The sequence below is a fragment of the Pseudoalteromonas sp. SCSIO 43088 genome, assembly GCF_023650795.1.
In the GTDB taxonomy this organism is placed as follows: domain Bacteria; phylum Pseudomonadota; class Gammaproteobacteria; order Enterobacterales; family Alteromonadaceae; genus Pseudoalteromonas; species Pseudoalteromonas shioyasakiensis.
The window spans coordinates 3,301,873-3,359,246 of sequence record NZ_CP072675.1 but is presented as its reverse complement, the minus strand read 5'-3'; the positions used below and the strand labels follow the sequence as shown (position 1 = coordinate 3,359,246).

Annotated in this window: 58 protein-coding genes and 1 other RNA gene (2 of these 59 only partly in view); 33 read left to right on the top strand and 26 right to left on the bottom strand. The window is 41.8% G+C overall.

Translation table 11 applies throughout. The features are described from left to right. The 7 genes from dusA to J8Z28_RS15460 form a co-directional block, all read left to right on the top strand. On the top strand, positions 1–339 hold the end of the coding sequence (gene dusA, locus J8Z28_RS15490; protein WP_082422939.1) for a tRNA dihydrouridine(20/20a) synthase DusA. It extends 639 nt beyond the left edge of the window; only the last 339 of its 978 coding nucleotides appear in the window; the start codon falls outside the window, past its left edge; the stop codon is at positions 337–339. A 236-nt stretch (positions 340–575) separates the two neighbouring features. Next, positions 576–1,250, top strand: coding sequence for a PspA/IM30 family protein (locus tag J8Z28_RS15485; protein WP_054561117.1), 675 nt, complete (start codon positions 576–578; stop codon positions 1,248–1,250). A 10-nt stretch (positions 1,251–1,260) separates the two neighbouring features. Further along, entirely contained in the window at positions 1,261–1,467 is a 207-nt protein-coding gene (locus J8Z28_RS15480) for a PspC domain-containing protein (RefSeq protein ID WP_054554145.1), read from the top strand. Between the two features lie 9 nt (positions 1,468–1,476). Continuing rightward, complete coding sequence (locus tag J8Z28_RS15475; protein ID WP_062566538.1) at positions 1,477–1,803, top strand: hypothetical protein; 327 nt, start codon at positions 1,477–1,479, stop codon at positions 1,801–1,803. Positions 1,804–1,883: 80 nt separating this feature from the next. Beyond that, positions 1,884–2,390 carry a copper chaperone PCu(A)C gene (locus tag J8Z28_RS15470; RefSeq protein ID WP_062566537.1) on the top strand — a complete coding sequence of 169 codons (507 nt, stop codon included), beginning with the start codon at positions 1,884–1,886 and terminating at the stop codon, positions 2,388–2,390. A gap of 8 nt (positions 2,391–2,398) precedes the next feature. Then, complete coding sequence (locus J8Z28_RS15465; protein WP_062566536.1) at positions 2,399–3,385, top strand: DUF2333 family protein; 987 nt, start codon at positions 2,399–2,401, stop codon at positions 3,383–3,385. A 4-nt stretch (positions 3,386–3,389) separates the two neighbouring features. Then, complete coding sequence (locus J8Z28_RS15460) at positions 3,390–4,157, top strand: TIGR04219 family outer membrane beta-barrel protein (protein WP_062566535.1); 768 nt, start codon at positions 3,390–3,392, stop codon at positions 4,155–4,157. Between the two features lie 33 nt (positions 4,158–4,190). Here J8Z28_RS15460 and J8Z28_RS15455 read toward each other — a convergent pair whose 3' ends face one another. Both J8Z28_RS15455 and J8Z28_RS15450 read right to left on the bottom strand, forming a co-directional pair. Continuing rightward, on the bottom strand, positions 4,191–5,078 hold the full coding sequence (locus tag J8Z28_RS15455; protein WP_058585939.1) for a TIGR03899 family protein: 888 nt from the start codon (positions 5,076–5,078) through the stop codon (positions 4,191–4,193). After that, the gene (locus J8Z28_RS15450) at positions 5,047–5,553 is read right to left on the bottom strand and encodes an SRPBCC family protein (protein WP_235575457.1); all 507 of its coding nucleotides are present in this window, start codon (positions 5,551–5,553) and stop codon (positions 5,047–5,049) included. The genes J8Z28_RS15455 and J8Z28_RS15450 overlap by 32 nt, the downstream gene beginning before the upstream one ends. Before the next feature lie 259 nt (positions 5,554–5,812). Between J8Z28_RS15450 and J8Z28_RS15445 the strand changes: the two genes are divergently transcribed. Further along, complete coding sequence (locus J8Z28_RS15445; RefSeq protein ID WP_062566534.1) at positions 5,813–8,008, top strand: bifunctional diguanylate cyclase/phosphodiesterase; 2,196 nt, start codon at positions 5,813–5,815, stop codon at positions 8,006–8,008. Positions 8,009–8,129: 121 nt separating this feature from the next. After that, entirely contained in the window at positions 8,130–10,307 is a 2,178-nt protein-coding gene (locus J8Z28_RS15440) for a YgiQ family radical SAM protein (RefSeq protein ID WP_054561110.1), read from the top strand. A gap of 36 nt (positions 10,308–10,343) precedes the next feature. Here J8Z28_RS15440 and mgtE read toward each other — a convergent pair whose 3' ends face one another. The 12 genes from mgtE to J8Z28_RS15380 form a co-directional block, all read right to left on the bottom strand. Beyond that, complete coding sequence (gene mgtE / locus J8Z28_RS15435) at positions 10,344–11,702, bottom strand: magnesium transporter (protein ID WP_054561109.1); 1,359 nt, start codon at positions 11,700–11,702, stop codon at positions 10,344–10,346. A 211-nt stretch (positions 11,703–11,913) separates the two neighbouring features. Then, positions 11,914–12,186: an HPr family phosphocarrier protein gene (locus J8Z28_RS15430; protein WP_054561108.1), complete on the bottom strand. Its 273-nt coding sequence runs from the start codon at positions 12,184–12,186 to the stop codon at positions 11,914–11,916. A gap of 13 nt (positions 12,187–12,199) precedes the next feature. Then, the gene (gene rapZ, locus J8Z28_RS15425) at positions 12,200–13,045 is read right to left on the bottom strand and encodes an RNase adapter RapZ (RefSeq protein WP_250659654.1); all 846 of its coding nucleotides are present in this window, start codon (positions 13,043–13,045) and stop codon (positions 12,200–12,202) included. Next, positions 13,046–13,498: a PTS IIA-like nitrogen regulatory protein PtsN gene (ptsN, locus tag J8Z28_RS15420; protein WP_054561106.1), complete on the bottom strand. Its 453-nt coding sequence runs from the start codon at positions 13,496–13,498 to the stop codon at positions 13,046–13,048. Between the two features lie 3 nt (positions 13,499–13,501). Beyond that, the gene (hpf, locus tag J8Z28_RS15415) at positions 13,502–13,789 is read right to left on the bottom strand and encodes a ribosome hibernation promoting factor (RefSeq protein ID WP_036971325.1); all 288 of its coding nucleotides are present in this window, start codon (positions 13,787–13,789) and stop codon (positions 13,502–13,504) included. A gap of 27 nt (positions 13,790–13,816) precedes the next feature. Further along, a complete protein-coding gene (locus tag J8Z28_RS15410) occupies positions 13,817–15,313 on the bottom strand; it encodes an RNA polymerase factor sigma-54 (protein WP_054561104.1) in 1,497 nt (498 codons plus the stop codon). A 107-nt stretch (positions 15,314–15,420) separates the two neighbouring features. Continuing rightward, the gene (gene lptB / locus J8Z28_RS15405; protein WP_062566533.1) at positions 15,421–16,146 is read right to left on the bottom strand and encodes an LPS export ABC transporter ATP-binding protein; all 726 of its coding nucleotides are present in this window, start codon (positions 16,144–16,146) and stop codon (positions 15,421–15,423) included. Next, positions 16,143–16,664, bottom strand: coding sequence for a lipopolysaccharide transport periplasmic protein LptA (gene lptA, locus J8Z28_RS15400; RefSeq protein ID WP_062566532.1), 522 nt, complete (start codon positions 16,662–16,664; stop codon positions 16,143–16,145). Before lptA ends, lptB begins: the two co-directional genes overlap by 4 nt. Then, entirely contained in the window at positions 16,654–17,208 is a 555-nt protein-coding gene (gene lptC / locus J8Z28_RS15395) for an LPS export ABC transporter periplasmic protein LptC (RefSeq protein ID WP_062566531.1), read from the bottom strand. Before lptC ends, lptA begins: the two co-directional genes overlap by 11 nt. Continuing rightward, on the bottom strand, positions 17,205–17,756 hold the full coding sequence (kdsC, locus tag J8Z28_RS15390) for a 3-deoxy-manno-octulosonate-8-phosphatase KdsC (protein ID WP_062566530.1): 552 nt from the start codon (positions 17,754–17,756) through the stop codon (positions 17,205–17,207). Before kdsC ends, lptC begins: the two co-directional genes overlap by 4 nt. Before the next feature lie 3 nt (positions 17,757–17,759). Further along, positions 17,760–18,731 (bottom strand): KpsF/GutQ family sugar-phosphate isomerase, encoded by a 972-nt coding sequence (locus J8Z28_RS15385; RefSeq protein WP_062566529.1) that lies wholly within the window; start codon positions 18,729–18,731, stop codon positions 17,760–17,762. A 3-nt stretch (positions 18,732–18,734) separates the two neighbouring features. After that, positions 18,735–19,703, bottom strand: a complete 969-nt coding sequence (locus J8Z28_RS15380; protein WP_062566528.1) for a calcium/sodium antiporter — start codon at positions 19,701–19,703, stop codon at positions 18,735–18,737. A 248-nt stretch (positions 19,704–19,951) separates the two neighbouring features. Here J8Z28_RS15380 and J8Z28_RS15375 point away from each other — a divergent pair, with 248 nt between their 5' ends. From J8Z28_RS15375 to murA, 7 genes are read left to right on the top strand one after another with little or no spacing between them, the layout of a single operon-like run. After that, complete coding sequence (locus J8Z28_RS15375) at positions 19,952–20,770, top strand: ATP-binding cassette domain-containing protein (RefSeq protein WP_082710978.1); 819 nt, start codon at positions 19,952–19,954, stop codon at positions 20,768–20,770. Then, a complete protein-coding gene (gene mlaE / locus J8Z28_RS15370; RefSeq protein ID WP_054554167.1) occupies positions 20,763–21,542 on the top strand; it encodes a lipid asymmetry maintenance ABC transporter permease subunit MlaE in 780 nt (259 codons plus the stop codon). Before J8Z28_RS15375 ends, mlaE begins: the two co-directional genes overlap by 8 nt. Positions 21,543–21,555: 13 nt before the next feature. After that, positions 21,556–22,104 carry an outer membrane lipid asymmetry maintenance protein MlaD gene (gene mlaD / locus J8Z28_RS15365; RefSeq protein ID WP_054561096.1) on the top strand — a complete coding sequence of 183 codons (549 nt, stop codon included), beginning with the start codon at positions 21,556–21,558 and terminating at the stop codon, positions 22,102–22,104. Positions 22,105–22,106: 2 nt separating this feature from the next. Next, positions 22,107–22,784, top strand: a complete 678-nt coding sequence (locus J8Z28_RS15360) for an MlaC/ttg2D family ABC transporter substrate-binding protein (protein ID WP_062566527.1) — start codon at positions 22,107–22,109, stop codon at positions 22,782–22,784. After that, positions 22,777–23,070: an STAS domain-containing protein gene (locus tag J8Z28_RS15355; protein ID WP_054561094.1), complete on the top strand. Its 294-nt coding sequence runs from the start codon at positions 22,777–22,779 to the stop codon at positions 23,068–23,070. The genes J8Z28_RS15360 and J8Z28_RS15355 overlap by 8 nt, the downstream gene beginning before the upstream one ends. 5 nt (positions 23,071–23,075) lie before the next feature. Further along, complete coding sequence (locus J8Z28_RS15350) at positions 23,076–23,333, top strand: BolA family protein (RefSeq protein ID WP_054554171.1); 258 nt, start codon at positions 23,076–23,078, stop codon at positions 23,331–23,333. Positions 23,334–23,348: 15 nt separating this feature from the next. Continuing rightward, on the top strand, positions 23,349–24,608 hold the full coding sequence (murA, locus tag J8Z28_RS15345) for a UDP-N-acetylglucosamine 1-carboxyvinyltransferase (RefSeq protein WP_055199193.1): 1,260 nt from the start codon (positions 23,349–23,351) through the stop codon (positions 24,606–24,608). 67 nt (positions 24,609–24,675) lie between these two features. Here the strand turns inward: murA and J8Z28_RS15340 are convergent, their stop codons facing one another. From J8Z28_RS15340 to J8Z28_RS15330, 3 genes are all read right to left on the bottom strand, one after another. Then, positions 24,676–25,758 (bottom strand): trypsin-like peptidase domain-containing protein, encoded by a 1,083-nt coding sequence (locus tag J8Z28_RS15340; protein ID WP_055020793.1) that lies wholly within the window; start codon positions 25,756–25,758, stop codon positions 24,676–24,678. A 98-nt stretch (positions 25,759–25,856) separates the two neighbouring features. Next, positions 25,857–27,209: a Do family serine endopeptidase gene (locus J8Z28_RS15335; protein ID WP_054561091.1), complete on the bottom strand. Its 1,353-nt coding sequence runs from the start codon at positions 27,207–27,209 to the stop codon at positions 25,857–25,859. Between the two features lie 123 nt (positions 27,210–27,332). Beyond that, a complete protein-coding gene (locus tag J8Z28_RS15330; RefSeq protein WP_055020791.1) occupies positions 27,333–27,776 on the bottom strand; it encodes a Z-ring associated ZapG family protein in 444 nt (147 codons plus the stop codon). A gap of 178 nt (positions 27,777–27,954) precedes the next feature. Here J8Z28_RS15330 and zapE point away from each other — a divergent pair, with 178 nt between their 5' ends. After that, positions 27,955–29,043: a cell division protein ZapE gene (zapE, locus tag J8Z28_RS15325; RefSeq protein WP_058585925.1), complete on the top strand. Its 1,089-nt coding sequence runs from the start codon at positions 27,955–27,957 to the stop codon at positions 29,041–29,043. Between the two features lie 69 nt (positions 29,044–29,112). On the opposite strand, the gene J8Z28_RS15320 is transcribed toward zapE, so the two are convergent. Then, positions 29,113–30,284 (bottom strand): IS3 family transposase gene (locus J8Z28_RS15320; protein WP_250659653.1). Its coding sequence is split into 2 segments (ribosomal slippage): positions 29,113–30,011 and positions 30,011–30,284, totalling 1,173 coding nucleotides; the frame shifts between segments, so codons are not numbered across the junction. Positions 30,285–30,633: 349 nt separating this feature from the next. Here J8Z28_RS15320 and rplM point away from each other — a divergent pair. The 7 genes from rplM (at position 30,634) to J8Z28_RS15285 (ending at position 35,928) form a co-directional block, all read left to right on the top strand. Beyond that, entirely contained in the window at positions 30,634–31,062 is a 429-nt protein-coding gene (rplM, locus tag J8Z28_RS15315; protein ID WP_054561088.1) for a 50S ribosomal protein L13, read from the top strand. An 8-nt stretch (positions 31,063–31,070) separates the two neighbouring features. Further along, positions 31,071–31,463, top strand: coding sequence for a 30S ribosomal protein S9 (gene rpsI, locus J8Z28_RS15310; protein WP_095209788.1), 393 nt, complete (start codon positions 31,071–31,073; stop codon positions 31,461–31,463). 729 nt (positions 31,464–32,192) lie between these two features. Beyond that, on the top strand, positions 32,193–32,783 hold the full coding sequence (gene petA, locus J8Z28_RS15305) for a ubiquinol-cytochrome c reductase iron-sulfur subunit (RefSeq protein ID WP_054554178.1): 591 nt from the start codon (positions 32,193–32,195) through the stop codon (positions 32,781–32,783). After that, positions 32,783–34,048, top strand: a complete 1,266-nt coding sequence (locus tag J8Z28_RS15300) for a cytochrome b (protein ID WP_054554179.1) — start codon at positions 32,783–32,785, stop codon at positions 34,046–34,048. The genes petA and J8Z28_RS15300 overlap by 1 nt, the downstream gene beginning before the upstream one ends. After that, positions 34,045–34,782, top strand: a complete 738-nt coding sequence (locus J8Z28_RS15295; protein WP_054554180.1) for a cytochrome c1 — start codon at positions 34,045–34,047, stop codon at positions 34,780–34,782. Before J8Z28_RS15300 ends, J8Z28_RS15295 begins: the two co-directional genes overlap by 4 nt. A gap of 79 nt (positions 34,783–34,861) precedes the next feature. Next, positions 34,862–35,488 carry a stringent starvation protein SspA gene (gene sspA, locus J8Z28_RS15290; protein WP_054554181.1) on the top strand — a complete coding sequence of 209 codons (627 nt, stop codon included), beginning with the start codon at positions 34,862–34,864 and terminating at the stop codon, positions 35,486–35,488. After that, a complete protein-coding gene (locus J8Z28_RS15285) occupies positions 35,488–35,928 on the top strand; it encodes a ClpXP protease specificity-enhancing factor (protein WP_062566526.1) in 441 nt (146 codons plus the stop codon). The genes sspA and J8Z28_RS15285 overlap by 1 nt, the downstream gene beginning before the upstream one ends. A gap of 65 nt (positions 35,929–35,993) precedes the next feature. On the opposite strand, the gene dolP is transcribed toward J8Z28_RS15285, so the two are convergent. The 4 genes from dolP to J8Z28_RS15265 are packed head-to-tail and all read right to left on the bottom strand — an operon-like array spanning position 35,994 to position 39,466. Continuing rightward, complete coding sequence (dolP, locus tag J8Z28_RS15280) at positions 35,994–36,560, bottom strand: division/outer membrane stress-associated lipid-binding lipoprotein (RefSeq protein ID WP_062566525.1); 567 nt, start codon at positions 36,558–36,560, stop codon at positions 35,994–35,996. Next, positions 36,560–37,147, bottom strand: a complete 588-nt coding sequence (locus J8Z28_RS15275) for an SIS domain-containing protein (RefSeq protein WP_054561085.1) — start codon at positions 37,145–37,147, stop codon at positions 36,560–36,562. Before J8Z28_RS15275 ends, dolP begins: the two co-directional genes overlap by 1 nt. A gap of 32 nt (positions 37,148–37,179) precedes the next feature. After that, positions 37,180–37,551 carry a YraN family protein gene (locus tag J8Z28_RS15270; RefSeq protein WP_062566524.1) on the bottom strand — a complete coding sequence of 124 codons (372 nt, stop codon included), beginning with the start codon at positions 37,549–37,551 and terminating at the stop codon, positions 37,180–37,182. Positions 37,552–37,588: 37 nt separating this feature from the next. Further along, positions 37,589–39,466, bottom strand: coding sequence for a penicillin-binding protein activator (locus tag J8Z28_RS15265; protein ID WP_250659652.1), 1,878 nt, complete (start codon positions 39,464–39,466; stop codon positions 37,589–37,591). 61 nt (positions 39,467–39,527) lie between these two features. Here J8Z28_RS15265 and rsmI point away from each other — a divergent pair, with 61 nt between their 5' ends. Both rsmI and rnpB read left to right on the top strand, forming a co-directional pair. Continuing rightward, a complete protein-coding gene (gene rsmI, locus J8Z28_RS15260; RefSeq protein WP_062566522.1) occupies positions 39,528–40,385 on the top strand; it encodes a 16S rRNA (cytidine(1402)-2'-O)-methyltransferase in 858 nt (285 codons plus the stop codon). Between the two features lie 42 nt (positions 40,386–40,427). After that, an RNA gene (gene rnpB / locus J8Z28_RS15255) (RNase P RNA component class A) lies at positions 40,428–40,779 on the top strand. Between the two features lie 165 nt (positions 40,780–40,944). On the opposite strand, the gene J8Z28_RS15250 is transcribed toward rnpB, so the two are convergent. Together J8Z28_RS15250 and J8Z28_RS15245 are read right to left on the bottom strand one after the other, a co-directional pair. After that, on the bottom strand, positions 40,945–42,591 hold the full coding sequence (locus J8Z28_RS15250; RefSeq protein ID WP_062566521.1) for a histidine kinase: 1,647 nt from the start codon (positions 42,589–42,591) through the stop codon (positions 40,945–40,947). Between the two features lie 17 nt (positions 42,592–42,608). After that, positions 42,609–43,154: a hypothetical protein gene (locus J8Z28_RS15245; RefSeq protein ID WP_062566520.1), complete on the bottom strand. Its 546-nt coding sequence runs from the start codon at positions 43,152–43,154 to the stop codon at positions 42,609–42,611. 144 nt (positions 43,155–43,298) lie between these two features. Here J8Z28_RS15245 and J8Z28_RS15240 point away from each other — a divergent pair, with 144 nt between their 5' ends. The 4 genes from J8Z28_RS15240 (at position 43,299) to J8Z28_RS15225 (ending at position 49,613) form a co-directional block, all read left to right on the top strand. After that, positions 43,299–43,937: a response regulator transcription factor gene (locus J8Z28_RS15240; protein ID WP_062566519.1), complete on the top strand. Its 639-nt coding sequence runs from the start codon at positions 43,299–43,301 to the stop codon at positions 43,935–43,937. A gap of 185 nt (positions 43,938–44,122) precedes the next feature. After that, complete coding sequence (locus tag J8Z28_RS15235; RefSeq protein WP_054561078.1) at positions 44,123–44,365, top strand: HP1242/YdcH family protein; 243 nt, start codon at positions 44,123–44,125, stop codon at positions 44,363–44,365. A gap of 183 nt (positions 44,366–44,548) precedes the next feature. Continuing rightward, entirely contained in the window at positions 44,549–46,795 is a 2,247-nt protein-coding gene (locus tag J8Z28_RS15230; protein WP_062566518.1) for a S46 family peptidase, read from the top strand. 139 nt (positions 46,796–46,934) lie between these two features. Next, the gene (locus J8Z28_RS15225) at positions 46,935–49,613 is read left to right on the top strand and encodes a M14 family metallopeptidase (RefSeq protein ID WP_062566517.1); all 2,679 of its coding nucleotides are present in this window, start codon (positions 46,935–46,937) and stop codon (positions 49,611–49,613) included. Positions 49,614–49,658: 45 nt separating this feature from the next. On the opposite strand, the gene J8Z28_RS15220 is transcribed toward J8Z28_RS15225, so the two are convergent. Beyond that, positions 49,659–51,485 carry a metallophosphoesterase gene (locus tag J8Z28_RS15220; RefSeq protein WP_062566516.1) on the bottom strand — a complete coding sequence of 609 codons (1,827 nt, stop codon included), beginning with the start codon at positions 51,483–51,485 and terminating at the stop codon, positions 49,659–49,661. A 52-nt stretch (positions 51,486–51,537) separates the two neighbouring features. Next, positions 51,538–54,294, bottom strand: a complete 2,757-nt coding sequence (locus J8Z28_RS15215; RefSeq protein ID WP_062566515.1) for a TonB-dependent receptor — start codon at positions 54,292–54,294, stop codon at positions 51,538–51,540. 216 nt (positions 54,295–54,510) lie between these two features. On the opposite strand from J8Z28_RS15215, the gene J8Z28_RS15210 reads away from it, so the two are divergent. The 3 genes from J8Z28_RS15210 to J8Z28_RS15200 form a co-directional block, all read left to right on the top strand. Further along, complete coding sequence (locus J8Z28_RS15210) at positions 54,511–55,074, top strand: RNA polymerase sigma factor (protein WP_082710973.1); 564 nt, start codon at positions 54,511–54,513, stop codon at positions 55,072–55,074. A 36-nt stretch (positions 55,075–55,110) separates the two neighbouring features. After that, positions 55,111–55,992 (top strand): FecR family protein, encoded by an 882-nt coding sequence (locus J8Z28_RS15205; RefSeq protein ID WP_062566513.1) that lies wholly within the window; start codon positions 55,111–55,113, stop codon positions 55,990–55,992. A 71-nt stretch (positions 55,993–56,063) separates the two neighbouring features. Further along, positions 56,064–57,374 carry the beginning of a TonB-dependent receptor gene (locus tag J8Z28_RS15200; RefSeq protein WP_062566512.1) on the top strand. It continues 1,554 nt past the right edge of the window, so 1,311 of the gene's 2,865 nt are visible here — the first part of the coding sequence; the start codon lies at positions 56,064–56,066; its stop codon lies beyond the right edge, outside the window.

Here is a 57,374-nt window from a genome sequence, read left to right as displayed (position 1 = left end):
GCTGATAGCGTAGCTCACCTTGAGTATGTTGATGGCATTATGATTGGTCGTGAAGCGTATAGTAATCCGTTTATTTTGTCTGAGGTTGACGAAAACATTTATGGTGATGAAGCCTTTACGCTGAGTCGTCATCAGGTTGTGCGCTCGATGTACGACTATATTGAAGACGAAATGAGTAAAGGCGCTAACTTTTGGCATATTGCTCGCCATATGTTGGGAATTTTTCAAGGCCAACCTGGTGCGCGTGGTTTTAGACGCCACCTTTCAGAAAAAGGCCATGGTAAAGCGGCCGATTTATCTGTTATGGATAAAGCCTTAAGTTTTGTCCCAGAAGCCTAATCACAAAGCCTATTAAAAAAGCCACATTTTGTGGCTTTTTTTGATCCTAAAATTTAGTGAAAAAGTTAATTTTTTAGTCAAATTAGTTATTTTTCATTCAGTCACTAGTCAGCCTAAATCTAAATTTAATTGACTCAACTCATTGTATATAAATGATAATTTTAATTTATTCGTTAGTTGGCACAAGAATTGGAATCTCCTAGCTGTATTAACCCAATAATCAACAGGAGAGTCACATGGGTGTATTAAATCGCGTAAATGACATTATTCAGGCAAACCTTTCTGCAGCATTAGACAAAGCTGAAGATCCTGAAAAGTTACTTAATCTACTCGTGCAAGAAATGCAGGATGCACTGACTGAATGCCGTGCAACTGCTGCGACATTTTTAACGCAAGAAAAGCAAATGAAGCGTGAAATTGCAGCGAAACAAGCGAAAGTAGCTGACTGGCAAGCGAAAGCAGAAAAAGCGTTGAGTAAAGATCGCGATGATCTTGCCAAAGCAGCATTAGTTGAAAAGCAGCGTTTAACGACAGAAATCGAAGCGCAACAAGCTGAAATGGATAAAGTGGCAGAGTCACTCGCTAAATTGACAGAAGATTGTCAGCGTTTACAAAACAAGCTTGCAGATGCAAAGGCCAAACAGCTGACTTACATGCAAAAAGAACGCGTTGTTACAGCACGCTTAAAAGTAAAAGAGCAGCTGCATAGCAGTAAAGTTGAAGATGCATTAGCGCGTTTTGACTACTTAGAGCAGCGCGTTGAAAACATTGAGTCGCAAGTTGAGGCGTATGAACTGACACAAAGTGATGCTGCAAATTCAACAGCAGCACAATTCGCTGCCCTTGAGAAAGATGAAGCAATCGATAAAGAGCTTGCTGACTTGAAAGCAACGATGAAGCAGTCGGCTTAGGAGGTTAATAATGAATACTTATCACACATCGACACGTTGGTACCGTGATCTGAGTAATAAAAAGATCTCGGGTGTATGTAGCGGACTCGCTGCGCGCTTAGGCTTCCCTGTATGGTCAACACGTCTGGTCATGATCATATTACTTATTCAAATGCCGCTGTTAATAGGCGTGGGTTATTTAGTGGCTCATTGCACTTTACCAGTGAAAGGTTACTAGGAGTAGGACATGAAAACGTTAGCTATCATCATTTTGGCAATGTTATTACTATGCACTGATGCGGTTTCATTTGTATCGTTTGACTCATGGCAATTACCTTTATCAATTGCTGATATGAGTTGGGCTGGGCTTGAGGTCATCGGTGCAATAGTGGCAGTCATTGCCGTCGTTGCAGGTGTTGCGCTATTCACTATTGGGCTGCTAGGCGCAGGTGTTGTTGCTTTGATTGGTGTTTTGCTTGCGTTTTTATTTGGCTCAGTAATGATTGCATGGCCACTTTTACTAATCGCAGCATTATGCTGGTTGATTGCCGATAACAAAAAATCGCCAGCTTAAGGTACTAATAAACTGCCTTAATACATAAAATATGCTAAATTTAGCGGGTAAGTTAATGTCTTAACAAGGATTAAAACATAATGAAACTGTGGCCCGCACTCTCTTTTCTTACCGCAAGTTTATTCTTTAGTACTTTTTTATCTGCCCATAGTGGCCATGATCATAGCGATGTTGCCGAAGTAGCCGTAAGCAATGCGCAGGTACGTGAATTTTTACCAGCCAGTAAAGCCAGCGTGGCTTATTTAACTATTACTAACCCAAGTGAGCATGCAACGGTATTAACTAAAGCTGAGCTTGATGGTTTAGGACGTGTTGAAATTCATCAGCATACTCATGTTGATGGCATGATGAAAATGGAACAGGTTTTATCATTAAAGATTGATGGTCACAGCAGTGTTGAGTTTAAACCGGGTGGTTATCACTTAATGGTGTTTGAACCTGAAGATCAACTAAAAGCAGGGCAAGAACGAAAACTCACGCTATATTTTAATGATGGCAATCGAGTTTTTACTCAAGCCAAGGTTGTGTCTTTACAAGAAATGTCTGAGCAGGCATCAAAAAAAAGTAAAGAGCACTCACATCACTAGGAGGTATTATGTCTGAGCATAAAGGAAAAATAGCCAGTGCATTACTTATTATACTAATTATTTTTTACGCGATTGCTGTTTACTGGAGTAGTGAACCAGCTCGTATGGATGTTGTTAGCAAGGCAAAACAGGAAGCGCAAATGCGCGGTGAAAAGTTTGTCACCGGCTACACAACAACAACTACGTTGATCAATGTGGCAAGTACATTATTAAATAAGCCTGGCGGCTACTTATCTAACGATATGATGCCACCAAGTGTAATGATGGATAACATGCCGGCGTGGGAATATGGCGCGCTTGAGATGACCCGAGATTTAGTGTTGTCGATGCGTAAAGACTTCAGCCGTTCACAGTCTCAATCAACTGAGCACGAAGCACTTAAAAAAGCACAGCCGCAATTTAATATAAGCTCGGTAGCATGGGCATGGCCTAGCGCAGAAACTGAATATCAAAAGGGTATTGATTTACTTATTGTATACCGTACCCAAATTGCGGATCAGAACGATCGAGATAGCCAGTTTTATGCCCGTGCCGATAACTTACGTGGCTGGTTAAAAGAAGCTGAAAAGCGCTTAGGTAGTTTAAGTCAGCGTCTAAGCGCAAGTGTTGGCCAAGATCGTTTGAACACTGATTTAGCTGGCGATACTGCGGCTCATCAAGCAACATACACCCCTTTGCAAAGCCAAGTAAAAACATCTTGGTGGCAAATTGATGATGTATTTTATGAATCGCGTGGTGCAACGTGGGCATTACTGCACTTTTTACAAGCGGTTGAATATGATTTTGCTGATGTCTTAGAAAAGAAAAATGCTCGTGTTAGTCTGCAACAAATTATTCGTGAATTAGAGGCCACGCAAGAAACTGTGTGGAGCCCAATGATCTTAAATGGCAGTGGTTTTGGTTTTGTTGCTAACCACTCACTGGTCATGGCGAATTATATTTCTCGAGCCAATGCGGCTCTAATTGAACTTAGCGAACTTTTAGCGCAAGGATAAAATGATGAAAAAGTACTGTTTAGCAGCTGCCCTTTCAATGGCCTGTTTAGCTCCAACAGCGCAAGCTGATACATTATTAGGTTTATACCTAGGTGTTGATGGCTGGCAATCAGATAACAGCGGTAGTTTTGCTCAAGACGGAAATCTACAAAGCTTTAAATTTGATGATGAAACGTTTACGAGCTACTACGCAGCACTTGAGCACCCAGTGCCGTTAGTACCAAACATTAAACTAAAATACACTGAACTTGAGTTAAATGGTGATACAACACTTGATGAAACGTTTAGCTTTGGTGGTTCTGATTACGTTGTAGGCACACAAGTAGGCACAGTGAGTGATTTATCACATGTTGACTACATCCTATATTACGAAATCTTTGATAATGATTTGGTTTCAATTGATTTAGGTGTAAACGCTAAACAATTTGACGGTGAAATTACGGTAACGGGTACTTCGCAAGAAGGTGGCCCAAGTACAACTGAGCGCGTTGATTTTTCTGGTTTCGTACCTTTAGTGTATGGTCGTGCTGAAGTTGGCTTGCCGTTAACAGGTTTAAGCGTATTCTTTGAAGGTAGCTTACTGGCTATCGACGATAGCAAAATTCAAGACTACCAAGCGGGTGTTGCATACGCTTTACTTGATAACTTAGCAATTGATATGGACATTAAAGCGGGTTACCGCTCAATGACTTTAGAGCTTGATGATATTGATGATATCTACACAGATTTAGATGCATCAGGTCCATTTGCGGGTATTCAAATCCACTTCTAATCGAGTTTTTCGGTTTATATTTAGCTGGCAGCTTTATTTTAAAGCTTGCCAGCTAACTTCAAATTCATCTTCTAATGATGTTGAAAGTATCTGCTTATAAGCCTTATTTATTGGCGATGCGATTAGCTTTCTTAACTCGTCGCCCGTTTGTGTAAATTTATAATAACTGAGTACTAAGTCATTACTTTTTGCTTTTAAAACCAAGCGTTGATTCATAAAGCTCAGCACCAGTTCTTGGCCAGCTTTTAAAACAGCTGATTCGATTTCTTTTCGATACAGCAAGTTAATATCCATCAGGGTAAGAATGTCAGGAAAGCTAACAGGGGTTTTCCCTAAATTAAATGACACCTTGTTACCTTTTCTAAGTAAATCAAACAGTGAAGGCTTCTTGTAAAAGCCAAGTAAAATTAAGTGGCTGTTATCTTTTTCATTGAAGCCACACAGTGATGTACAGCGCTGAAGGGCATCTGCTTCGCGCTGTGTCATGTGCTTAAGGGTTTGTAAGCTTTTAATCGAAAAGGTGCCCGGTGACACGGTCTCACCTGCGAGTATTTTTGCCCATAGCTTTTGCATTGAAGAATTAGCTGTGTCTTCACATAAACTAATAAAGCGCTCTATCCAATCAAAATCTGGTTGTTGTTGGCCAGTGACATCGGGGCAAAACGCCATAGCCATCGCCATAATGGTTTCGATATTTTCTTGGCGCTTAATGAATTGAATTTCTTGGCGAGTTTGGGCGCGCTCTAAAAGGCTTGCTTGCGCTTTAATTTGATAAGCTAACTGCTGTTGACCTTGTGCTGAGTAGCTGTCATCACCAGCATGGTTGATCCTAGCCGATGATGCCTTATGAATAGGGTAGCCAAGCTGGTTTTCTATGATATTAGCAAGATTAACTCTCGCCTGAGCTGCTTTCACTGTCATCGGTCACACTGTCCTTGCCTGTTGTTGCTAACTGCGCATGAGTTTTGATGTTATTGAGCGCCAGTTTTACTGTGTTATTGAGAATATACTGACTTAGTAAAGCAAGGTAGCCACCAATAATAGGGGTGTTGACCTCACCTTTTAATGAACACTCAATGTTAACGTTATCGCCTTCAGGTAAATAGCGAATTGTGCCTTGGGCAATGTGTTCTTTATTAAATAAGATATTAAATGAAAGCTGGCTGTTGTCGAGTTGGGTGATGGTCATTTCACCTTCGCCAAAGCGACTTTGCCAAAATTGATGTGCACCTACTCCTTGGCTAGGTTCTGCAATGGTAAATTTAATACTCGGGTCGACAGCCTGCCATGGTTGCCACTTAGGCCATTGATTAAAGTCGCCTATAAGGCTTGCAATCTCAGCACTGCTCGCATTCACTTTAATTGATTTGTGAACAGTATATTGCGGTGAAAGCATAAGCCCAATCACAAGTGAGATCAGAATGCTGATAAAAATCGCTTTTAGGGTAAAAATGAGTATTTTAATAATCTCACCTCAGGCAATTGTTTTATAACTTTCATAACATTATACGTAACATAGACTATAATCTGTTTGATACTATATAAGCTATCACTAATGTATCATAGTTAAATAAGTGATAGAATTTTGAGCATCGCTGTAAAATGGAGTGGCGCCATAGTTACAGTATTACGGGGATCACTCTAAGGAATTATTAATGGCATCAGAGAGTAACGACTTTTTGTTTAGTGACCAAGATGACGAACAGTTAGTGGATGAAACTGTCTCTGATTTTTGGGACGTATTAATTGTCGATGATGATCCAGAAATACATTCAGTTACTAAGCTTGCCCTCTCAGGCGTTGAGTTTTGGGATAAAGGGCTGCGATTTCACCATGCCTACTCAGGTGCAGAAGCGCTCGAATTACTTAAAAATGACCATTCGATTTCGGTAATTCTCCTTGATGTGGTTATGGAGTCAGATGATGCTGGCTTGCAAGTTGTAAAGCAGGTTAGAGAGTGCCTTAATAATCACAATGTGCGCATTATTTTACGTACCGGACAACCAGGCTACGCACCTGAAGAAAAAGTGATCCGCGAATACGATATTAACGACTACAAAACAAAAACAGAACTTACACGTAGTAAACTTATCACCGCCCTTGTTACGGCTATTCGCTCTTATGAGCAAGTATGTCAGCTCGAATTTCAAAGCCGCGCGTTAAATAATATTTTGTATGCATCTAAGGCTATTCTTGGTTTTACTGATATCAAAGCCTTTTCAATGGCAGTGATTAAGCAGCTCTCAATTATTTTAGATTGCGAACCGCAAGGTTTACTGTGTGGTTCTATTGAAGATGACAATCAGGTTTATGTTTTAGGTGGTTGTGCTGAATATAATGAGTTTATTGGCCAGGGTATTGAGCAGCTTGATGATGGCCGTATTATCATGCAAGTTAACAACTGCCTAGCCCAAGGTGAGCATCAGCACACCGATGTAGACAGTACGTACTTATTAAAAAGCAAAAACCGCCAAGCAGCTATTTACTTAGAAACCGAGCACACACCAAGTCCTTCGCAACTACAATTTGCAGAGATATTTTTAACCAATGTCAGTGTTGGTCTTGATAATGTTAGGCTGTTCAACCGTTTACGTGATGCAGCTTATAAAGATGTTTTAACTGGCTTATCGAATCGTAACGATTTCATGAATAAAGTGGAGCGTTACTACCAGCCGGGTAAAAGTGACTATGTCTTTTTATTAATTGATGTTGCGCAATTCTCAGATATTAACAATGGCTTAGGCCAAGAGATTGGTAACTTATTACTAAATGCCATTGTTGATAGACTGCATCAAGAATACCCAAATGCTGAGCTGCTCTCGCGCATCGGTGCAGATGTATTTGGCTTACTGTTACCCGTTGGTGAATGTGACGTTGAGCTACTACGCGAGCACTTAAGTTTGCCGTTCAATGCAGGTGAACACATTTTACCAATCAACTTTAAAATTGGTTTATGTTATCAAGGTGACTTCCTGCAAGCAGGGATCGAGACCTTAAAGCTGGGCTACATTGCGCTTAACCAGGCTAAAAAACAATCTTCTGAAATGGTGGTGACGTATACCCCAGACATGGAAGAGAAAATGGCTTGGCGTTTAGGGATCATCAGACAGCTTCGTCAAGATTTTGAGCAGCGTAAATTAGAGGTTTGGTTTCAGCCACAACTTGATTTAAACACCCTTGAAATCATTGGCTGTGAAGCGCTACTGCGTTGGCCGTCAGGTAATGGTCAGTATATTTCGCCAGCGATTTTCGTTCCAATGGCTGAAGATGCCGGTTTAATTGTTGAAATAGGGCAATGGGTGCTAGAGCAAGCATGTATGCAGCAAAAGCGCCTCGAAGCAATGGGCTTTGCAATTAGCATTGCTGTAAATGTTTCAGTGCCGCAATTTAAAGTTAAAGGCTATGCGCAGCAGGTTAAAGACACGCTTATTAAATATGATGTAAAACCGCAGTTTATTGAACTCGAAGTGACTGAAAGCGTGGTTATGGATGAGCTAGCTAATGTGATCACCACACTAAAAGAACTTAAAGAGTTTGGTATCGAGATTGCGATCGACGACTTCGGTACAGGGTTTTCATCGTTAAGTTACTTGCAAAAACTGCCGCTAGACAGACTCAAAATTGATCGCGACTTTATTAAAGACTTACCAGGTCAAGATTGTCAGGCGATTGCTGCGTTAATTATTTCTCTTGGTGCAAGGTTAGGCTTAAAAACCATAGCAGAAGGGGTTGAGACACAAGCGCAAGCGGATTATTTAGCCCAGCTTGGCTGTGATGAAGTGCAAGGCTTTATGTACGCTAAGCCTATGCCTGAAAAAGAGTTAATTACCTACTTGCAAGCTAAGCAGTAACCAGTTCCAGTAATTACATAAAAATTAAACAGCGCCCTTCCATGTGAAGGGCGTTTTGTTTTCTATAATAATCTATAAGACTGAGGTATAATTCGCCCCTTTTGTTAGCAGAGTACACTTTATGAGCGCATTAAAAGCCGAGCGAGGCCTGTTTTCTTACCCTAAGTATTGGGCTGAATGCTATGGCACGGCGCCATTTTTACCAACCACTCGTGCAGAAATGGACGCGTTAGGCTGGGATAGCTGTGACGTGATCATTGTAAGTGGTGATGCGTATGTAGATCACCCAAGTTTCGGTATGGCTGTGATAGGGCGTATGCTTGAGTCACAGGGTTTTCGTGTGGGTATAATTGCACAACCTGATTGGAACTCAAAAGATGCCTTTATGGCGTTAGGTAAGCCTAACTTATTCTTTGGTGTTACAGCGGGTAATATGGACTCGATGATCAACCGTTATACTGCTGAAAAGCGTATGCGTCATGATGATGCTTATACGCCGGGTAACATAGGCGGTAAACGTCCTGACCGTGCGGTAGTTGTATACAGCCAACGCTGTCGCGAAGCTTATAAAGATGTGCCGCTGATCATTGGTGGTATTGAGGCGAGTTTACGCCGTATTGCTCATTATGATTATTGGCAAGAAAAAGTACGCCGTAGCGTATTGTTTGATGCCAAAGCTGACATTCTAATTTACGGTAATGCTGAGCGCCCACTTGTTGAAGTTGCCCACCGTATTGCTGCGGGTGAGTCGGTTGAGACAATTCAAGATATTCGTGGTACTGCGGTTATTCGTAAAGAACCATTACCGGGTTGGCGTGGTAGTGACTCAACTGCAATTGATAAAATCGGTAAGATTGATCCAATTCCAAACCCGTATGGCGCAGATGATGTGGGTTGTAGTAAATCTGAATTTAAAAAAGCAGGTATTGATTTAAGTGCCGAGGCGGCTAAGCCAATCACTATCCAGCCAGCTCGTCCTAAGCCTTGGGAAAAGACCTACGTTAAGCTACCAGCGTATGAGCAAGTAAGCGTAAATAAACCGCTTTATGCCCATGCCTCGCGTATTTTGCACCAAGAAACAAACCCAGGTTGTGCACGTGCGTTATTTCAACGCCATGGAGACCGTTCTATTTGGGTTAACCCGCCTGCATTTCCGCTTGAAACTGAAGAAATGGATGGCGTATTTGGTTTGCCATATCAGCGTATTCCGCACCCAAGCTACGGCGATGAAAAAATCCCAGCCTATGAAATGATTAAAACCTCGGTGAACATCATGCGTGGTTGCTTTGGTGGCTGTTCTTTCTGTTCGATTACAGAGCACGAAGGACGTATTATTCAAAGCCGTTCTGAGCAATCAATTATTGATGAAATTGAGCAAATTCGTGACAGAGTACCGGGCTTTACTGGGGTTATCTCTGACTTAGGTGGACCGACAGCGAATATGTACAAGTTGCGCTGTAAGAGTAAAAAAGCAGAGAGTACATGCCGACGTTTATCATGTGTTTATCCTGATATCTGTAAGCACATGGACACGGATCACACCCCAACTATTGAGCTTTATAAAAAAGCCCGTGATGTAAAAGGTGTGAAGAAAATTTTGATTGCGTCTGGCGTACGTTATGACTTAGCTGTAGAAGACCCTCGCTATGTAAAAGAGTTGGTTACCCATCACGTAGGCGGGTACTTAAAAATTGCCCCTGAGCATACTGAAGATGGTCCATTGTCTAAGATGATGAAGCCGGGCATGGGAGCTTACGATAAGTTTAAAGAGCTATTTGATAAATACTCAAAAGAAGCGGGTAAAAAGCAGTATTTGATCCCGTATTTTATTTCTGCTCACCCAGGAACGAAAGACGAAGACATGGTGAACATGGCGTTGTGGTTAAAGTCTAATGACTTTAAGCTTGATCAAGTGCAAAACTTTTATCCATCACCGATGGCCAATGCAACCACGATCTATCACACTGAGATGAACTCGCTGCGCAATATTAAGAACAATACTGAGCAAGTGCCTGTTCCAAAAGGCGCACGCCAGCGTCGCTTACACAAAGCGATTTTACGTTACCACGATCCTGCTGGTTGGCCGATGATCCGTGAAGCACTAAGAAAAATGGGCAAAGCGAATCTAATCGGTAAAGGACCGAACTGTTTGGTACCTGAAGAAGGTCGTAACGAGAAAGCTGCTAGAGGAAAGGGCGGTAAAGGCCGTGCGGCACTGACTCGTCACACCGGTTTTAGCCAGTTTAAAAAGGCCAATACCAAACCTCGAGTAGGTAAAAATAAGCAGCGCGCAAAGTAAAAGATATAAATACGGCCCTTAAAGGGCCGTTTTATATTAGATCAATAACCAGGTTGCGGTGCCTAAAAAGGCAAAGATACCAACAATATCAGTGACGGTTGTCAGTACCACACTGCCGGCGAGGGCTGGGTCTATTTTCATTTTCTTAAGAATTAATGGAATGCTCGCACCCGCAATACCAGCGGCAACAAGATTCATAAACATTGCAAAGGCCAGCACTGCGCCGAGTTTAAAGTCCCACTGCCATAGGGCAACCACACCAGCAATTAATATCGACCAAATAATGCCATTCAGTGCGCCAATCGCCAGCTCCTTAAGTAATAAGAAGCGTTGGTTGGTTTGGTTGATATGACCAACCGCTATACCACGAATAACCAGAGTTAGGGTTTGGCTACCCGCAACACCCCCCATTGAAGGGACGATACCATTGAGTACCGCTAAAATAGGCAAGATTGCTAAGGTGTTTTCGAAAAAGCTTGCCACAATGGCTGCTAACAATGCGGTTAATAAGTTAACCCCAAGCCAAATAGAGCGACGCTGCGAACTTTTTAGCACTGGCGCAAAGGTATCTTCTTCGTCGTCAAGACCAGCGAGGCTAAGCATGCTGTGTTCAGCATCTTCACGGATTACGTCAACGATATCATCGATGGTAATACGACCAAGCAAGTGAGCGTTATCATCGACGACAGGGGCTGAAATCCAGTTGTGACGTTCAAACAATTGCGCTACATCACTTTCATCCATAGAGATTAGGATTGACTCACAGTCTTCATCCATTAAATCACGAACAATTTTATCTGATGGGCTGGTCAGCAATGTAGTTAATGAAAGCGCGCCTAAAAAGCAGTTATGCTTATCAACTACATATAAGTCATCGGTACCCTCTGGTAGCTCACCTCGTAAGCGTAAATAGCGCAGTACAACATCGAGAGTAACGTCAGGACGAATGGTAACCGTATCGCTGTTCATCAAGGCACCGGCTGAACGCTCTTGATAAGAAAGTGCTTGAGTTGCTCTCTCTCTATCTTGCGAATCCATGGCACTGACAACGTCTTGATATACAGTATCAGGAAGACTACGTAAAACCTCACCTAAGTCATCGTCGTCCATATCTTCAGTGGCAGCAGCAATGTGCTCAGGCTCCATCTGGGCAATAATGCCAAGACGTACATCTTCAGAGAGTTCTTCTAGAACATCACCACGGACATCTGGATCAACCAGCTGCCAAAGCATACGACGAATTTTATGGGGAGAAGATTCAAGTAAAAGGGCTGTATCACAAGGTGCCGTTTTGGCTAACATTCCGCGCACTTGAACAAATTGACCACTATTGAGTGACTTGGTCACTTGTTTGAGTTGTTGTAGTGGGTAATCTTGTTCAAAGGCTTCTGGCATTGGCGTCCTTACAACTGAAAAAAGTTTAAATAGGCTAAGCAAATACAGCATAGTTGCTTTGTAGTGTATTTGCAGAGATATCGTCGCACTGCGATAAATTTATTAAGAGTTTTGTAATTTAGAAAAGCGAGCGATATAAAAGTAGGATATTTAAAGGGAATTTTAAATATCCGAATTAAGTTTACCGTAAACCTTGAAGTCTTAGCAAATGCTATTCTTGCTCGTGGAAGCGTTGTGCAATTAATTCGCCGATTGCCGTTAATGCAGCATCGGCGTCAGGGCCTTCGCATACAACGCGAACTTCTTTACCCTGACTACTTTCAAGTAGCATTAATGCTAACACGCTGTCGCCTTCAGCTTCTTTATCATCTTGATAAAGCGTAATTTTGGCATCAAATTGCAGTGCTAATTGCGCTAAAACAGTAGCAGCACGAGCATGTAAGCCAAGTTTATTTTGAATTAAAAAGGTATCTTCAGCGTGCATTGTTGGTGCCTAATTAAATGTCTTGTTCGCGGTGGCGAATTTTTACATTAGCATGGCTTTTGGCAAAGCTCTCACCAATTGTTTGCGCTAAGTAAACAGAGCGATGTTGGCCACCGGTACAGCCAATAGCAATAGTCAGGTAACTGCGGTTATTGCGCTCTAAGTGCGGTAACCAAGTTTGCACAAAGGTTTGTATTTGCCACGTGAACTTTTGTACTATGCTGTGGCTAGCTAGGTAATCTTTTACTGGTTGATCAAGGCCGGTTAGTGGCTTTAAATCAGGTTCCCAGTGTGGGTTAGGTAAAAAGCGTGCATCAAAAACGTAGTCAGCTTCTTTTGGAATACCATGCTTAAAGCCAAACGACATAAAAGTAATAATCAGCTTTTTATCTTTTTTACCTAAAATCTTTTCGCGAATTGATTCTGCTAACTGATGAACACTCAGATCAGTGGTATCAATCATAAAGTCAGCGCGAGTGATCAACACATCAAGCAGGATTTTTTCTTGTTTAATGGCCAGATCAAGCGGCAAAGAATCAATAGATAGTGGATGCAAGCGGCGTGTTTCTGAAAAGCGCTTGATCAGAGTTTGGTCATCACTGTCTAAATAGAATAGTGTTGGGTTTGCGAAACCTGGCAGGTACTCAAGAATATCATTAAATTCTTGCTGCTCTTTCGGTAAGTTACGCACGTCGATGCTGACCGCTATTTTATAGTAGTTATCAGACACACTTCGTACGAGCGAAGGCAGTAAATTAACCGGAATATTATCAACGCAATAATAGCCTAAGTCTTCAAGTACTCGTAAAGCGACCGATTTACCTGAGCCTGAGCGACCGCTGATAATTATTAATTCCATTTATGCCTCTGCTGATATGACCTGAAACAGTTGCTGATCGGTAGTAGCACTACGCAGCTGTTTACAAAATTCTTTATCTTTAAGTCTATCAGCAATTGTTGATAAGGTCTTTAGGTGAAGCTGACAGTCACCATCTGGTACGATGAGTGCCACAAAAATATCAACTGGACGATTATCAATTGCATCAAAATTAATAGGGGATTCACTCACTATCACAAATGCATGAGGCTCATCTGCGCCGCTCATTCGGCCATGTGGAATAGCAATACCTCGGCCAATGCCGGTGCTACCTAGTTTTTCTCGGTTGAGTAAAGCATCTAGGATATCTTGTTGCGATAAATGAGGAAGCTGCTGGTGGGCCAGTTCGCTGATATATTCAAGAATTCTTTTTTTGCTATTAAAAAGGACCGCAGCTTTGCTGCAGTCCTGGTTAGTAAGTGAACTTAGTTTCATAATTTAATGTCGAGCTAATTTCTCTTTGTGTTTAATGACTTGGCGATCAAGTTTATCGATCAGTGAGTCAATGGCTGCGTACATATCTTGATGTTCTGTAGAAGCGAACAATTCGCCTCCGTTTACATGTAAAGTTGCTTCTGCTTTTTGGCTTAATTTTTCTACATCTAGAATGACATGAACATTATTAATATGGTCAAAATGCCTTTCTAGTTTCGCAAACTTGGTGTTTACATAGTCTCTTAATGAATCTGTGATTTCTACATGACGACCAGTTAAATTTAGTTGCATAAGCATTTTTCCTTCTATGTAAAACGTCTAAATCAGACTCTTACGCTGATTAGACGGAGGTATTGCTAGAGACTCACGATATTTTGCAATTGTACGTCTAGCTACTTTAATTCCTTGCTCAGCCAATATATCTGCAATTTTGCTATCACTCAATGGTTTAGCTGAGTTTTCTGCAGCGACTAACTTCTTGATTAAAGCGCGTATTGCTGTAGAAGAACACTCACCACCATTTTCGGTGCTGACATGGCTTGAGAAGAAATATTTCAACTCAAAAATACCCCGTGGGGTATGCATATATTTTTGCGTTGTTACCCGTGAAATCGTCGATTCATGCATTTCGACCATTTCAGCAACATCATTTAGCACCATCGGCTTCATTGCCTCAGGGCCATGCTCAAAGAAAGCTTGTTGTTGTTGAACGATACAGTTGGTCACTTTTAATAGCGTATCGTTACGGCTTTCTAAGCTCTTAATAAACCACTTTGCTTCTTGTAAGTGAGAGCGAATAAATTGGCTGTCGCTACTTGATTTAACAGAGCGAGACATCGCCGCATATTGGCTGTTCACTCTAATCTTTGGCATACAATCTGGGTTTAACTCGACTACCCAGCGGCCTTTCACTTTTTTCACTGATACATCAGGTATAACGTACTCAGATTCTTCGCGTACTATGCTATCCGCAGGCTTAGGATTTAAGCTGTGAATAAGCGTCATCACTTCTTTAAGCTCATTTTCTTTAAGCTTAGTCTTTTTCATCAAAGTTCGATAGTCGCGACTCGCTAATAATTCGATATGCTCAGATAAAACCATTTTAGTTTCAGCTAAATATGGCGTATCGGCATCGAATTGGCGTAGCTGAATGCACAGGCATTCTTGTAAACTGCGCGCGCCAATACCCACAGGATCAAATAACTGAATTCTTTTTAAGACCGCTTCGACTTCATCAAGTTCGATTTCTTCTTCATCGTTATTTTGATTAAAGCTTTCGACGATATCTTCACAGCTTACCGTTAAAATACCTGAGTCATCGATAGCTTCTACAATTGCCACAGCAATCGCTTCATCAGTAGGGCTAAATGGCGTGAGTTGCAATTGCCACATCAGGTATTCGTGAAGGGTTTCGGTTGATGCTCCCTGATAGATAGATTCATCTTCAGGCATTGGCCCTGACGATGTTGAAGGGGCGGCACTCATGTACTCATCCCAGGTAACATCCATTGCTAAGTCATCGCTTACGGTGTCTTTATTGAGAGCATCACTACTTTCTTGCTCGTACTCGCTAGGTGCTTCTTCGGCAGACGCGCTGACTTGTACATCGTCAGATTCAGCTTTTTGCTCATTCTTGCCGGTGCTTTCTTCGTTGTAATCCGCTTCTTCCACTTCAAGTAGAGGATTACTATCAAGCGCTTCTTGAATTTCTTGCTGGAGATCCAATGTACTGAGCTGCAACAAACGAATAGCTTGTTGCAGTTGTGGAGTCATTGTAAGTTGCTGGCCCATGCGCAGCTGTAATGATTGCCTCATGTATCCCTAACAATCCTTTTTAAGTTATCGATACCTGTATAAACACAGTTATCGATTTATTGTCATTGTTATAAGTCTAGCAGATGCTCTAGTCGCTGGCGTAATGGTTACAGCCTGAATTGCTCGCCTAGATATACATCGCGTACAGTTTGGTCTGCTAATACGTGCTCAGGTGTGCCTGATGCAATTAGCTCCCCATGAGAAACAATGTAGGCTTTTTCACAAACATCAAGGGTTTCTCGAACATTATGGTCAGTAATTAGTACACCGATACCACGATTTTTTAGGTGCTCAATAATTTTCTTTATATCTAACACTGAAATTGGATCAACACCAGCAAAAGGCTCATCTAAAAGGATAAATTTAGGATTAGCGGCTAATGCGCGAGCAATTTCTACACGGCGTCGCTCACCACCTGACAGCGCCATACCTTGGCTGTCACGAATGTGTTGAATACTAAACTCATCAAGTAAGCTATTGAGTGTTTCTTCGCGGGTGGTTTTATTTAGATCTTTACGAGTTTCTAAAATGGCCATCAAGTTTTGGTAAACCGTCAACTTTCGAAAAATTGACGATTCTTGTGGCAGATAGCCAATACCTAAACGCGCACGGCTATGCATTGGTAAAAGGGTGATATCGTTATCATCAATACTGATTTTACCTTTGTCGCTAGGTACTAGGCCTACAATCATATAGAAGGTCGTTGTTTTACCTGCGCCATTTGGACCAAGCAAGCCAACAATACTGCCAGCTTCAACTTCAAGACCGACATTTTTAACCACTTGGCGGCCTTTGTAGCTTTTAGCTAAAAGCTCTGCTTTTAATGTGCTCATGGTTGGCCTTTATTATCTTTTTTATTTTCAACAGGCACTAAAATAGTGTGTACACGATCTGTTGAATTTTCGTCTTTTTCAGCACTGATCAGCTGCTGTGCCATATCATAGGTAATGCTTTTTGCTGTTACTTTTTGACCTGCTTGAGTAACTTCAGCTTCACCATTTAAGGTTAAGAAGCGTTTTGCAACATCATAACGTACTTCTTCTGCGCTAGCGCTCATTACGGTGCCATCAGCTTGCTTTTCTTCGAAGTAAGCAGGCTTACCTGTGGCAATAATCAACTCTACTGTACCTTCGGTGTCACCGCCGTGTGCTTCAAGGCGTTCAGCGGTAATACGACGATTACCATGCACGATCTCTACGTTACCTTCAAATATGCCAACGCCATCTTTTAGTTTACCTACTTGGCGATCTGAGCTAATGCTAATTTGAGCGCCAGTTTGCTCGGCAGCTGCGCCCGAAAAGGCAATCAATAAGCTTGGGATCAGGAGTAATTTCTTCAGTTTATTGGTCATAGTATATGGTTCGTGTATGGTTAGTTAACTCAACAATTTCGGTTTTTAAATCGGCTTTTAAGCCTTTACCGGTAATCTTTAAATTCGGTCCTGTTAGTGTCACAGGTTGCTTAGAAAACATGGTCATTTTATCAATGTCGACATTAATGTTTTCTGCTTTTATATCTTCGATCATGCCGTTATGGGTTAAGTTTTTAGCAACTACATCCCCTTCAAAAATCAGCTGATCGTTTTCGTACAATGTGGCTTCTTTGGCTTTTACTTGCCAAACCTGCTGGTCGCCATAAATAGTAAAAATAGGTTGCTCAAAAAAGGTAAACCCTAATTGTTGATACAACTCCATTTTAGCAGCAGCCACTTTATGACTAATTTTGCCTTGCTCGTCATACGCTGTTTGCTTTAACGCCACTGCGGTGTAATCAGGTGTTGCGATGATCTCGTCTTCACTAGTTATTGTGTCTGTTGATTGGTTAAAGTACGGGTACCATAACCACACCATGCAACAAACAAAAACAATACTCAGTAAAATACGGGCTATATTCATGCGCTGGTTCCATCGCTAGTTAACGGCTTACCGTTTTCTAACATGAGTAAATCAGTTAATTCACGCACAGCTCCAAAGCCACCTGGTAATAATGTGGTGTAATGAGCCAGCTTTTTAATCAGTGGGTGTGCGTCGTTTACAGCAACAGCAAACCCTACTTTTTCCATTACTGGTAAGTCTGGACCATCATCACCAATATAGGCAATTTGTTCATCGGTCAGCCCCAGTTTATCTTTTAACTCTTGATAAGCAATCAGCTTATCTTCTTGTCCCTGATAAATGTGCTGAACTGTTAGGCTAGTCATTCGCTGCTGAACTATTTGTGAATGGCGGCCAGTAATCACTGCCACTTCAAAGCCACTATTAATGAGCGCTTTAATACCAAAGCCATCTTTAGTATTAAATGCTTTAAGCTCTTCGCCATCATTACCTATATAAATTCGGCCATCAGAAAAAACGCCATCTATATCACAGATTAGCAATTTTACTTTTTGTGCGCGCTGACTCACATCAGGGCTAAGAGGCTGGTATAGCTCGGCGAATGTCATTGCTTAAAGAACTCCTGCTTTTAATAGGTCTTGCATATTAAGGGCACCAATTGGCGTATTACTTTGATCTACCACAATTAAACCATTGATACGTTTACGTTCCATAATATTTAAAGCTTCAGCTGCAAGCATATCAGGGCGAGCAGTTGTACATGAACGGGTCATTACTTGGCTAATTGCCGTATTATGGATATCGATGCGCTGCTCTAAAATACGGCGTAAGTCACCATCAGTGAATAATCCGGCTAACTTTTCATCTGCACCAATCACCGCGGTCATACCAAGGCCCTTGGCTGACATTTCGATTAGTGCGTCTTTAATGCTTTGGGTTTCGCTAACGATTGGCGTGGCGTCGCCTGCGTGCATCACATCATCTAATGTAAGCAATAAACGTTTACCTAAGCTGCCACCCGGGTGCGAAAGCGCAAAATCATCGGCTGTGAAACCACGGGTTTCAAGTAACGCAACCGCCATTGCATCACCCATCACCAAGGTTGCTGTGGTACTTGCAGTTGGGGCAAGGCCTAACGGGCATGCCTCTTGGCTTACTTTAATGCACACATGTACATCAGACAGTTTTGCCATGGTTGAGTCTGGGTTGCCAGTGAGTGAAATCATCTTTGCGCCAATACGCTTAATAACGGGGATAATACTAAGTACTTCGCTGGTCTCACCTGAGTTCGAAATACACATTACCACATCATCACGGGTGATCATGCCTAAATCACCATGGCTTGCTTCGCCAGGGTGAACAAAAAATGCCGGTGTGCCAGTACTTGCAAGGGTCGCCGCAATTTTATTACCAACGTGGCCAGACTTGCCCATACCAATCACAATAATACGACCTGTACATTGGAACATTAATTGGCAAGCGTTATCGAAATCTTGATTTATATATTGCTCAATTTCTTGTAAAGCTTGTGCTTCAATTTCGAGTACGCGCTTACCCTGCGCGATAAAGCTAGGTTGTGTCATTAATTATCCTACTTGGCTGAAAATATAGCCCTGATATGCAATAAATGCGACTAACAAGAAGCCACCTTCTACTCTATTGATACGACGAGCACCTTTAAAGTTCAATGACATGGCAATCAATACAACGGTTGCTGCAATCATGATAAGTGCATCGCGGTTTGCCGCAGAAGGGTCAATAACTGATGGGTTGATAATACCCGCAAGTGGTAATACGGCGAGTAAATTGAAAATGTTTGAGCCAACGATATTCCCAAGCGCTAAATCGTCTTCGTTTTTTAATACCCCTGCAATACAGGCTGCCAGCTCTGGTAAGCTGGTACCAATAGCAATAATGGTTAAGCCTATTACAAGGTCTGATAGACCAAAATATTTCGCAATATCAACGGCTGATTCAACTAAAAAGTGTGAACTAATGGGTAATAAAATCATGCCGATGACTAACCAAAATACGGCTGATTTAGTGCTTACATCGTTCGGAACGTCTTCACATGCTTCGCTGACAAATGGGTCATCTTGGTTTTTAGCACGCAGAGACACAATAACTAAGCCACCAATAAACACGGCAAAAGCAATCATCAAGGCAATGCCTTCAGCGAACGAAAAATAGTTATCTGAGAACACATACCAAGCAGCTACAGAGATTAACAGGACCAGCGGCATTTCACGTTTAAGTGTCATTGAAGATACTGAAAGAGGGCGTAGTAAAGCTGTGACACCAAGTACAAGTAAGATGTTAGTAATGTTAGAGCCGACCGCATTACCTACCGCAGTATCTGTTTTATCAGCAAGTGCTGCCGATGCAGATACCATCATTTCAGGGGCTGATGAGCCCATAGCAACAACGGTTAAACCAATGATTAGGGTGGGGATCCCCATATTTTTTGCGAGTGCAGCCGCCCCATAAACAAACCGATCGGCACTCCAAACGAGTGCAGCAAAACCAATAATTAAAATGACAAAAGAAGTCACCATTGTGATACGCCAACATTACTTATACAGATGACTGCAAATAGTAACAAAAGCGAACCTGAAAGTATAAGTAAAAGAATGGGCTGGCGAGCATAAAGCGTGCTTAGCAAGGAAACTAAATTTCAGGTGTCGTTAAGCTCTTTGCAGCTAGCTTTAGAATTTATTGATAGAAAATATTACAAAATTTTACGATTTGTTTTTTCCATCTTGACTAAAAAACCCTTAAAATGGCAAAACTAGTGAAAAACGTTATGGAGAGCGACTTGTCGCAATCAATAGTAGAAATCAAGGATGTAACCTTTTCACGGGGCGATAGAATCATATATAGAAATATGAGTTTTAACATTCCGAAAGGCAAGATTACCGCTATCATGGGACCAAGCGGCATTGGTAAAACCACCATGTTGCGCTTAATTGGCGGTCAGCTTAAACCTGATTCTGGTGACATTTTATTTGAAGGCAACAGCATTCCTGGCATGACTCGCAAGGAACTTTATGCTGCCCGCACCAAAATGAGTATGCTGTTTCAAAGTGGCGCTTTATTTACCGATATGTCAGTGTTTGACAATATCGCCTTTCCTTTGCGCGAACATACTCAACTCAGCGAAGATTTAATCCGACTTGTCGTTTTAATGAAATTACAAGCTGTCGGCTTACGTGGCGCACAAGACTTAATGCCGTCTGAGCTTTCTGGTGGTATGGCTCGCCGTGCTGCTTTAGCGCGTTCAATTGCTCTTGATCCAGAGCTTATCATGTACGATGAGCCATTTGCTGGCCAAGATCCTATCTCTATGGGTGTGTTAGTTAAACTAATAAAGTCACTGAATGAGGTGCTAGGTTTATCATCACTGATTGTGACCCATGATGTAACAGAGGTGATGAGCATCGCTGATCACGTGATCATCATTGCTGATCAAGGGGTGATAGGCGAAGGTTCACCAGAGCAAATGCAAAACCATGAATCCGAACTTGTACAACAGTTCTTAAATGGTTTATCGGATGGCCCTGTACCATTCCATTTCCCAGCTCCTGCGTATGATGATGAATTACTAGGAGTGCATAATGCTTGATCTATTCCAGAAGTTAGGTCACAAAACATTAGGGCGCTTTGCTGCGCTTGGCCGTTCTACTCAGATGCTGTTTGGTGCACTCGTTAATGTGCCGAACTTCAAAAAAGGCACGCCTTTACTTGTTCGCCAATTATATATGGTGGGCTCGCAATCTCTTTTAATCATTATGGTGTCAGGCTTATTCATCGGTATGGTGCTCGCCCTGCAGGGTTACACCGTATTAGTAGGCTATGGTGCTGAAGATAGCTTAGGGCCTTTAGTGGCATTGAGCTTATTACGTGAGTTAGGCCCTGTAGTAACAGCGTTACTGTTTGCAGGCCGCGCGGGCAGTGCACTTACTGCTGAAATTGGTTTAATGAAAGCAACCGAGCAATTATCAAGTTTAGAAATGATGGCGATTGATCCACTTAAACGCATTATTGCACCGCGTTTTTGGGCTGGTTTTATCAGTATGCCATTACTTGCATTAATATTTTCTGCGGTTGCTATTATCGGCGCTCATTTAGTGGGTGTTGATTGGCTTGGTGTTGACTCAGGAAGCTTCTGGTCAATCATGCAAGCGCAAGTGTCGTTCCAACAAGATATTGTGAACGGCATGATTAAGAGTTTTGTATTCGCCATGATTGTGACTTGGATTGCACTTTACAAAGGCTATGACTGTGTTCCTACATCTGAGGGGATCAGTAAAGCGACAACAGAAACCGTTGTGCACTCGTCATTGGCAGTATTAGGTTTTGACTTTATTTTAACAGCGGTAATGTTTACCAGCTAATTAGGGTATAAAGATGAATTCACGGAAATTAGAAATATTAGTTGGCTTTTTTGTAGCCCTTGGTATCGCTGCATTTGCATTATTAGCATTTAAAGTTGCGAATGCCGGCATTAGTGGTAGTGGTGAGACTTACCAACTGAACGCAAAGTTTGAAAACATTGGTTCTTTAAAAGCTCGTGCGCCGATTAAAGTAGGTGGTGTAGTTGTTGGCCGAGTTGAATCAATCTTTATTCACCCAAAAGAGTTTGTGCCTGTGGTAAATATGGCGATTGATGCAAATTACTTATGTAAGTTTTCAGACACAACATCAATCTCTATTTTGACATCAGGTATTTTAGGTGAGCAGTACTTAGGCATTAACCCTGTTATTGCTCCTGAATCTGCTGAGCAACGCTGTATGGGTGAAGATGTAACAGCAAGTGAGCATGATACAGATCTAGATGATTTATTTGGTGTTGAGAGTAAAGCGCTTGCAGATGGTGACTACATTACTGATACGAAATCAGCGCTTGTTTTAGAAGAGTTAATCGGTCAGTTCTTATTCAACCAGGGTGGTGAATAATTATGTTTAAGAAGTTTTTATTATGTATTGCTGTGCTGTTTAGCCTAAACGCACAAGCCGCTGAACCTAAGGTTGATTTAAAAGACCCGTACAAAATGGTTCGTACAGTGTCAGATAATACTTTTGCTCGTATTACGAAAGATCAACCTCTTATTGCGAAAGACAAAGAGCATCTTCGCGTTATCGTACAAGAAGAGCTAATGCCTTACATTGACTACAAGTATGCTGCACTGCGCGTACTAGGTAATCACGTGTCAAAGGTTCGTGCTATCGAAGATAAAGAGGAAAAAGCGAAAGCGATTAAAGAGTTACAACGCTTCATTGACGTTTTTCAAAAGTATTTAATTGCTACTTACGCAGGTGTGTTTACTCAATACACTAATCAAAGCGTTGAGTTTGCTCCGCCTCAGCCTTTCAAAGGCCAAGATGTGGTGGTTGTTAAAACTAAGATTGTTGAAGCCGGTAAACCTGATATCAGAATCGACTTTAAAGTACGTGAAGACCGCAGTGGTGACTGGGGCGCGTACGATATGATAGCAGAGGGTATTAGTTTGCTTGATGCTAAACAAAGTGAATTACAAGGTATTTTACGCCAACATGGTCTAGATTATGTAAGTGACTTACTAGAGCAGAAGAGCCAACTGCCAGTGCAATTTAGAGGTGATGGTGGCGATGAGTAAAGTCGAGATTACTCAACTTGAAGATAACCAGTTTCGAGTCAGTGGCGAACTGACTCGAAATTCAATTGGCCGTGAACGCCTTCTGAACGCCAAGCCAGATTCTAGCCATAAAACATGGTATTTTGACCTTTCTGGGCTATCTAGGGTTGACACGGCGGGCTTAGCTTGGTTAATTCACTCTTTCGCAGAATTAAAGCAGCAAGGTATTCACCTTGAACTGCAAAATAGCCCTGAACAATTGCAAAATTTAATGCAGTTGGGTCAGGTCACAAACCTATTTGAGTGAGATTTATGGAAACAAGCCAAGTCGAAACGTTATTACGCGACGAACTAAAACTAGATGAAGTGATTGTTAAAGCAAATGGTAGCCACTATGAAGTGATTGCTGTTGGTGAGTGTTTTGATGGTTTATCTCGCGTGAAGAAGCAACAGTTGGTTTATGCTCCGTTAATGTCAACAATCTCAGACGGTACAATCCACGCTGTATCTATCAAAGCGTTCACACCGACTGAATGGAAACGCGAACAAAAATTTATTTTACCTCAATAGTCGCAGGGCCTCCTAATGGATCAATTTGTTATTCAAGGTGGCACCTCGCTGGCAGGTGAAGTCACTATTTCTGGCGCTAAAAATGCCGCTCTTCCAATTCTTTTTGCTGCGCTTTTAGGGCAGGGAAAAAGTACCTTTAGTAATGTTCCTCGTTTACGCGATATCGGCACCACAGAAGCCTTGTTAAAAACACTGGGTGCAAATGTCGAGTGGCAGCAAGACAAGCTAATCATTGATGGTGCGACGGTTGATAAAACACTTGCACCGTATGAGTTGGTAAAGCAAATGCGTGCCTCAGTGCTTGCATTAGGCCCTTTAGTTGCCCGTTTTGGTGAAGCGCAAGTATCACTGCCAGGTGGTTGTGCAATTGGTGCTCGCCCAGTTGATATCCATATTCAAGGTCTTGAGCGCATGGGCGCTATCATCAAGGTTGAAAATGGTTACATTAATGCCAAGGTTGATGGTCGCTTAAAAGGCGCTGAGATCTTTATGGAGATGGTCAGTGTTGGCGCAACAGAAAACTTACTAATGGCAGCAACGCTGGCTGACGGTAAAACTGTACTGGAAAATGCAGCTCGCGAACCTGAAATTACCGATCTTGCTAATTGCTTAATTGCGATGGGGGCGAAGATCAGTGGTGCAGGCACTAGCCGTATCGAAATTGAAGGGGTTGAGTCACTATCGGGTTGTGAATACAGCATTCTTCCCGATCGCATTGAAACAGGCACTTTCTTGGTTGCGGCGGCAATGGCTGGCGGTGAAGTACTTTGTAAAAATACAGACCACCATAGTCTTGATCCTGTGATTGAAAAGTTGCGTGCTACCAATGCCTTGGTTGAAGTCACTGATAACAGCATTTACCTTGATATGCGTGGCCGCGAACTAAAAGCGGTTAACATTAAGACTATGCCACACCCGGGTTTCCCTACCGATATGCAAGCGCAATTTACAGCTTTAAATGTGGTAGCGAAGGGCAGTGCAACCATCACAGAAACGATTTTCGAAAACCGTTTTATGCACGTGCCAGAGTTACAGCGTATGGGCGCAAACATTCGCTTAGAAGGTAATACAGCAATTTGTGGGGATACAGAAAGCTTATCGGGCGCACAGGTAATGGCAACTGATTTACGTGCCTCTGCAAGTCTAATTCTTACTGGCATCGTTGCTCAAGGTGAGACTATTGTTGACCGCATCTATCACGTAGATCGTGGTTATCAACGCATTGAAGATAAGTTGAGTGCGCTGGGTGCCAATATCAAGCGCCGTTCAAGCTAATCGCTAAGACTTACAAAAAAGGCCTAACATCAGTTAGGCCTTTTTTATATCTGTGTTGTTTCAGTAACTACTGCTCGTCTTCGAGTTCTGCAACAGTTACCATCACTTTTAAGACCTTACCATCGCGGTAAATCTCAAATTCAAGTTCTTTACCTGGCTCTGTATTCGCTAGTTTCTCAAGCACTTGTTGTGGGTTTGCTACAGGAATACCGCCAATTTTGATTACAATGTCAGTTTCTCTGATGCCTGCTTTCCAAGCTGGGCCAAATGGATCAAGTTGAGAAATACGCATTCCTGCAACAGGTGTAAAGCTATCACTTACATCTTTGCCCGTGCTATCAATACCTGTGCCACTGAAGCCTAAATAGCCACGGACTACACGACCATGTTTGATTAGCTTATCCATCACATCTTTGGCAATCGAGTAAGGTACCGCAAAGAAGATACCCTGAATATCGAGATTTTCATGAGTTTTAAATTGCGCCGAGGTAATACCGACTAAGTCACCTCGTGAATTGACTAACGCGCCACCTGAGTTACCTACGTTAATCGCAGCATCCATCTGTAACAGGCTGCTGTAAGGGCTATCGATTAAATTTTGTTTACCCGTCGCACTGATAATACCTTGGGTAATGGTTTGGCCTAAGTTAAGTGGGTTACCAATCGCTAAAACAACATCACCAACACGTGGCTTAAATTTATCGTTCACTGGAATTTTTGGTAAATGCTCAGCGCTGATCTTTAATAGCGCTAAATCTGTTTGAGTATCAAAACCAATCACTTGTACATCATAAAAGCGACGGCCATCAGCGAGTGTAACGATAATGAGATCGGCATTTTTGATTACATGGTAGTTAGTAAGAATATAGCCGTCTTGGGTCATGATCACGCCGGAGCCAAGAGCTTGAACGGTGTTTTGGCGTTTATAGCGCGGTTGATTGGAAATGCTTTCTGAAAAAATAGTAACAACCGAAGGTGCTGCTTTTTGCACTGCATCAGCAAAGCTCATGTGCTCTGATGATATCGCCGCAGGTAAATTCATATCTGGTAACAGTGTGCTACGAAGGCTTGGGCTAAATAACACCACTAAAAAGGCAATGCCTAAACCGGTGAAAAGCGGAGGAAGGATAAATTTAAAAAGTTTTAGCACAGTATTCTTATTATCAGTGAGCAATCCCTTAATGATGGCACAAAAAAAATAACAGCGGCAAGCACCGCTGTTATTTTTTCATGATTTATCAACTAGGTTTACTGGATCAGTACGAAAATAAGCTCTCTACCGCGTTTAACACCTAGTACGATGTTACCTTTGGTATTTTCGATGATCTTATTCATGTCGCGGATTGTTTCAACGCGTTGACGGTTAACTTGCATGATCACGTCACCTTCTTCAAGGCCAACACGAGCAGCAGGAGAACGTGCTTGCACGCCGGTTACTTCAACCCCTTTTCCATCACTCTTCTGAGTGTTTTCTAATGTTGCACCTTGGAAAGCTGGGTGTGTCTCTTCGCCAGCGGCAGTAGTTGCTGATGCACCATCGAGTGTGACATTTACAGTTTTAACTTTGCCATCTCGGTAAATGCCCAGTTTTACTTTTTTGCCTTCACCAAGTGTGGCAATTTTACTGCGTAGTTCATGGAAGCCACTAATTTCGGTGCCATCGACGCTAATAATTACATCACCGGCTTTGATACCCGCTTTACTTGCTGCGGTATCATCCATTACTTGCATAACGTAAGCGCCTTGCTTCACGTCAAGTTGTTGTGCTTTAGCAAGGCCTGCATCAAGTGGGCGTCCCGAAATACCTAACGAACCGCGACGTACTTCGCCGTGTTCGATAATTTGGTCAACAAGGTTTTTCATCATGGTAGATGGAATTGCAAAGCCAATGCCCACGTTACCGCCAGATGCGCCTAAGATAGCGGTGTTGATACCAATCAGTTCACCGTTAAGGTTAACTAACGCACCGCCTGAGTTGCCTTGGTTAATAGCTGCATCGGTTTGAATAAAGTCTTCATAGCCTTCTATATTTAAACCGCTACGGCCAAGGGCACTGACGATACCTGATGTTACTGTGTGACTTAAACCAAATGGATTACCAATGGCAACTGCAAAATCACCTACACGTAACTGATCCGAATCGGCAATTTTAAGCGCGGTTAAGTCCTCTGCATCAATTTGCAATAAGGCAATATCTGATTCTTTGTCGCTACCGATTTTAGTTGCTTCATATTCGCGACCATCTTCTAAGGTCACCACCATTTTTTCGGCATCTTCGATAACATGATTATTGGTTACCACGTAACCTTCGTCTGCATCAATGATCACACCTGAGCCTAGGCCACTAAATTCACGCTTTTGACTGCCACCACGAGGAACACCAAAAAAGTCATCAAAAGGAGTCGCACGGCGGCGAACTTCTTTAGAGCCTGACACTTGAATACTCACCACACCCGGTGTGATCTGTTCAAGCATAGGTGCGAGGGTTGGCAATTGTTGACCATTTACAGCAACAGGAAGTTTTGCCATTGAAATTGCAGGGCTTAATAATAAGCTAGAAGATAAAATAGCAGCACTGATAACAGATAATTTCATTTTCATAGTCTGGGTTTACTCCACTTCAGAGATAAAGCAAAAACTAAAAAGGGCTGCATAAGCAGCCCTTTTCTTGGTTTAGATATAAAGCTGTTATATCTAAAGACTATGGGGTCAAAAAAAAGTTCATCAAGAGGCTTTAGAATGTTCTGAAACTTTCTCTGAGCCAGTGAACAGGCCCGTTTCACCAACAACATAGTCAGCAGGCTGAGCTTCAGCACTTGAACGATCGCCTCTGCGGTCTTGTAATGAGTTTTGTAATTGCTCAGTCGTTTCTTTAGAAAAGAAAGGCTCATTTGGATGCTGTTTTTTATCAGCAAGTAGTAGTTTATTTGTTTCTTCTACATGGTTCAGTAGCTGGTCGTAGTTATCTTTCATTTTAGATACTAGCTTACCTGTGCTCGCTAGATGATCAGCTACATCTTGACGATATTGTTCAAGCGCATTGTTAGCTTGCTCGACTTGTTGTTCTAGTTCGTCTTGCTTAAATTGTTTTTTGGTTACAAAAGCACCAATGAAGAATGCTGAAATTGCAACGATGATTAGAATACCTATCCAGGTAATTGTGCCCATAAATCTACCCCTTTGGGAAAAAATAACAAAAACAAATACTTTAAAAGCATTTATAGTCCAATCATTATTAAAATATGCTTAATTTGATTGTGAAATCATACTGCGGGCTAATATACCCTGAGATACGATGCGTGTTAATATACTGTGCAAATTTAACTGTGTTTTATTGTAACGACCTATGACTCCTTGGCAGAAATACCAACAAGATTTACAACGTGAAGACTTTGTACATGATGCAGCGCAAGAAAATGCAGTGCGCCATTTGCAAAGACTCTATGATGACCTAACGGCAGACAAACCGGCCGCGAAGGGGTGGTTTGCCAAACTATTCTCTAAAGATAGCACGCCAAGTATAAAAGGGCTGTATTTTTGGGGCGGAGTAGGTAGAGGTAAGACCTATTTAGTTGATACTTTCTACGAAGCTTTACCTACTGATCGTAAGATGCGTGTGCACTTTCACCGTTTTATGCATCGCGTGCATGATGAGCTGAAAAAGTTAAAAAATACCAGTAATCCATTAAATGTAGTTGCAGATATCTTTAAATCAGAGACAGATATTATCTGTTTTGATGAATTTTTTGTACAAGATATCACTGATGCAATGCTACTAGGTGGTTTGATGGAAGCATTATTTGAACGTGGCATTGTGCTGGTTGCGACGTCAAACATCGTGCCTGATGACCTGTATCGAAATGGTTTACAACGTGCGCGTTTCTTACCAGCAATTGAGCTGGTAAAAGCCAACACCGAAATCGTAAATGTGGACTCGGGGGTTGATTATCGTTTACGTACCCTTGAGCAAGCCGAAATTTTCCATAGTCCGCTTGATAAGCAAGCTGATGATAATTTATTTGAATACTTCGATAAGTTGTCACCTGAGCCGGGTGTGCTCGATAAAGAAATTGAAATTGAAGGGCGGATGATCAAAACCCGTAAAGTGTCTGACTGTATTGCTATGTTTGAGTTTAGTGAACTATGCGAAACAGCCCGCAGCCAAGTTGATTACATGGAAATAAGCCGACTTTATAACACGGTGATTTTGTCTAACGTAAAATCACTGGGCCAAGCCAATGATGATGCCGCACGTCGTTTTATCGCGTTAGTGGATGAATTTTACGAGCGCCATGTCACGCTGATTATTTCTGCTGAAAAGCCAATAACTGAGCTATATAGCGAAGGTAACTTAAATTTTGAATTTAAGCGTTGTATTAGCCGACTACAAGAAATGCAATCGTTAGAGTATTTGGCAAAAGAGCATCTAGCTTAGTCAAGTTGTCAGCCTTCAGCTGTCAGTTTTTAGCTGATTGATCTGACCCCGATAAAGTAGACACGGGGTTTAATTTATTTGTTCGTACTGCATGGGACTTTTATACCCTAGGGTGCCATGCCTTCTTATTGAGTTGTAGTATTTTTCAATATAAAAATACGTTTGTGTTGTCATTTCACTACGACTCAGTTCATTTAAATTCTTTATCCACTCCTTTTTATACTGCGCGAAGAAGCTTTCTGAGCATGCGTTATCCCAGCAGTTGCCTTTTCTAGACATACTCACTGTGACACCTCTATTAGTTAACCACTTCACTGTTTCCTTTGCGACATACTGAGCTCCTTGGTCTGAATGAAAGAGCAAATGCGAACCATCAGGTTGGCGTGCTGACCATGCTTTTCTCAGTGTTTTAATAACTAACTCGGCGTTGTTTATCCGGCTTGTTACCCAGCCAACAACCTTACGAGAGTACAAGTCAAGGATGACGCATAAATACTGCCAACCATCTTTACAGCGTACTTGTGTGATATCTGATACCCACACGGTATTTACTGTATCAACATTAAACTGGCGCCGTAATAAATTACTCGCTTTGATTGTACCTTCTTTCTTCGCGCGGCTTGTATAGCGTCTTTTACCTGACTTTGAACGATAGCCAACGCTTTGTAACAGCCTCTGCACACGTCCTTTACTGCAATCAAAGCCATGTGCTACCGCTGCTTCCCAAAGCTTTCTATAGCCCGGGATACAGTGCTCCTGGTCGCTAATATGCTTTAGAAACTTAAGTAACGAACTGTTCTCTTTCTGGCGTGTGCTAGGTAATTGCTTTAACCATTTATAATACCCAGCCGGCGACACAGATAACCAACTGCACAACTTTTTCACTGTGCGTTTGGCGTCTGTGACCTTGTGGATATATTCGAACCTTATTCTTTTAGGCTGTCGAAGTAGACCTTCGCCTTTTTTAAAACGTCATTCTCCAACTGAGCATCTTCGAGTTGCTTCTCAAGTTTGCGAATTTGGCGCTCTAAATCTGTGTATGACTTGTCTGGGCCTTGATTCTTTAATGGCTTTGCTGTTTTCTTCTTCGAGGTCATGTGACTTCTCCAACTTGATAGCATGTCAGGATGAATACCGTATTTATTCGCGACCATCTTAACTGTATCTGTGGTGCCTAACGACTCTTGAACGACTTTTATTTTAAATTCGAGGGAATATCTACGCTGTGACTTTACTTTCATGATTACTGACTCCAAAAAGGTGTCTACTTTTATGGAGTCAGATCAGATCGGTGTTGAATGTAAGGCGCGCCAAGCAAGCGTGACGCCTACTAATTAATGTAGGCGTGAAATTTATTTCGCGCGCACTTAGCTGATTTTCTCGAATAAAAAACAACCATCATATAGCAATGTGGTTCAAGTGCTGGTATACTCCCGCGTCTGCCACGTTGCGTTCTATTGCCAGATATTAGTTTAGCCTCTAATTGATGGCTCAAAGTCTTAAACTCGAAGGGGTTAAAGCATTCAACTTAGAGCGGTAATTTATAATAATTACCTGTGGTTTTAATTAAAAAACATTGGATTTTAATAAATGAAAACGTTTGTTGCTAAGCCAGAAACAGTAAAACGTGACTGGTACGTAGTTGACGCTGAAGGTAAAACTTTAGGTCGCATCGCTACTGAAATCGCTCGTCGCCTACGCGGTAAGCATAAAGCTGAATACACTCCTCACGTAGATACTGGTGATTACATCATCGTTATCAACGCTGAGAAAGTTACTGTTACTGGTAATAAAGCAAAAGACAAAATGTACTACGCTCATACTGGTTTCCCAGGTGGTCTTAAGTCTACTACTTTCGACAAGCTTCAAGCTGCAAAGCCTGAAATGATCATCGAAAAAGCTGTTAAAGGCATGTTGCCACGTGGTCCTTTAGGCCGCGCAATGTACCGTAAACTTAAAGTTTACTCAGGTACTGAGCACAACCATGCTGCACAACAGCCTCAGGTTCTAGACATTTAAGGAGCACTATCATGGCAAATCAATACTACGGTACAGGTCGTCGTAAAAGTTCAAGTGCTCGCGTATTCTTACGCCCAGGCACTGGTAACATCGTAATCAACAAGCGCTCTCTAGAAGAGTACTTCGGTCGTGAGACTGCTCGCATGGTTGTTCGTCAAGCATTAGAGCACGTAGAAATGACTGAAAAGTTTGACCTACACATCACTGTTTCAGGTGGTGGTACTACTGGTCAAGCTGGTGCTATCCGTCACGGTATCACTCGTGCACTTATGGAGTTTGACGAGTCTCTACGTCCTACACTTCGTAAAGCAGGTTTCGTTACACGTGATGCACGTAAAGTTGAGCGTAAGAAAGTGGGTCTTAAGAAAGCACGTAAGCGTCCACAATTCTCAAAACGTTAATATTTACGTTTATCAGAATACCAAAAACCCAGCTTCGGCTGGGTTTTTTGTTTCTTGGAGCTGTCAGCTTTCAGACGTCAGTTTTTAGCTAATCGAAAGAGGGCTCTCTGCTTGAATGAACAAGTTCTTGCCAAGGCTTAATATTCCCATATACTTCTCGCATCTCGCATCTCGCATCTCGCATCTCGCATCTCGCATCTCGCATCTCGCATCTCGCATCTCGCATCTCTCATCTCGCATCTCTCATCTCTCATCTCGCATCTCGCATCTCTCATCTCGCTGAAGCGCAAAATCCTACCTTTTTTCGTTCGATATTTAACCACTGTTAATAATTAGTACGTATAACAGTAAAAAAACTTCAAGATTTAGCAAAATTAGCTTAAATCCATCAGTTAATTGATGAAATTTTTTGCTACAATTGGGGGGCAAGTAATGTGAGTGAGTTCAACAACAGCTAATGCAGAATTCTGTTTCCTCTTAGTGAGGTTGATCTTGGTCAGTATATTGTTTTTTTATATGCGTTATCATAACCAGCGGCTTCATACTCGAGCTAACCTAAATTAATAATTCATTAAATAGGGTTTATTCGAGCATGAGACTGTGAATAACCTTGTTTTAATCAAGGGTTTTAATTATGATCGCGTCTATTTTGAAATTTCTAAAAATTAACCTGCTGTAACTGATGTTCTCAATATGGCAAGTGTTGGGAATCATAGTGGAGATAAGTGGATGAGCAATGCGCCTGTAGACAATGGCCGACGTCGCTTTTTAACCATAGCTACCTCTGTTGTTGGTGGTGTTGGTGCGGCTGGGGCTGCTGTTCCTTTTATTGCGTCTTGGAATCCAAGTGAGCGAGCTAAATCTGCGGGTGCGCCTGTAGAAGTAGATATCAGCAAGCTTGAGCCAGGACAATTAATACGTGTTGAGTGGCGAGGAAAACCTGTTTGGGTTATTAATCGTACACCAAGAATGCTTGAACAGATGAAAGAACATGAAGGTCAACTTCGTGATCCTGCGTCTGAAGAGCCTCAACAACCTGAATCATCAACCAATGAATATCGTTCGCAACGTCCTGAAATTTTCGTTGCTGTTGGTATTTGTACGCACTTAGGTTGTTCTCCTAGCTTCCTACAAGGTGGCTTTGGTGAGAAAGTAGAGGGCACAGACGACGGTTTCTTCTGTCCGTGTCACGGTTCTAAATTTGATATGGCTGGTCGTGTATTCCAATCTGTACCTGCACCATTAAATCTAGAAATTCCTCCGTATACCTTCCTTGATGACACGACTATTCTAGTCGGTGAAGAAAAAGGAGTGGCGTAATGTTTGGTAAAATTATTGGTTGGATCGACGATCGTATTCCAATGACACGTGTTTGGAACATGCATATTGCACAGTATCCAGCACCAAAAAACTTTAACTTCTGGTACTTCTTTGGCTCTTTAGCCATGTTAGTACTTGTTAACCAAATCGTAACTGGTATCTGGTTAACAATGAACTTCGTACCATCTGCTGAAGGTGCTTTCGCATCGGTAGAATACATCATGCGTGATGTTGAATACGGTTGGTTACTTCGTTACCTTCACTCAACAGGTGCATCAGCGTTCTTTATCGTTGTATACCTGCACATGTTCCGTGGCATGATCTACGGTTCTTACCAAAAACCACGTGAATTACTGTGGTTATTCGGTATGTTCATCTTCTTAGCGCTTATGGCTGAAGCTTTCATGGGTTACTTACTACCTTGGGGACAAATGTCTTTCTGGGGTGCACAGGTAATCATTTCACTATTCGGTGCGATTCCGGTTATTGGTGATGACTTAACGCTTTGGATCCGTGGTGACTACGTAATTTCTGGTGCTACGCTTAACCGCTTCTTTGCACTACACGTAATTGCATTACCTTTAGTAATCGTTATCTTAGTATTCTTACACATTGTTGCACTACACGAAGTGGGTTCAAACAACCCAGATGGTGTTGAAATTAAGCGTAAGAAAGGCACTGTAGCTGAAGAAGATAAGCCTAAATTCAAATTCCACGAGTATTACACCAACAAGAAAGACATTGTTGATGCAATCCCGTTCCACCCTTACTACACAGTAAAAGATATTGTGGGTGTGGTTGGTTTCTTAATCTTATTCTGTTGGGTTGTATTCTTTATGCCTGCGATGAATGGTTTCTTCCTAGAAGCGCCAAACTTCGAAGCAGCTAACCCGCTGAAAACACCAGAGCATATTTTCCCAGTTTGGTACTTTACGCCATTCTACGCAATCCTACGTGCAATCCCTAACAAGTTAATGGGTGTTGTGGCGATGGGTGCATCTATCGTAGTGCTTGCGTTACTACCTTGGATTGACCGTGGTTCGGTTCGCTCTATTCGTTATCGTTGTGGTCTTCACAAGTTAAACATCGCACAATTCGTGGTAACTTTCGTTATCTTGGGTTGGGTTGGTGCTACACCACAAACTGATTTCAAAACGCTGTTATCACAAATCACGACTGTGACATACTTCATGTTCTTCGTATTGTTATTTGTTTACAGCAAGAATGAGAAAACTAAGCCATTACCAACGAGGTTGACGAAATGATGAAAAAGCTAATTATCGGTTTATTCGCATTGTTGCCATCGTTGACAATGGCAGCAGGTCCTTCGGTTCCTTTAATGGATGCGAACATTGACCTTAAAGATAACGCATCTTTACAGCGCGGTGCTAAATTGTTCATGAACTACTGTCTTGGTTGTCACCAAATGCAGTATCAACGTTATGAGCGTACGTTCCGCGATATCGGTATTCCTACTGAGATTGGTCAAGAGCAACTAATTTTTGATGGCTCAAAAGTAGGTAGCCACATCAAAAATGCGATTGATAAAGATGACGCAGCTAAATGGTTTGGCGCAGCGCCACCGGATCTTACGCTTGTAGCGCGAGTTCGTGGTACTGACTGGATCTACACTTATCTGAAGTCATTCTATAAAGACGAGTCTCGTCCGTTTGGCGTAAACAACGTTGTTTTCCCATCGGTAGGTATGCCACACGTTCTTCAAGAACTACAAGGCTTACCAACACCAATCACTGAAGAAGTGGAAGAACATGGTCACACTGTGACTAAAGTTGTTGGCGTTGAAACAGATGGTTCTGGTGAAATGAGTGTTGACGAGTACGATCGTGCTGCTCGTGACTTAACTAACTTCTTAGCTTACGTTGGCGAGCCGTCACGTTTAGAGTCAGAAGCGTTAGGTCTAAAGGTAATTGGTTTCCTAGTGATTCTATTTATCTTGGCATTCATGCTGAAGAAAGAATACTGGAGAGATGTTCACTAATCCTGGGCATTTTGAAAGGTAGTTTTGTGATAGGGGCTTAAGCCCCTATTGCTGTTTTTGTAATATAATGGAGGTAGGCATGGCCGTAGCTGCCAATAAGCGCCCTGTAATGACCCTGTTTTCTGGTGCTAACTGTATGTATAGCCATCAAGTACGTATCGTACTTGCTGAAAAAGGTGTAAGTGTTGACATTCACCTGGCTGAAAAGGATAACCTGCCAGAAGCACTTCATGAGATTAACCCTTACGGTACAGTACCAACACTGATCGATCGTGAGCTTGGTTTATATCAGGCAAACATCATCATGGAATACCTTGATGAACGTTTCCCTCATCCTCCACTAATGCCAGTTTATCCGGTTATGCGTGGCCGTAGTCGTCTGATGATGCATCGTATCGACACGGATTGGTATAGCCTAGCTAACAAAATCACTAGCGGTAGCAGCGAAGCTGCGCAAGCACGTAAAGAGCTTACAGAAGCGTTACTTGCAATTGCACCAATCTTCTCTGAAGCACCTTACTTCATGAGTGAAGAGTTCAGCTTAGTTGATTGTTACTTAGCACCACTACTTTGGCGTTTACCTGAGCTTGGCATTGAGCTTAATGGTGCAGGCGCGAAAGAGCTTAAAGAATACATGTTGCGTTTATTTGAGCGTGAATCATTCCAAGCTTCACTAACTGAAGCAGAGCGTGAGATCCGTTTATAATGACGCCTAATCGTCCTTATTTACTACGCGCTTTCTTTGATTGGATTGTTGATAATCAGTGCACACCACACTTAGTGGTTAACGCTGATTTTCCTGCTGTACAAGTACCAACACAGTTTGTGCAAGACGGTCAGATCGTTTTGAACATTAGCCCATCAGCGGTAACACAATTTGCAATGGACAACCAACAGCTTAGCTTTAATGCGCGCTTTGGTGGCCAACCAATGCAAGTGTACGTACCTATGGGTGCTGTGCTCGCAATTTATGCACGTGAGAATGGTGAAGGGACTGTATTTACTGCAGAAGAATTCATCGAGGACGAAGACGACTTTGCTCCGGTATTAGAAAGTGTTGAAACACCTGACGAGATTACGCCAGATGATGAACCACCTGCTAAACCAGAGAAGAAAAAAGGTGCTCACTTACGAGTGATTAAGTAACCTTAGTCAGACAAAAGAAAACCCGCTATTTAGCGGGTTTTTTATTATCAATTTACGGTTGGATATTACAAATATTCAAACACTTTAATAACACGTTCAACGCCTGATACGTTACGTGCTACATCAACCGCTAAATTCGCTTCAGAATCGCTCACTAAGCCCATTAAAAAGACTTCGCCATTCTCTGTTACTACTTTGATATTATTGCTGCTGATACTCTCTGTGGTGAGTAATTGCGTTTTCACCTTAGAGGTTAACCAAGAGTCGTGCGTTTGCGTGCTCATGCCAATATTTGAACCAATGCGAATTTGGTTGTGGATTTTACGAATGCCATCAACGCCTTCAATAGCGCGTTGTGCTTCGTCTTTCATTTCTGCGTTGGCAACTTGGCCAATCATAAGCACAATGCCATTAACGCTAATGACGTTAACGTTAGCAAATTTATGTAGGTGCTCATTTTCGCTGATAGCAATAGAACTTTTAATTTCGATATTGTTATCGTCGATTTGTGAACCAATCGTGCGGCGATCATTCGCAGCAGTTACAGCGCCTGCAGTACCGGCGACAACGGCAGCTGCACAGCCTTGCAGCAATAAAACGGTACCAAATACTAGTAAAGACTGTTTAAACATTAATTTTCTTCCTGTGGGAATAAGGTTAAATCGATAAGCTCACTGAGGCAGTGCAAATTCACTAAGTGTGACTCAACAATACGGCTTGGGCGTTTGGATGGAACACGAATTTCAACATCATTTGGGCCAAGTAAGCCAACTAATTCACCGCCGTCATCACCAACAAGCACAATTACTTTCATATCACGGGTCAGTGCCGCTTCAACGGCTGAGATAATCTGCTTTTCATTACCATTGACAGCAATTGCTAATAAAAGGTCGCCTTGCTGTGCAAATGCACGAATTTGTCGTGCAAAGGTTTCGTGCTCATCATTATTTGCGGCTGAGCCTAAGTTAACTTGATCTTGTGCAAGCGCAACTGCGGGTAGGCATGGGCGCTCGGTTTCATAAAAGTTAATTAATAGCCCTGCCATGTGCTGTGCCAACATGTGGCAGCTAGGAGTGCCACAACATAGCAGTTTATTGCCGTTAATAAGACTTTGTGCAATGGTGAACGCTGCCGATTCAAGTGCGCTTGGCAGTACTTCACCTGCCGCTATTTGAACTTGAATATTTTCGGTAAAGATTTTTTTTATCGTTTCTTGCATAACCTACCAAATTAAGCCGACGCCAAACGGCGTTAGTAAATATTTTTAAACCAGTTTAGGGTGCTGTTAAGCTCACCTGTTATAGCGACATAATCTATCCGCATTGCCTGGTGTGAGATCTTTTTTTCGGCAAGATAATGGCTAATTGTGCGCCGTAATCGTTGCTGCTTTTGTTTGCTGAGCGCATAGTTTGCACCACCACGCAGGGCATTTTTTCTAAACTTTACCTCTACAAATACCAGTGTTTGCCCGTCACGCATTATTAGATCGAGCTCGCCGTACTTGCATAAGTAATTGCGCTCAATGGCTTTTAAGCCATGTTGTATTAAATACTGTTCTGCCTGATGTTCGTAATACAGGCCTTTCTCGCGGCTATTTTGCCACAATTGATTAAACCACGACATAGCTTCATCCTTGAGCTAATTCTACGTTTAAAAAAGGTTATTCAGCGGCATTGATCCCAATAGCAGATTGCATAAATAGCGGGATTGGTTGCTCAGTCGCTAAATCAACCGCAATGATTTTCTTATTCTTGTACTGTGCCCAATCTAGGGTGCGTGTAACATAGCCATTACTAGCAATGCTTAATTGACCACTGATACCACTAAAGCGTTTGCCTTGTACCATACTCAGTTGTTTTACATCACCGAGCATACTGGCTGCATCGAACGCCATGGCAAATAAGCGCTGGCTTATATCAGCGTTTTCTGGCCATAAGCTTTCGTACTGTTGGCGTAAATTGTGTTGCTGAATTTGACCGTCAAGCATCCAAGGTAGTTCCGTAAAATAAAGGCCATCTAAGTCGCCTTTATCGGTTCTATCAATTTGTTTACTGTGGCTTTTTGAGCTGGCATAAAGCGGGATTCTATCTGCGAAGGTACTCACATTAACGTCTAAATAAGGCTTGATTAAGCGTGTTTCGGTGGCATCACCTAAAATATAAATCACGTCAATGTCGCTGCGTGAGCGGGTTTCACTTTCTACTTCTTGCTTGAATAATGATTTGACGACTTTAATACGCTCTTTACTTTGGTCTACTTCAAGTAAGCCAGTGATCGTTTTCGGCATATCATCTTTACCTGAGTAAAACCCTATTTGTGGTTTAACTTCGCTGTATCGTTGCCACTGCGTATTAAAGTGTTCAACTAAACGCTTACCGTTACTATTATTAGGGGCTAGCAACATCGGCTTTTGATAGCCTGCTGTTAAAAATCGCTCTAATGCTTGCTGAACTTCATGCTCAGGGCTTAGTGCAAAGAAAAAGTGCTGCTGTGAAATGCGCTCACCATCAAAGGTGTTTAAATGCATTACCGGGTAATCAACCAGTGTTTGTGCGCTAGTAAGCTTTTCGATATTGCTTTTTAGTAGTGGGCCAATAATAAAATCAGCATTAAATTCGCTTAGCTTGAGTGAGATCTCTGCAGCTGATAGTGATTCATCAATAAATAGAGTTTGCTCTAATGACTGTCCATCTAAGGCCGCAAGCACACCGGCTTTTAAGGCATCACCTAATCGCTCATTAGCACCTGATTGTGGAATAAGCACAGCTAAACGGTTCACATTTAAAGGCTCAATTTGTACCAGCTCAGTCACTTTTTTTGGCAGCACTTCAGCGGCTGGGTGACCCGGGTAGCGACGCAGCCAGTTATTCATTGCTTGGTGAAGTTCAACAGGCGCACCTAAATATAGTTGATGATAAAGCGCTAAATTAACCCAACCTTGTTGCACCACAGAGCCTCGGTTAAAGCGCTCAAGTGCGTACGATGAAAGCTGGGTTAGGCTTTGCCATAAATCTTTGTTTAAATTCGCTACAGTAAAGTTATTTTCGCTGCTAAGTATTGATGCCTTAAAAAAGAAAGGCATTGCTTGTTTTGGCATACCTTGCGACGCGTAAACGCGCGCAGTCAGGTATTGATGCCATGCTTGATGCTCTGGCTGGCTTAACTGAGGCTCAAGTTGTTGTAACTGAGCTAAAGCTAAGTCGCTTTTGCCTTGATGCTCTTGCGCAAGGGCAATGTAAAGTTTGTTTTGAATTTGGTCGACACTTGGGGTTGCTTCTAGTTCGAGGCAGATTTTTTCTAGCAGTGCCCAGCGCTCTTCGCTGATAGCCGCATCACGTGCAGTATATAAAAGCTGGATTTTATCGGCACCTTGACGGTTTAGCGCCGCTTGGTACATAGATTGTGCGTCGGTTAGCTGTGATAGCGCAATACTCGATTGGCTCGATTGATTTTCTGCACTATTTCGAGGTTTTTCGGTTGTGCTACAAGCCGATAACCCTGACAATACAATTAATAGACTAACAAGTTTAAGTCGCACAATGATTTCCCGATACGTTAACGCGATTTGCTTATATTACTGACTGACGCAGGAGACCTCAATGTTAAATGAGGACAATTCAGATAAAATCGGCACTCTTTACATTGTTGCCACGCCTATTGGTAACTTTGATGACATCAGCCAGCGTGCCATCCAAACCCTATCTGAGGTTGACTTAATAGCCGCTGAAGATACTCGTCATACAGGAAAGTTGTTAAGCCACTTTAATATCAAAGCAAAAACCTTTGCTCTGCATGACCATAACGAGAAACAAAAAGCGCAACAAATTGTAGATTGGTTAGAGCAAGGAATGAACATTGCGCTGGTATCTGACGCCGGCACGCCTCTTATTAGCGACCCAGGTTATGCAGTGGTCAATTTATGCCGTGAACAAGGCGCGCACGTCACGCCAGTGCCGGGAGCATGTGCTGCAATTACCGCTGTATGTTGTTCTGGTTTACCAACAGATCGTTTTCAGTTTATTGGTTTTACACCAGCAAAGAGTAAAGCAAGGCAGACCTTTTTTATCGAAGCGGTAAACTCAGGTATTACTAGCATTATGTATGAAAGTACCCACCGTATTATGGCGAGCCTTGATGATTTAGAAGCAGCGCTCGGTAAAGAACAGCCTGTAGTATTTGCCAAAGAGCTTACCAAAACTTTCGAAACCTTTTTCAATGGCACAGTTGCCGAGCTAAAACAGTTCTTAACGGATGATCCCACTAAGCAGCGTGGTGAAATCGTACTGATGCTACCGGGTAAAGCAAAGCAAAGTGACGATATTCCAGAAGATGCGCGCCGCATGCTCGGTTTACTCGAAGCCGAAATGCCACTGAAAAAAGCCTGTGGTGTTGTGGCTGAGTATTTTGGTTTGAAGAAAAACGCACTTTATAAAGCAATTATTGACGAAAAAGGCTAATTCTTTACTGCATAGACGTGCGCGCTCAGGTATACTGCGCGCCGAGTCAGCCGAGATAATCGCTGCCTGCAACGAAAATGCGCAGGGGGAGGAAAGTCCGGGCTCCACAGGGCAGGGTGCCAGCTAACGGCTGGGGGGCGCGAGCCTACGACAAGTGCAGCAGAGAGGAGACCGCCAACTTCGGTTGGTAAGGGTGAAAGGGTGCGGTAAGAGCGCACCGGGCCACTGGTAACAGTTGGTTGCAAGGTAAACTCCACCCGGAGCAAGACCAAATAGGGTTCCTTATGGCGTGGCCCACGTTGGAACCGGGTAGGTTGCTTGAGCCATAGAGCAATTTATGGCCTAGACGAATGATTATCCACGACAGAACCCGGCTTATTGGCTGACTCACCAAATCATATTAAAGCCCGTAGTGAATGCTACGGGCTTTTTGCTTTTTAGGCGGAGAAAATCCACTCCGCTCATACAAAACAGCGGATTATTTTTTTGCATAAAAGTATACAAGGAGAGGGTAATAGCAGAGTTTTTAGCTGATTGCTATTTTGGCCTAACCATTATGCTAAATAGTGAAATTTATCATTATTGTTAAACCACCACATTCACCATTTTTAAACTGAGTTTTACCTTTGAGCACTGAGACACGTTCGACGATCCCTAATACACCAAACCCGCCCTTAGCATTTGAGTTTTTATGTTCAGGTAACCCTATGCCGTTGTCAAAAATAATTATCTCAAGCTCACTTTCTTGGTAAGTAATATCTATTGAAAACTCAGTGGCTAGAGAGTGCTTAACTGCATTGGTTGATGCTTCTTGGCAAATGCGGAAAATAGCGATTTTAAAATCATCATTTAAGCTATCTATCGGTCCACTTATTTTGCATTGATAAGCGATTCCAGCTTCATTTAGGTGCTCAGAGAATAACTCGCTTTTTAATGCTGCTTCTAAACCTAATTCGTCTAATAGACGAGGTCTCAGCCAGTGCATTAACCTGTATACCGAGTCATACATATGGCTTGAAACGTTTTGAAGTCTTGTAATTGTCGATGCTAACTCGTTATGGTTAGCTGTTTTCTTTTCTAATATTGCAATATTTGTTTTTAAAGCTGTCAGGTTTTGACCTATATCATCATGTAATTCTTGTGAAAGCTGGCTTCGCTCAGATTCTTGAACATTAACAACTTTAGTAGCTAAGTTTTGAGTTAACGTACTAAGTTCAATTAACTCTTTATTTTGCTCTAATAATGCGGATTTAGACTCATTTAATTCAGTAACAAATGCACTGAGCAAAAGAGCCAGAACGCTGTAACTTATTATGTAAAGTTGCGTAGTCAGGAGTAATTCGGTTTCATTCACACCATAGACGTTAATGAGCAAAGATATAACAGTTACACTTGCATAGCTCAGAGCACCTAAGGCCCCGTATCGATAGCTAAACCATATCAAAGGAAATATAGCGAGCATTCGCAAGAGGTAGAGTGATTTAGGTTCAAACAGGTAAACCCCAATAAAAACAGTGAGGCAAAAACACAGCTGCACTAAAAGCGTGCCAACTTCTTTAGTTATAAGTTTATTTAATTGCTGGTAAATTGTTTTAGCATGAAACGCGAAAAGCAACATGATAAGTGTCGTTATGATACCGCCAAGCTGATGAGCTAACATCATTTCAAAGCGATCTTCATCAGCAATAAGTCGGTATTTATTTTGGCTATCACTCGGTAAGATAATGAGCATTGATCGTATAAAGCGATATGAAATTGCAATAAATAATACTGTAACAGCACTTTTAACAGTTTGAATATCTAATCGAACTTTGAAAAGCTTTGCCAGCACAAGAGGAGTAAGAATCAAAAACTCTCGGCATGCAGAGCTAACCAGTCTATAGAGGACATCATCAAGAGGAACATCATAAAAATACCAAACATAACTGATTTGTCCTAATGTAAAACCTACTGCTAATGCTGGCCAATAACGTAAAGGAAAAAACAGATAACAAACTACTCTGAAGCCAACCGGAAAGTACCAACTAACAAAGTCCTCGTACACAACATAGTTAAAGGAAAATAAATAAAGACTATTTTCGATAACTGGCGCAATTAAAACTATTAAGCACGAAAACAATGCAAACTTTACTATGTCACTGCGCTGGGTGCTCTTCAACTTGAAAGCTAGCGGAACAAAGTAATTTTTGTTGAAGACTCTATCCATGAGTAAGCATAACCTTTTTATAATATATAAACTTGCGTCGTATCAAACTGTTGTTTGGCGCTAGGGTTACACAAAGTATAACGTTGTGTAACTTGAATTTCAGCTTTATTTCCAATGAGTTGTAATAAATGCCCTTTAGCAATATCTGACATATTACGCTTATGTTTTACAATCACTTCACGACCTAAAGCTCCTTGCAAGCGTGGTTTAGGGAAAGCTGTTTTGGTTACCGGCTTGATATGCTCGCACTGAGTAAAATAATCTAAACATTGCTGTTTTGCTTTATTGATGGTCTCGTCATTACTTTTAATTATGTCTACATTTTTAATGAAATGAACAAACGCGGCATTTCGTGAAGTGAAGTTAGCCGTAACATTAGCTAAGGCTTTTGATTCTGGCCATTTACGCATGACTACATATTTATTTTTACCTGTTTTGACTAGGTTAGTAGAGCCTTTTGTCATTTTACTTGTCCACTCAATACGATAATTTGACTCGCCAATGTAATGTAGTAATACGGTGATGTTTTGAAAGTGGCTTGTTTCCCCTGCGATCTTTTTCATGGCTATTTCCTTGTCATTTTGGGTAAGCTTACAAGGAGATAAACAATAAAATTACTTCCACTTTTCTTAGGCTTATAAGAATTTTTCTTACCTTAGTAATCCACTCCCGCGTTATAATGGGATTAATCAATACATGGAGTTGTTATGAAATTTGCGCTTATTGACGATCATCAAATGGTAAGGGAAGGTTTTAAGGCTCTCATCGAAGAAGAAGATCCTGATTGGCAAGTTAGCTTTGAAGCAAGTAGTTACAGTGAGTGTCTACAAAACTTAGGTGATATTGATATAGATTGCTTCGTCATCGATATTTCGCTGCCAGATAGAAATGGGTTAGAAGTTTCTCAACTAATTGGCAATAAGCTACCAAGTGCTAAGCGTATAATTTTGAGTATGTATGAGGAAAAGTCTTATATTCAAAGAGCGCTAGATTTAGGTGTTGATGCTTATCTATCTAAGCGAGATGCAGCTGAAGAGTTAATAACAGCAATACATTCTATCTTTAAAAACCAATTATTTTTAAGCCCTTCAATTAACACGCATTTCTTAAAACCTCAAAAAACTGACAGTGTATTAAACAAACTGACGCCAAGAGAATTAGAGGTTTTTAAGTTACTTGCACAGGGCTTTAATGCGAAACAAGTTTCACAGGTAATTGATATAATGCCTAAAACGGCTCATGTTCATCGTGCCAGCATTATGAGCAAACTGAATTTAACTTCGCAAATTCAAATTACTAAACTGGCTCTTGAAAAAGGGGTGATTCTTATTGATGACATAGGGTAAATCCATTCCCGTTTTGTATGCTGTTTATCAATTGCTTAAGTTATCAAAAACGGAAATTTCTAGTTTAAACGCTATATTTTCTGAATCGTTGTGATTATTGATCTCGGACAAGGTTACTGCGTTGACTCTGTATGTTGCAGTGGTACAGTGAAATTGAACTTAAATTCTAGCTAAAGGAGTTGCCCATGTTAGGCGAAAAACACTCGTTATTGAATGAATTCCCAGAGTTTAATGAATTAATCCATAGCCTCGCGAAACACGATGCTCACTTCAAGAAAACCATGCAACGTTACGATGATATGGATAAAGAAATTCGCTCTCTTGAGTTGCAAGACTCTCCAATCGAAGATGCGGACATGCATGAAAAGAAGCATCAACGCGCCGTGCTAAAAGATGAACTTTATGACTTTTTAAAAGCCAATGCTTAATAAATGAATCGAATAATGCTCCTGCTAACTGCATTCTTACGGTAGGAGCTTTTTCTCTCCTCTATTTTTACTCTCCAATCGTATTTAATCGCAATATCCCTTTACTCAATCAAGGTTATGGTAGTCTTAGCGCGATTTTTTAAGGCAACAATGGAATAGTGCTTTGCACTGACTGGGATTAACATGATTAAAAAAAATATTATTACTACTTCATTAGCACTTATGGGTGTTGTCGCTGTAGGTAGCGCACACGCTGATGAAGGGCAGTGGCAACCGCATCAATTAAAACAATTACAAAGCGAGTTTGACCGCGTTGGTATTGAGTTACCGGCTTCACAAGTGGCAGATCTTAACCAATATCCACTCAATGCAGTGGTTGGTTTAGGCTATTGCTCTGCGTCATTTGTGTCACCAAAAGGCTTAGCGGTAACTAATCATCACTGTGCTTATGGTGCGATTCAAAATAACAGCACACCAGAAAATAACTTAATTGAAAAAGGCTTTTTAGCAGCTGACTTGTCAAAAGAATTACCAGCAGGCCCGCAAGAGCGTTTGTATGTAACTGAACAAGTGGATGATGTAACAGATCGCGTATTGGGTAACTTACCTGCAGATCTACACGGCAAAGACCGTTATGAAGCGATTCAAGCAAACCGCAAAGCCTTGATCAGTGAGTGTGAGTCAGATCCTAACTACCGTTGTACGGTACGTGATTTCCACCATGGCTTAGAGTACTTTATGATCAAGCAACTGATGATCAAAGATGTGCGCTTAGTGTATGCTCCGGCAGAAGCGCTGGGTAACTTTGGTGGTGACATCGATAACTTTGAATACCCACGTCATACGGCCGATTTTACCTTTGTACGTGGTTATGTTGGTAAAGATGGAAAACCTGCTGATTACAGCGAAGATAACGTACCTTATGAGCCAAAGTCGTTCTTAAAAGTGAATGCGAGCGGCGTAAGCTTAGGCGATGGTGTGCTGGTGGCAGGTTACCCTGGTCGCACTAGCCGCTATAAACTAGCAGATGAAGTAAATTATTCAGCGAGTTGGTATTACCCGACATTGCTAAATACTTACAACATGACTCTTGATGTGATTGCCAAGCAGAGCAAAGGCGATGAGCAAGCACAAGTTAAATATGCCTCTCGTGTAAAAAGCACTAACAATCGTTTAAAGAAACTGGAAGGCTTACAAGATGGTTTTAAAGTAACGGATATTCCGGTTATTAAAGCTGCGCAAGAACAAGAATACTTAGCTTGGTTTGCACAAAGTGCTGAGCGTAAAGCTTACGCAGATTCATATCACGCATTAAAGTCATTATTAGTAGAAGCGCACGCACAGCAACAAAGCCATTTTTACTTTGATTACGCAAAACGCGCAGACTTATTAAGTACGGCAATTCGTTTATACCGCTTAGCTAAAGAAAGTGAAAAGCCTAATGCAGAGCGCGAAATGGGTTATCAAGAGCGCGATCTTCCTATGCTTAAAGCGCGTTTAGAGCGTTTACAAAAACAGTTTACGCCTGAAGTCGATAAAGCCTTATGGTTAAGCTACTTAGGTAACTATTTAGCGCAAGATAAAGCAGCGCAAGTTGCGGCATTAAACGACGGCTTAGGTATTACAGATACCACAACACAAGCTGAGCTTGATGCGATTATTGCTTCTTTTTATGCTAATACAGAGCTTACAGATGTAGAAGCACGTGTTAACTGGATTGGTAAATCTGTAGCAGAGTTTGAAGCATCAAACGATCCATTCATAAAGTTAGCTGTTGCTCTATACGATACCAACATGGCACAAGAAGCTGATAAAAAAGAAATGGCGGGTCGCTTAGCAGAAATTCGCCCGCAGTATATGCAAGCCGTGATCGCTTTCAATAACGCTAAAGGTAAGCCAGTTTACCCAGATGCAAATGGCACATTACGCGTAAGCTATGCACAAGTTGATGGTTACCCAGCGGCAGATGCTGTTTATAAAACACCTTTTACATCACTACGTGGTTTAGTGGCTAAACACACTGGCGAAAAGCCATTTGTTGTTACCGATAAAGTACTTGAAGCTTACAAAAAGCAAGCGTTTGGCGCGTACTATCGCGGTGACTTAGGTTTGCCTGGTGTCAGCTGTAGTTTATTCAGCTTTGGTTGTGAGTCACAGGCAGCTAAACCTCTAGAAGTTAACTCAGTACCAGTCAACTTTTTAAGTAGCGCTGATACCACAGGTGGTAACTCAGGTTCGCCAGTCATGAATGGTAAAGGTGAATTAGTGGGCCTTAATTTTGACTCGACTTATGAATCAATCACCAAAGATTGGTACTTTAACGCCAAAATTACCCGTGCTATTCACGTTGATATTCGATACATGCTTTGGTTAATGGAAGAAGTTGATAACGCAGGTTACCTACTTGATGAAATGACCCTAGTTAAATAGCTCCGCTATGTTAATAATAACCGCAGCAATCGCTGCGGTTTTTTTATGTCTTTAATTTTTGCCAATCTAACGTTTTTAATTTGTTTATTTTCAATACTTTTGTAATGTACAAAACAGATACTTTTACTTGGGAAAAATAATGAGCGCCAAACAAATAATAAAAGCCATTTCAGTGAGTGTTGTGGCAATAACGGCAAGCTTTAATGCCAGTGCAGCGAATACCGAAGCAATGTGGCCGGGTACGGCTTATAATCAGCAAATACCAACATTTAAACAAGTACTCGGATACGATGTAGGTGAGCGCATCACCAATTACAACGATATGCGTCGTTATCTTAGCGCTTTAGAGCAAGCTGCACCTGATCGTATTAAAGTGTTTAAGTACGCAAACAGCTGGGAAGGTCGTGAACTGGTTTATGCGGCGGTTGGCACTGCGGAGCATATTCGCTCATTAGAAACTCTCGCCAATAACACCCAAGCTTTGGCTGATCCGCGTATCACCTCTGAAAAAGAAGCTAAGTCGCTAATTAAAAATTTACCGACGTCTGTGTGGCTTCAGTATGCAGTGCACGGTAATGAAATTAGCTCAACCGATGCTGCATTATTTACTGCATATCACTTACTCGCAGCCCCGAATGATGCCATTAACAGCAAAATTTTAGATAACACAGTGGTGTTTATCGACCCACTACAAAATCCTGATGGTCGTGAGCGCTTTGTTACTCGTTATTATGCGACCGTAGGTCTTGAGCACAGTGCAGATAGGTTAAGTGCAGAGCATAATGAGCCATGGCCAAGAGGCCGAACAAATCATTATTTGTTTGATATGAACCGTGATTGGTTAGCGCTTACTCAGCCTGAAAGTAAGGGCAGAGTGGCTGCAATCAATAAATATAAACCACAAGTGGTGGTTGATATTCATGAAATGGGCGGCGACCAATCTTACTACTTTGCACCGGCTGCTCAGCCATTTAACCCGCATATGACGAAAACTCAAATCGCTAACATGGATGCGATTGGGCAAAATCATGCGAAGTATTTTGATGAATTTGGCTTTGATTATTTTACCCGTGAAATTTTTGATGCCTTTTACCCAGGCTACGGTGATAGCTGGCCTGTTTTTTATGGTGCATCAGCATCAACTTACGAAGTAGGCTCTGCGCGTGGTCATGTATTTGAGAAAAATACCGGTGAACTACTCACCTATTTTAATACTGTAAAGCGTCAGTTTGTGGCCTCAATTTCGACCGCCGAAGGGGCTGCCAACCAACGTGAAAAACTACTAGGTGACTTTTATCAATATCAAGTTGATGCAATTGATTCGGGTAAAGATAGCAAAGAGCGAGTTTATATTTTACCTAAGCAAAGTAACCGTGAAGGCGCTCATAGACTCGCCACCTTAATGGCTGAGCATGGTGTTGAAGTTAAACAAGCAACTGAAGACTTCAAAGCCTGTGGCGTTAAGTATAAAGCGGGTAGCTATTTTATTGATACCGCACAGCCACGCGGGGTATTTGTACGTACCACATTTACAGACCAAGTAGATATGGCTGAAGCATTTGTAAAAGAGCAAGAAAGACGTCGTGCTCGTAACCTAGGTGATGAAATTTACGATGTCACAGGTTGGTCACTGCCGATGATGTTTAATGTTGATAGCGATAGTTGTGGTCGCGCAGTTAGCGCAGATAGCAAAGCTGTTCAGGCCGACGACACATTGCTTGGTAAAGTGAATAATCCAGAAGCCTCAGTGGCTTATATTGTTGCTTGGGGTGATACGGCCGCAGCACGCTTTTTAACAGCAGCACTGCAAGCTGGCATTAAACTGAAAAGTGCTGATCAAGCATTTGTATTAGGTGATAAAACTAACTACCCAGCGGGTAGCTTAGTAATCGAAAAACGTCTAAACGATAAAGACTTACTGACTAAAATTAGCCAAATTGCCGAGCAAACTGGTGCAATTGTTGATGGTGTTGATTCAAGTTGGGTGATTGAAGGCCCAAGCTTTGGTAGTAACAAAACAGTGCCTATGGTTGCACCTAAAGTGGCGATTGCATGGGATGCAGCCACTCGTGAGCTAAGCGCCGGTAACACTCGTTTTGTTATCGAAAGACAGCTTGGCTACCCGGTAACCGCTATTCGCACAGCCATGCTTGCTTGGGCTGATTTAAGTGATTACCAAGTGCTTATTTTACCAGAAGGTAATTACGAGCAAGCACTCGGTAAATCGGGGGCGGCTAATTTAAAAAGCTGGGTTGAAGCGGGTGGCGTGTTAATTGCCCTCGGTAATGCTAACCGCTTTACCACTAATGCTGATTACGGTTTGTTAGATGTTAAACGCGAGCAAGCTTACCGAGAAGATAAAGCAAGTAGCAATGATGATAAAAGCAGTAAAGTGGCAGGGCAGTTATTCAATTCTCGCGATGATTTAAAAGCAGCGAGCATTGAGCCACACACATCGCCAGACTATGTAGCTGGTGTACTTGCAAATGTTGAAGTAGACCAAGAGCATTGGTTAACCGCAGGGGTTGATAAAGACCTTGTTGCGGTAGCTTACGGTAATGATATTTACACGCCAATAAAACTGAACTCAGGTAAAAACTTAGCCTGGTTTACAGGTAAAGATGATGTGCTAGCAAGTGGTTATCTATGGCAGCAAAATAAAGCACAGCTTGCGTATAAGCCATTGCTTGTTCATCAACCGCAAGGCAAAGGCATGGTGATAGGCTTTACACAGTCACCAACCTACCGAGCTTACCTTGAGGGCATGAATGTTCTGTTAACTAACACGATTTTCCGCGCTGCAGCACATGCTCAGTAATGACTAAGCACAATAAAAATGGCACCTATTAAGGTGCCTTTTTTATTAAGGGCGACATGCTTTTGCTGGTTTGTTTGCATTTAAGTTTAGATCAATCATCAAGCAGCGATCGTTTTCACCATCTGCTAGCTTTTCAAAAATCATAAGCGCTTTGCTAAGACCTATCTGTAGCGTACAAACATCAACGATTTGTGCTATTTTCCCCACATCTTTGGGTATACATTGCCCCATTGTATTTAGTTGCTGGGCCATGACTTTGTATGCTTTTAGGTGTGTTGTAGGAATGTCTTCAAATGCCAAAGTCCCTGCATTTCTGAGTAAATAAAAATCGCGTATAAACTCAAATAGAGTGACTCCTTTCAGCGCGCGCTCAGAGTGTTGTGTTAAAGGCTTATTTATTGGACTGTCGTATAATCCTAATAGCTCGTGGAAACTGAATGAGAGTAACACGCTTCTAAAACTTTCCGGCCATTCCCTTGGTATAAAACGCCAACGCGTAAGGCCAGCGAGATGCCGCAAAGTAAACTGGTGATAGTCTTCACTATCTAGGATATCCGCAAGCCATTTCTCATCTGGATTATGCTCTGCTAAGTAGCTGTATTCTTTTTCATAGGCAGGAAATAGCGTGTCAAAGCCAGCAATAGAATCAAGAAGTACGGTATCAACTTTGGCTTCATTGCCTATGATGCTGACCAATTTGTATGCCGGACGGTATGCACTTATTGAAGGAGCTTGAATGTTATAAAGGGTATTTTTTGCAGTTTTAATCAAGCTGGTGTCATTCATATGCATATGGCCGCCTATATGCAAACGTAGTCCAGTTTCCGCTAAGGTCGCTTGTGTATTGCTGGTTGGCTCTCTAGTGAGCTGAAAAGCATCGCTGCCATACAGCTCTTTAATCGATGCACTTTGTTGATCGTAAAACTCACCCATCGGAAAATGGCTAAATGCAATAAGCGTTTTATTTTGCTTTTTTGCTGCACTCACAATTTGCTTTATCCAAGTTATTAAATATGGTTTTTCAGTAAGTACTTTATTGTATCCAGCATTTCCAGAGCCTTTGAATGTTAGTTGGTTGTTTTTAAACTCAGGTAAATACACATTGGCATCTATGGCTAAAAGCCACAATCCAGCAACGGGTTCCACTAGATAACTGGTGTCGGGGAGCATTGCACAGTGTTGTTTATCCTCGCTACACTGTTTATATTGGCGTTCTGACAAGGCTGCATGATCACTGGTAAAAGGTGTTTGCCAAAGCAAATCTTGGCTACTAGGCATTAAACCAAAATCAGCCATAGCAGAGACAATCTCTTGATAGCCACCATGAGCAATGCCATCATCGCAAAACAAAGTGTCGGTCTGTGACGCTTTACAGTTTCTATGATCTGGGCTAAAGATAGCAACTTCGCGTCCTTCATCGTTCAAAAAGTCAGACTTACCTGCCGCGGTTTTTATAGGTTTAACAGGATCATGGTTTCCTGGAATAACAAAAAAACGCATGTCGTAGCGTTTTGTGTAATCATTTAATAATGCTTTTAGCCCCTTTAGGTGAGCGGGCTGTCCATCGTCAGTAAAGTCTCCGGGTAAAGCGACTAATTTCACACCGCGTTCGGCAATATCATCTAAAGCCGCTATCAGAGCAAAGTAGTTTTCATTAAAAAGTCGCGTTGAGTGAAGCTGTGCTTTCATACTGCGAATTGCAACGGGTTTGGTTTGGCTATCTAGTTTTACCCCTTTAAAGCCGCTTTGGCTAAAGTCAGCATAGATATCGTGAAAATGAACATCGGGAATAAATGCAATTTGTGTGTTTAGCTCTTTGCCATAGGTTTGAAGCGCCACAAAAAGCAGTGAAAATAGCGTTAATAATCGCATTTAAGTTGCCTTGCTGAAAAAAAATTGGGGCGCAAAGGCCCCAATAATGTATTTAGAAATTGCCGCGTAAGCCTAATGAGAAGCGACGACCTGAGAACTCATACATAGTTGGGAAAGCCGGAGCAATAGTGTAGCCCGTTGTTTCTTCATCTGTGATATTGATCCCCTCAAGAGTGACTTTAAACATGTCGTTTATTTGATAGCCTAACGAGATATCTGTTTGACCGTAGGCATCGCGGTAAACAGGGTACATATCGCGTTCAATATACTCTACATACTTGTCTTTATAGTTGTATGAGATACGCGCATCAAAGCTGTCATTTTCGTAGTAGAAAGTAATATTGTAGGTTTCGTCAGCTAAGCCTTCTGGTGGTGTTGGAATCGCTAAATCAGAGGCACCTGTAAGTGAGTTATCAAGCGTCGTATAGTTAGCGTTAATACCGAACCCCTGTAACATTGGGTGAAAACGTGCAAATGGAATTTGTGCAATGAACTCGATACCACTTACATCGTACGAACCATCTGCATTTACTTTTTGATAAACATCAAAGTCGTAAACGCCATCCACAGTACCATTGTCATTATATTTAGTTACATCAGTAACAACACCTGTTAGAGATTCACGCACTACGCCTTCAATTTCTTTTTCGAAGTATGAAACAGCAAGTAAACCACCTTCTTCTAAATACCACTCTAGGCCTGTTTCCCATTGATCTGCATAAGTTGGTTTTAAATCAGGGTTACCATCGCGGTATTTAAATTCACTTAAACTCACAGTACGTTTATAAGCAATATCCGTTAATGCAGGGCGGATAAAGGTTTCTGATGCTGCCGCGCGGAATAGTAAGTTGTCAGTAAGCTCTAAGCTAAAGTTAATGCTAGGTAGAGTTTCTTTATAGTTACCTTCTTTTGAGATAGGTGCTGGCGTATAATTTGTGCTGCCATCATTAGCTTGCACTTGGTGATATCCTGAAGAATCTACATTGGTATCAATGTAACGAACACCGGTATTTAAAGTGGCAGGTAAGGTGCCAATTTCAAATGCAAAATCAGCCATCGCATAAATGGCGGTGGTTTTTTCTGACACTTCGTAGAATTGATCCGGTGCGTAGTCAACGCCGAAACCATCGTAACGTAATTCATTACGCGCATAGCTATTTGAAATTTGACTCCAGTCTTGTTTAGACGATACGTCAGATAAATACTCACCACCTGACACTAAATCTGAAATAGTATGTATTTCGCTATCAGCTAAGGTACGTGTGCCTACCCACGATGAATCACCTGCGCTAGGGCCTGTAATTCGGTTGCTACCATAATTACGTTGTTTTGATTTATCAGTATAACGCGCACCAAACTGAACTTTTGATAATGCAGGGAAGAAATCTAGTTGAAAATGGCGGCTAAAATCGAGTTGAGCTGCATATTTGTCATCAGAGATATCTTCAAGATTTACTTCATAGTAATCAAATGTATAAGCTTCAGGAGAATTATACATATCGAATGTGTCGGGGTTATCGCTGGCAATGGTTTCACCGCCTGTTGATGTGTAACGAGTGCGAGTTGGGCCATAAGCAGTGTGCTTTAAATTAGTTGTCTCAGCTAATTTATCTGCACCACTGTAGCCAACGACACCGTAAACTTCCCAGTCACCTATCATCCAATCAAGGGTTAAGCTAAATTGCTGGTAGTCTGTATCGCTACTATTTTCTTTGCTTAAAAACTCATGCTGCGTTGCGGCATAGTTAACATCAGTTAAAACGGTAATACCATAATCTGCAAGGGTGGTGTTATCGTAACTGTTTATTTTTTCTAATGCACTGATACTTGAAGCTGAATAGGCTGCGGCATCATACTGGTCTTCATGATTATCAAAGTTACCCAGTAGCGCATCAAAAGTGAGGCTAAATTCACTGCTCGGTTTGTATTGTAGTGATAAAGTTGCGCCCCATTTTTCTTGTTCAGTTAAGTAAGCTCTGTCGCCGACTTTATTTATAAATACAACGCGGCTGGTTTCATCTTTGTCGAAGCGATCATTGATAGTGATCCCCGTATCGCGCTCTAAAACGTCAACAGTTTGGTCTGATTGCCATTGTGATGAACCTGATTTTTCTGTCCAACGTGACAGAGGACGAAAATCAATACCAGAGTTACTATCTGTTCTATTTGTACGCTCTGAATAAGCGAATGAAGCAAGCGCGCCCCAATCACCAAAGGTATTACTCGCTAAAAACGCAAACTTAGGATCGCTTTGCTCAGAGATATCGTTATATGCGCCTTCAACCGATGCCACTATTTGACGACCATCATAGTCAAATGGGCGAGCAGTCGTAATTGCAACAGAGCCTGCAATGCCGCCTTCTTCATCTGCGGCTGTTGGCGATTTTTTAACGGTGACACTTTGAATAATTTCTGACGCAAACATATCAAATTCAACATCACGGCCACCACTGCCTGAGGCTGTCGCAAGGTTGTTAATAGAAACAAAGGTAAATTCAGACGGTAAGCTACGTACATTTACTTTTTGACCTAGGCCTTTATTACGCTCAATCGTAACACCCGGCATACGCTGTAAAGCTTCTGCTAAGTTTTGTTCTGGGAAATCTGCGATATCAGACGCGACAATTGAATCTGAGAAGCCAATATTAGTGCGTTTTAAATCAATCGCTTTTTCTAAGCTTTTTATGTAGCTGCCAGTGACAACAATTTCTTCCATTGGCTCTGGGTTTTCTTCTGCGTAGGTGGGAGCAATTAATAATGAGCCAACAGCAAGCGCTAAAGGTGATAATGAAAATGCACGGTAAGTCATGAGGGTTAATTCCTGTTAAATGCAATATTTGGTTTAAATTCGCCTCTAAAGACGCTGCATTAACAAAGAAGGGGACCTATTTTTTAATGAAGCTTTCATGACACTTTTAAGTCGATAGTTACTTAAAACTGTAACGAAATGATCATCAAACAGCTGTCCCCTTTAGGCTAGCATTTACGTCATACTCAGATAAATAAGCTAGCCTTTAACTTAAATATGTCTTTACCTTCAATGACTAACGGCTTTGATAATAAGATCACAGAGCAAAGCAGAACACTTTTACAATGCTTCATAGCAAATCAAGACGCTTTAAAAGGCTTTTTTTGCAAAGCAGTGGCAGAGCGTGCTGATGCGGATGATTTATTTCAGAAGCTACTTCTCAAGGCACTTAGATCAGAACACCTAGACGCGATAGATAATCCGCTCGCATATGGTTATCGGATGGCTCAGCACTTGATAATAGATCACCACCGTGAGCAGAAAAAAACACCAGAAAGTTTAGAGCATGAGCCTCATTGTGAGGCGTTATCGCTTGAGTCCGCACTTGAATATGAGCAACGTATTGAACTTTATCAGCGCGTTTTGTCGCAAATGCCGGCATTGCGCAGAGATGTGTTTATTCGCCGCCGTATTAAAGGCCAAACACGAGCTGAGATTGCAAGTAGTTTGGGGATCTCAGAAGAAGCAGTTAAAAAACATATTTCACGGGCAATGGATATGCTGAAAAATGCCATGACTGAGTATTTTTTAGTACATGAATGTCCCCGTCATGACAGTTAATCCGTCATATTAGTATTACCAGCAATTGAGACAACGATGAATTTTTCACACCAACATGATTATGAATCTGATAATGCGCTAGAAAAGGCTATTTGGGACGACCCTGCATTATTAGCCGCGCTTGAGCTGGTGGATGCACAACAGAATGAACAACTTGAACAAGCTAAAAAACGCCGTCGTTTAGCGCAGTATTCTTGGGGGGGCGGTGCTGTAGCAGCATGCTTTGCTATTTTCATGTGGACTTTAATGCCAGTGAATGAACAGCCGCCCATATCGTCCTCTGATCTTGTAGCTGTTCAACAATTTACTAGTGGTAAAGCACAACAAGTGAATTTGTCTGATGGTACACAGGTCGCAATGAACGTGAATACGCAACTTGAGTTCAGTGAGAATAGTCATGCTCGAAAAGCAACCTTAGCAAATGGCGAAGCATATTTTTCTGTACATCGTGATGAATCGCGCCCTTTCACAATTGATACGGGCAATGCCACGATCGAAGTTCTTGGTACGGCTTTTAATGTGGACAAAACATTGCGAGAAACATTAGTTGATGTTTTTCATGGTAAAGTTTCAGTAACCAGTTTAGATGGAACGCAGCACGTTGAATTAGTGAAAGGGCAGCGTGCCCGAGTAAGTGATTCTACAATACAGGTCTTGCAATTTAATGCCTCACAACCTGATTGGCAGCAAGGATGGTTGGACTTAGATAACGTGTCTATCAATGATGCATTATTTCAGTTAAATCGTTATAGCGAAAAACCTGTGGTATTAAGTAATGTACCAAGTGATATACATGTAAGTGGTCGCTTTGCTGTTGACGACATTCTTGGTGCTGCAAAGCTCATCGCTCAGCTAAATGAACTTGATGTAAACCAATACCCCGATAGCATTGAGCTAAGTAAAAAGGATGAAAACTGATATGATGTTGTCATAAACCTTTCATTGAAAATAGGCACAATATTTTCCTCTAGCAATGAGGATGTAAGTTAATGTGGCGTATTTTCTGCTGTGTTTTGATGCTGTTTGGTTTGTATGCCAAGCAGCTGTTTGCTGCACAAAGCACTCTAAAAACAGCGCTTAATGATCTGGCTGATCAGTACCAAGTTGCAATTATTTATCCAGACAACCTAGTAAGCTCAGTTATCTTACACTCAGCCACGTTACCTAGAACAGTTAGTCTAGAGGCAAGCCTTGATGCCCTGTTGCTAAAACATGGCTTTATTTGGCAACAAACATCATCGGGCATTATTATTTCCAAACCAAGCCAGACACAACATCACTCACTGTCACAGCCCTATATAGAGGAAGTGACAGTGAAAGGTGATAAAAACAATCAGGCTTCTTCTGTGGTTTATGCCCGCGATTACCAACAAAGTGCCGATTACGCGCAGCAGCAAAAACAAAACTACATTGGCGAGGCTGACTTTGCTAGCGGCACAATGCTTTCTCTTCTACCTGCTGAAAATTTGGCTGAAGCACTACAAGCAATTCCTGGGGTAAGTATTTCAAGAGACCGCGGAGAAGCACTTAATATTAATGCGATGGGACTAGGCCCTGAGTATCAATTAACCTTGTTAAATGGGCACAGATTAGCAAATACTGAAAACGTTCGTAACTCGAATCAATATGGTCAGCAGTATCGTTTTGATACATTCAGCGCCGAGCTTTTTTCCAATATTGCCGTATATAAACTCGCTGATGCAAGGTTACCTAGCGGAGCAGCTGGAGCGACAGTCAACTTGATCAGTGATGATCCGCTTTCATTTGATGATGATCACCTAAAAGTAACCTTAACCAGTGCAGCCCTTGCAGGTGAGCGTAACTTTCAACCAAGCTTTGGTTTAGTTGCCAATACTATTTCAGCTGACAATAAGTTAGCTGCTGTCGTTAAGTTTAATTACGAAAACCGCTTACAAAGGCAATTTCAATTTGAAACGTGGCATTGGGGAAATAATGGTGGAGCACCTGCAGCTTATCAGTGGCAAGGGCTTGAAAATAATAGCTTAGTTCCCACCGATACGTTAGCACTTACTATCGAACATGAAGATAGAACTCGTGCAAGCTATTACACAAATATTGCTTGGCAGCCTAATCAGCGATTTGAATTAAATACACTTTGGCTTCGTTCAGACACCGATTTTACCTACGATGAGCACCGGCTCTCAATTAATCCATCAAGTGATGATGCAACAGCCATATTAGGTGAGCATCAAAACAGTATTCAAACGGTGCAATTTAATGCGGCAAAAAGTAAATCTTCACGCGAAGAATCAGGCCTTTACTACCATACGCAAACCTTA

What these genes read in the sequence shown, in the direction of transcription:
- J8Z28_RS15485 (WP_054561117.1), top strand. Translation starts at nt 576, where the DNA reads ATGGGTGTATTAAATCGCGTAAATGACATTATTCAGGCAAACCTTTCT.
- J8Z28_RS15480 (WP_054554145.1), top strand. Translation starts at nt 1,261, where the DNA reads ATGAATACTTATCACACATCGACACGTTGGTACCGTGATCTGAGTAAT.
- J8Z28_RS15475 (WP_062566538.1), top strand. Translation starts at nt 1,477, where the DNA reads ATGAAAACGTTAGCTATCATCATTTTGGCAATGTTATTACTATGCACT.
- J8Z28_RS15470 (WP_062566537.1), top strand. Translation starts at nt 1,884, where the DNA reads ATGAAACTGTGGCCCGCACTCTCTTTTCTTACCGCAAGTTTATTCTTT.
- J8Z28_RS15465 (WP_062566536.1), top strand. Translation starts at nt 2,399, where the DNA reads ATGTCTGAGCATAAAGGAAAAATAGCCAGTGCATTACTTATTATACTA.
- J8Z28_RS15460 (WP_062566535.1), top strand. Translation starts at nt 3,390, where the DNA reads ATGAAAAAGTACTGTTTAGCAGCTGCCCTTTCAATGGCCTGTTTAGCT.
- J8Z28_RS15455 (WP_058585939.1), bottom strand. Translation starts at nt 5,078, where the DNA reads ATGACAGTGAAAGCAGCTCAGGCGAGAGTTAATCTTGCTAATATCATA.
- J8Z28_RS15450 (WP_235575457.1), bottom strand. Translation starts at nt 5,553, where the DNA reads ATGCTTTCACCGCAATATACTGTTCACAAATCAATTAAAGTGAATGCG.
- J8Z28_RS15445 (WP_062566534.1), top strand. Translation starts at nt 5,813, where the DNA reads ATGGCATCAGAGAGTAACGACTTTTTGTTTAGTGACCAAGATGACGAA.
- J8Z28_RS15440 (WP_054561110.1), top strand. Translation starts at nt 8,130, where the DNA reads ATGAGCGCATTAAAAGCCGAGCGAGGCCTGTTTTCTTACCCTAAGTAT.
- mgtE (WP_054561109.1), bottom strand. Translation starts at nt 11,702, where the DNA reads ATGCCAGAAGCCTTTGAACAAGATTACCCACTACAACAACTCAAACAA.
- J8Z28_RS15430 (WP_054561108.1), bottom strand. Translation starts at nt 12,186, where the DNA reads ATGCACGCTGAAGATACCTTTTTAATTCAAAATAAACTTGGCTTACAT.
- rapZ (WP_250659654.1), bottom strand. Translation starts at nt 13,045, where the DNA reads ATGGAATTAATAATTATCAGCGGTCGCTCAGGCTCAGGTAAATCGGTC.
- ptsN (WP_054561106.1), bottom strand. Translation starts at nt 13,498, where the DNA reads ATGAAACTAAGTTCACTTACTAACCAGGACTGCAGCAAAGCTGCGGTC.
- hpf (WP_036971325.1), bottom strand. Translation starts at nt 13,789, where the DNA reads ATGCAACTAAATTTAACTGGTCGTCATGTAGAAATCACAGATTCATTA.
- J8Z28_RS15410 (WP_054561104.1), bottom strand. Translation starts at nt 15,313, where the DNA reads ATGAGGCAATCATTACAGCTGCGCATGGGCCAGCAACTTACAATGACT.
- lptB (WP_062566533.1), bottom strand. Translation starts at nt 16,146, where the DNA reads ATGAGCACATTAAAAGCAGAGCTTTTAGCTAAAAGCTACAAAGGCCGC.
- lptA (WP_062566532.1), bottom strand. Translation starts at nt 16,664, where the DNA reads ATGACCAATAAACTGAAGAAATTACTCCTGATCCCAAGCTTATTGATT.
- lptC (WP_062566531.1), bottom strand. Translation starts at nt 17,208, where the DNA reads ATGAATATAGCCCGTATTTTACTGAGTATTGTTTTTGTTTGTTGCATG.
- kdsC (WP_062566530.1), bottom strand. Translation starts at nt 17,756, where the DNA reads ATGACATTCGCCGAGCTATACCAGCCTCTTAGCCCTGATGTGAGTCAG.
- J8Z28_RS15385 (WP_062566529.1), bottom strand. Translation starts at nt 18,731, where the DNA reads ATGACACAACCTAGCTTTATCGCGCAGGGTAAGCGCGTACTCGAAATT.
- J8Z28_RS15380 (WP_062566528.1), bottom strand. Translation starts at nt 19,703, where the DNA reads ATGGTGACTTCTTTTGTCATTTTAATTATTGGTTTTGCTGCACTCGTT.
- J8Z28_RS15375 (WP_082710978.1), top strand. Translation starts at nt 19,952, where the DNA reads ATGGAGAGCGACTTGTCGCAATCAATAGTAGAAATCAAGGATGTAACC.
- mlaE (WP_054554167.1), top strand. Translation starts at nt 20,763, where the DNA reads ATGCTTGATCTATTCCAGAAGTTAGGTCACAAAACATTAGGGCGCTTT.
- mlaD (WP_054561096.1), top strand. Translation starts at nt 21,556, where the DNA reads ATGAATTCACGGAAATTAGAAATATTAGTTGGCTTTTTTGTAGCCCTT.
- J8Z28_RS15360 (WP_062566527.1), top strand. Translation starts at nt 22,107, where the DNA reads ATGTTTAAGAAGTTTTTATTATGTATTGCTGTGCTGTTTAGCCTAAAC.
- J8Z28_RS15355 (WP_054561094.1), top strand. Translation starts at nt 22,777, where the DNA reads ATGAGTAAAGTCGAGATTACTCAACTTGAAGATAACCAGTTTCGAGTC.
- J8Z28_RS15350 (WP_054554171.1), top strand. Translation starts at nt 23,076, where the DNA reads ATGGAAACAAGCCAAGTCGAAACGTTATTACGCGACGAACTAAAACTA.
- murA (WP_055199193.1), top strand. Translation starts at nt 23,349, where the DNA reads ATGGATCAATTTGTTATTCAAGGTGGCACCTCGCTGGCAGGTGAAGTC.
- J8Z28_RS15335 (WP_054561091.1), bottom strand. Translation starts at nt 27,209, where the DNA reads ATGAAAATGAAATTATCTGTTATCAGTGCTGCTATTTTATCTTCTAGC.
- J8Z28_RS15330 (WP_055020791.1), bottom strand. Translation starts at nt 27,776, where the DNA reads ATGGGCACAATTACCTGGATAGGTATTCTAATCATCGTTGCAATTTCA.
- zapE (WP_058585925.1), top strand. Translation starts at nt 27,955, where the DNA reads ATGACTCCTTGGCAGAAATACCAACAAGATTTACAACGTGAAGACTTT.
- rplM (WP_054561088.1), top strand. Translation starts at nt 30,634, where the DNA reads ATGAAAACGTTTGTTGCTAAGCCAGAAACAGTAAAACGTGACTGGTAC.
- petA (WP_054554178.1), top strand. Translation starts at nt 32,193, where the DNA reads ATGAGCAATGCGCCTGTAGACAATGGCCGACGTCGCTTTTTAACCATA.
- J8Z28_RS15300 (WP_054554179.1), top strand. Translation starts at nt 32,783, where the DNA reads ATGTTTGGTAAAATTATTGGTTGGATCGACGATCGTATTCCAATGACA.
- J8Z28_RS15295 (WP_054554180.1), top strand. Translation starts at nt 34,045, where the DNA reads ATGATGAAAAAGCTAATTATCGGTTTATTCGCATTGTTGCCATCGTTG.
- sspA (WP_054554181.1), top strand. Translation starts at nt 34,862, where the DNA reads ATGGCCGTAGCTGCCAATAAGCGCCCTGTAATGACCCTGTTTTCTGGT.
- J8Z28_RS15285 (WP_062566526.1), top strand. Translation starts at nt 35,488, where the DNA reads ATGACGCCTAATCGTCCTTATTTACTACGCGCTTTCTTTGATTGGATT.
- dolP (WP_062566525.1), bottom strand. Translation starts at nt 36,560, where the DNA reads ATGTTTAAACAGTCTTTACTAGTATTTGGTACCGTTTTATTGCTGCAA.
- J8Z28_RS15275 (WP_054561085.1), bottom strand. Translation starts at nt 37,147, where the DNA reads ATGCAAGAAACGATAAAAAAAATCTTTACCGAAAATATTCAAGTTCAA.
- J8Z28_RS15270 (WP_062566524.1), bottom strand. Translation starts at nt 37,551, where the DNA reads ATGTCGTGGTTTAATCAATTGTGGCAAAATAGCCGCGAGAAAGGCCTG.
- rsmI (WP_062566522.1), top strand. Translation starts at nt 39,528, where the DNA reads ATGTTAAATGAGGACAATTCAGATAAAATCGGCACTCTTTACATTGTT.
- J8Z28_RS15250 (WP_062566521.1), bottom strand. Translation starts at nt 42,591, where the DNA reads ATGGATAGAGTCTTCAACAAAAATTACTTTGTTCCGCTAGCTTTCAAG.
- J8Z28_RS15245 (WP_062566520.1), bottom strand. Translation starts at nt 43,154, where the DNA reads ATGAAAAAGATCGCAGGGGAAACAAGCCACTTTCAAAACATCACCGTA.
- J8Z28_RS15240 (WP_062566519.1), top strand. Translation starts at nt 43,299, where the DNA reads ATGAAATTTGCGCTTATTGACGATCATCAAATGGTAAGGGAAGGTTTT.
- J8Z28_RS15235 (WP_054561078.1), top strand. Translation starts at nt 44,123, where the DNA reads ATGTTAGGCGAAAAACACTCGTTATTGAATGAATTCCCAGAGTTTAAT.
- J8Z28_RS15230 (WP_062566518.1), top strand. Translation starts at nt 44,549, where the DNA reads ATGATTAAAAAAAATATTATTACTACTTCATTAGCACTTATGGGTGTT.
- J8Z28_RS15225 (WP_062566517.1), top strand. Translation starts at nt 46,935, where the DNA reads ATGAGCGCCAAACAAATAATAAAAGCCATTTCAGTGAGTGTTGTGGCA.
- J8Z28_RS15220 (WP_062566516.1), bottom strand. Translation starts at nt 51,485, where the DNA reads ATGCGATTATTAACGCTATTTTCACTGCTTTTTGTGGCGCTTCAAACC.
- J8Z28_RS15215 (WP_062566515.1), bottom strand. Translation starts at nt 54,294, where the DNA reads ATGACTTACCGTGCATTTTCATTATCACCTTTAGCGCTTGCTGTTGGC.
- J8Z28_RS15210 (WP_082710973.1), top strand. Translation starts at nt 54,511, where the DNA reads ATGTCTTTACCTTCAATGACTAACGGCTTTGATAATAAGATCACAGAG.
- J8Z28_RS15205 (WP_062566513.1), top strand. Translation starts at nt 55,111, where the DNA reads ATGAATTTTTCACACCAACATGATTATGAATCTGATAATGCGCTAGAA.